The organism is Sphingomonas endophytica (genome assembly GCF_014199415.1).
Lineage (GTDB): Bacteria > Pseudomonadota > Alphaproteobacteria > Sphingomonadales > Sphingomonadaceae > Sphingomonas > Sphingomonas endophytica.
In genome coordinates this window covers 171,334-226,409 of the sequence record NZ_JACIJN010000006.1, presented here as the reverse complement: position 1 = coordinate 226,409, position 55,076 = coordinate 171,334, and the positions used below count along the sequence as shown (strand labels likewise).

General features: G+C 69.5%; 56 protein-coding genes, 3 tRNA genes and 1 riboswitch (2 of these 60 only partly in view). Of the genes, 41 read left to right on the top strand and 18 right to left on the bottom strand.

The window, feature by feature from the left end; translation table 11 throughout:
• Both FHS97_RS10865 and FHS97_RS10860 read right to left on the bottom strand, forming a co-directional pair.
• Positions 1 to 117, bottom strand: the start of a protein-coding gene (locus FHS97_RS10865; RefSeq protein WP_184037107.1) for a hypothetical protein. 1,683 nt of this gene lie to the left of the window's left edge; the window shows 117 of its 1,800 coding nt (coding positions 1-117); its start codon is at positions 115 to 117; its stop codon lies off the left edge, out of view.
• Positions 114 to 1,331 carry an acyltransferase family protein gene (locus FHS97_RS10860; RefSeq protein ID WP_184037104.1) on the bottom strand — a complete coding sequence of 406 codons (1,218 nt, stop codon included), beginning with the start codon at positions 1,329 to 1,331 and terminating at the stop codon, positions 114 to 116. Before FHS97_RS10860 ends, FHS97_RS10865 begins: the two co-directional genes overlap by 4 nt.
• Positions 1,332 to 1,389: 58 nt before the next feature.
• On the opposite strand from FHS97_RS10860, the gene FHS97_RS10855 reads away from it, so the two are divergent.
• The 4 genes from FHS97_RS10855 to FHS97_RS10840 all read left to right on the top strand — a co-directional run bounded on the left by FHS97_RS10855 (position 1,390) and on the right by FHS97_RS10840 (position 7,488).
• Entirely contained in the window at positions 1,390 to 2,880 is a 1,491-nt protein-coding gene (locus FHS97_RS10855) for a DUF6418 domain-containing protein (protein WP_184037100.1), read from the top strand.
• A gap of 150 nt (positions 2,881 to 3,030) precedes the next feature.
• A complete protein-coding gene (locus tag FHS97_RS10850) occupies positions 3,031 to 5,631 on the top strand; it encodes a glycosyl hydrolase (RefSeq protein ID WP_246346597.1) in 2,601 nt (866 codons plus the stop codon).
• Positions 5,632 to 5,819: 188 nt separating this feature from the next.
• Positions 5,820 to 6,530: a PEPxxWA-CTERM sorting domain-containing protein gene (locus FHS97_RS17490; RefSeq protein ID WP_246346596.1), complete on the top strand. Its 711-nt coding sequence runs from the start codon at positions 5,820 to 5,822 to the stop codon at positions 6,528 to 6,530.
• Positions 6,531 to 6,666: 136 nt separating this feature from the next.
• Complete coding sequence (locus FHS97_RS10840; protein WP_184037097.1) at positions 6,667 to 7,488, top strand: Rossmann-fold NAD(P)-binding domain-containing protein; 822 nt, start codon at positions 6,667 to 6,669, stop codon at positions 7,486 to 7,488.
• On the opposite strand, the gene FHS97_RS10835 is transcribed toward FHS97_RS10840, so the two are convergent.
• The gene (locus FHS97_RS10835) at positions 7,398 to 8,339 is read right to left on the bottom strand and encodes a DMT family transporter (protein ID WP_184037095.1); all 942 of its coding nucleotides are present in this window, start codon (positions 8,337 to 8,339) and stop codon (positions 7,398 to 7,400) included. The two genes, FHS97_RS10840 and FHS97_RS10835, sit on opposite strands and share 91 nt — an antisense overlap.
• On the bottom strand, positions 8,336 to 9,340 hold the full coding sequence (locus FHS97_RS10830) for a threonine aldolase family protein (protein ID WP_184037091.1): 1,005 nt from the start codon (positions 9,338 to 9,340) through the stop codon (positions 8,336 to 8,338). Before FHS97_RS10830 ends, FHS97_RS10835 begins: the two co-directional genes overlap by 4 nt.
• Positions 9,341 to 9,565: 225 nt before the next feature.
• A riboswitch (cobalamin riboswitch) is annotated at positions 9,566 to 9,787 on the top strand.
• A 121-nt stretch (positions 9,788 to 9,908) separates the two neighbouring features.
• Here FHS97_RS10830 and FHS97_RS10825 point away from each other — a divergent pair.
• Positions 9,909 to 10,895 (top strand): DUF1852 domain-containing protein, encoded by a 987-nt coding sequence (locus tag FHS97_RS10825; protein WP_184037087.1) that lies wholly within the window; start codon positions 9,909 to 9,911, stop codon positions 10,893 to 10,895.
• A gap of 29 nt (positions 10,896 to 10,924) precedes the next feature.
• Positions 10,925 to 11,950: a methionine synthase gene (locus tag FHS97_RS10820; protein WP_184037083.1), complete on the top strand. Its 1,026-nt coding sequence runs from the start codon at positions 10,925 to 10,927 to the stop codon at positions 11,948 to 11,950.
• A gap of 128 nt (positions 11,951 to 12,078) precedes the next feature.
• Here FHS97_RS10820 and FHS97_RS10815 read toward each other — a convergent pair whose 3' ends face one another.
• The 4 genes from FHS97_RS10815 to cpdR all read right to left on the bottom strand — a co-directional run bounded on the left by FHS97_RS10815 (position 12,079) and on the right by cpdR (position 14,582).
• On the bottom strand, positions 12,079 to 12,942 hold the full coding sequence (locus tag FHS97_RS10815; protein WP_343053428.1) for a Brp/Blh family beta-carotene 15,15'-dioxygenase: 864 nt from the start codon (positions 12,940 to 12,942) through the stop codon (positions 12,079 to 12,081).
• Complete coding sequence (locus FHS97_RS10810; RefSeq protein ID WP_184037080.1) at positions 12,939 to 13,640, bottom strand: bacteriorhodopsin; 702 nt, start codon at positions 13,638 to 13,640, stop codon at positions 12,939 to 12,941. Before FHS97_RS10810 ends, FHS97_RS10815 begins: the two co-directional genes overlap by 4 nt.
• Before the next feature lie 415 nt (positions 13,641 to 14,055).
• Positions 14,056 to 14,130 (bottom strand) — tRNA-Val (locus FHS97_RS10805).
• A 74-nt stretch (positions 14,131 to 14,204) separates the two neighbouring features.
• Complete coding sequence (gene cpdR, locus FHS97_RS10800) at positions 14,205 to 14,582, bottom strand: cell cycle two-component system response regulator CpdR (protein ID WP_028967597.1); 378 nt, start codon at positions 14,580 to 14,582, stop codon at positions 14,205 to 14,207.
• 131 nt (positions 14,583 to 14,713) lie between these two features.
• Here cpdR and FHS97_RS10795 point away from each other — a divergent pair, with 131 nt between their 5' ends.
• A complete protein-coding gene (locus FHS97_RS10795) occupies positions 14,714 to 15,565 on the top strand; it encodes an N-formylglutamate amidohydrolase (protein ID WP_184037066.1) in 852 nt (283 codons plus the stop codon).
• Positions 15,566 to 15,762: 197 nt separating this feature from the next.
• On the opposite strand, the gene FHS97_RS10790 is transcribed toward FHS97_RS10795, so the two are convergent.
• The 3 genes from FHS97_RS10790 to FHS97_RS10780 all read right to left on the bottom strand — a co-directional run bounded on the left by FHS97_RS10790 (position 15,763) and on the right by FHS97_RS10780 (position 18,639).
• On the bottom strand, positions 15,763 to 16,293 hold the full coding sequence (locus FHS97_RS10790) for a cytochrome b (RefSeq protein ID WP_425506308.1): 531 nt from the start codon (positions 16,291 to 16,293) through the stop codon (positions 15,763 to 15,765).
• Between the two features lie 32 nt (positions 16,294 to 16,325).
• Positions 16,326 to 17,093 (bottom strand): SapC family protein, encoded by a 768-nt coding sequence (locus FHS97_RS10785; protein WP_184037060.1) that lies wholly within the window; start codon positions 17,091 to 17,093, stop codon positions 16,326 to 16,328.
• 82 nt (positions 17,094 to 17,175) lie between these two features.
• Positions 17,176 to 18,639, bottom strand: a complete 1,464-nt coding sequence (locus FHS97_RS10780) for an FAD-binding oxidoreductase (RefSeq protein ID WP_184037057.1) — start codon at positions 18,637 to 18,639, stop codon at positions 17,176 to 17,178.
• 81 nt (positions 18,640 to 18,720) lie between these two features.
• On the opposite strand from FHS97_RS10780, the gene FHS97_RS10775 reads away from it, so the two are divergent.
• From FHS97_RS10775 to FHS97_RS10665, 23 genes are all read left to right on the top strand, one after another.
• Positions 18,721 to 19,194, top strand: coding sequence for a hypothetical protein (locus tag FHS97_RS10775; RefSeq protein ID WP_184037054.1), 474 nt, complete (start codon positions 18,721 to 18,723; stop codon positions 19,192 to 19,194).
• Between the two features lie 112 nt (positions 19,195 to 19,306).
• A complete protein-coding gene (locus FHS97_RS10770) occupies positions 19,307 to 20,710 on the top strand; it encodes a DEAD/DEAH box helicase (RefSeq protein ID WP_184037050.1) in 1,404 nt (467 codons plus the stop codon).
• Between the two features lie 58 nt (positions 20,711 to 20,768).
• Positions 20,769 to 20,842, top strand: a tRNA-Gly gene (locus FHS97_RS10765).
• A 114-nt stretch (positions 20,843 to 20,956) separates the two neighbouring features.
• Entirely contained in the window at positions 20,957 to 21,370 is a 414-nt protein-coding gene (locus FHS97_RS10760) for a hypothetical protein (protein WP_184037048.1), read from the top strand.
• Between the two features lie 135 nt (positions 21,371 to 21,505).
• The gene (locus FHS97_RS10755) at positions 21,506 to 21,979 is read left to right on the top strand and encodes a hypothetical protein (RefSeq protein ID WP_184037045.1); all 474 of its coding nucleotides are present in this window, start codon (positions 21,506 to 21,508) and stop codon (positions 21,977 to 21,979) included.
• On the top strand, positions 21,976 to 23,292 hold the full coding sequence (locus tag FHS97_RS10750; protein WP_425506307.1) for a DNA-packaging protein: 1,317 nt from the start codon (positions 21,976 to 21,978) through the stop codon (positions 23,290 to 23,292). The genes FHS97_RS10755 and FHS97_RS10750 overlap by 4 nt, the downstream gene beginning before the upstream one ends.
• A gap of 272 nt (positions 23,293 to 23,564) precedes the next feature.
• Positions 23,565 to 24,644, top strand: coding sequence for a phage portal protein (locus FHS97_RS10745; RefSeq protein WP_184037042.1), 1,080 nt, complete (start codon positions 23,565 to 23,567; stop codon positions 24,642 to 24,644).
• A complete protein-coding gene (locus FHS97_RS10740) occupies positions 24,641 to 24,970 on the top strand; it encodes a DUF6127 family protein (protein WP_184037039.1) in 330 nt (109 codons plus the stop codon). The genes FHS97_RS10745 and FHS97_RS10740 overlap by 4 nt, the downstream gene beginning before the upstream one ends.
• Entirely contained in the window at positions 24,967 to 25,335 is a 369-nt protein-coding gene (locus tag FHS97_RS10735) for an HK97 family phage prohead protease (RefSeq protein WP_184037037.1), read from the top strand. Before FHS97_RS10740 ends, FHS97_RS10735 begins: the two co-directional genes overlap by 4 nt.
• Positions 25,336 to 25,377: 42 nt before the next feature.
• Positions 25,378 to 26,382, top strand: coding sequence for a phage major capsid protein (locus FHS97_RS10730; RefSeq protein WP_246346595.1), 1,005 nt, complete (start codon positions 25,378 to 25,380; stop codon positions 26,380 to 26,382).
• A 175-nt stretch (positions 26,383 to 26,557) separates the two neighbouring features.
• Positions 26,558 to 27,070, top strand: a complete 513-nt coding sequence (locus FHS97_RS10725; protein WP_184037031.1) for a head-tail connector protein — start codon at positions 26,558 to 26,560, stop codon at positions 27,068 to 27,070.
• On the top strand, positions 27,067 to 27,231 hold the full coding sequence (locus tag FHS97_RS10720) for a hypothetical protein (RefSeq protein ID WP_184037028.1): 165 nt from the start codon (positions 27,067 to 27,069) through the stop codon (positions 27,229 to 27,231). The genes FHS97_RS10725 and FHS97_RS10720 overlap by 4 nt, the downstream gene beginning before the upstream one ends.
• The gene (gp17, locus tag FHS97_RS10715; RefSeq protein WP_246346594.1) at positions 27,216 to 27,596 is read left to right on the top strand and encodes a tail completion protein gp17; all 381 of its coding nucleotides are present in this window, start codon (positions 27,216 to 27,218) and stop codon (positions 27,594 to 27,596) included. The genes FHS97_RS10720 and gp17 overlap by 16 nt, the downstream gene beginning before the upstream one ends.
• A gap of 1 nt (position 27,597) precedes the next feature.
• Complete coding sequence (locus FHS97_RS10710; protein ID WP_184037025.1) at positions 27,598 to 28,005, top strand: phage tail tube protein; 408 nt, start codon at positions 27,598 to 27,600, stop codon at positions 28,003 to 28,005.
• The gene (locus FHS97_RS10705; RefSeq protein ID WP_184037023.1) at positions 28,002 to 28,304 is read left to right on the top strand and encodes a gene transfer agent family protein; all 303 of its coding nucleotides are present in this window, start codon (positions 28,002 to 28,004) and stop codon (positions 28,302 to 28,304) included. Before FHS97_RS10710 ends, FHS97_RS10705 begins: the two co-directional genes overlap by 4 nt.
• Positions 28,301 to 28,519, top strand: coding sequence for a phage tail assembly chaperone (locus FHS97_RS10700; RefSeq protein WP_184037020.1), 219 nt, complete (start codon positions 28,301 to 28,303; stop codon positions 28,517 to 28,519). The genes FHS97_RS10705 and FHS97_RS10700 overlap by 4 nt, the downstream gene beginning before the upstream one ends.
• Complete coding sequence (locus FHS97_RS10695) at positions 28,512 to 29,072, top strand: tail tape measure protein (RefSeq protein WP_184037018.1); 561 nt, start codon at positions 28,512 to 28,514, stop codon at positions 29,070 to 29,072. Before FHS97_RS10700 ends, FHS97_RS10695 begins: the two co-directional genes overlap by 8 nt.
• Positions 29,072 to 31,318: a DUF2460 domain-containing protein gene (locus FHS97_RS10690; RefSeq protein WP_184037015.1), complete on the top strand. Its 2,247-nt coding sequence runs from the start codon at positions 29,072 to 29,074 to the stop codon at positions 31,316 to 31,318. The genes FHS97_RS10695 and FHS97_RS10690 overlap by 1 nt, the downstream gene beginning before the upstream one ends.
• Entirely contained in the window at positions 31,315 to 32,118 is an 804-nt protein-coding gene (locus FHS97_RS10685; protein ID WP_184037013.1) for a DUF2163 domain-containing protein, read from the top strand. The genes FHS97_RS10690 and FHS97_RS10685 overlap by 4 nt, the downstream gene beginning before the upstream one ends.
• Positions 32,115 to 32,513, top strand: a complete 399-nt coding sequence (locus FHS97_RS10680) for a peptidoglycan endopeptidase (protein ID WP_184037011.1) — start codon at positions 32,115 to 32,117, stop codon at positions 32,511 to 32,513. Before FHS97_RS10685 ends, FHS97_RS10680 begins: the two co-directional genes overlap by 4 nt.
• 1 nt (position 32,514) lies before the next feature.
• Positions 32,515 to 34,647 (top strand): GTA baseplate fiber-binding domain-containing protein, encoded by a 2,133-nt coding sequence (locus FHS97_RS10675; RefSeq protein WP_184037009.1) that lies wholly within the window; start codon positions 32,515 to 32,517, stop codon positions 34,645 to 34,647.
• Positions 34,644 to 35,147: a DUF2793 domain-containing protein gene (locus FHS97_RS10670; protein WP_184037007.1), complete on the top strand. Its 504-nt coding sequence runs from the start codon at positions 34,644 to 34,646 to the stop codon at positions 35,145 to 35,147. The genes FHS97_RS10675 and FHS97_RS10670 overlap by 4 nt, the downstream gene beginning before the upstream one ends.
• A 131-nt stretch (positions 35,148 to 35,278) precedes the next feature.
• Positions 35,279 to 36,409, top strand: a complete 1,131-nt coding sequence (locus FHS97_RS10665) for an OmpA family protein (protein ID WP_184037004.1) — start codon at positions 35,279 to 35,281, stop codon at positions 36,407 to 36,409.
• 240 nt (positions 36,410 to 36,649) lie between these two features.
• Here FHS97_RS10665 and ygfZ read toward each other — a convergent pair whose 3' ends face one another.
• Positions 36,650 to 37,387 (bottom strand): CAF17-like 4Fe-4S cluster assembly/insertion protein YgfZ, encoded by a 738-nt coding sequence (ygfZ, locus tag FHS97_RS10660; protein WP_184037002.1) that lies wholly within the window; start codon positions 37,385 to 37,387, stop codon positions 36,650 to 36,652.
• Between the two features lie 54 nt (positions 37,388 to 37,441).
• On the opposite strand from ygfZ, the gene FHS97_RS10655 reads away from it, so the two are divergent.
• Positions 37,442 to 38,776, top strand: coding sequence for a dihydroorotase (locus FHS97_RS10655; protein WP_184036999.1), 1,335 nt, complete (start codon positions 37,442 to 37,444; stop codon positions 38,774 to 38,776).
• Between the two features lie 21 nt (positions 38,777 to 38,797).
• Here the strand turns inward: FHS97_RS10655 and FHS97_RS10650 are convergent, their stop codons facing one another.
• A complete protein-coding gene (locus tag FHS97_RS10650) occupies positions 38,798 to 39,565 on the bottom strand; it encodes a DUF1134 domain-containing protein (RefSeq protein WP_246346593.1) in 768 nt (255 codons plus the stop codon).
• Between the two features lie 158 nt (positions 39,566 to 39,723).
• On the opposite strand from FHS97_RS10650, the gene FHS97_RS10645 reads away from it, so the two are divergent.
• Positions 39,724 to 39,813, top strand: a tRNA-Ser gene (locus FHS97_RS10645).
• A 34-nt stretch (positions 39,814 to 39,847) separates the two neighbouring features.
• Here the strand turns inward: FHS97_RS10645 and FHS97_RS10640 are convergent.
• A complete protein-coding gene (locus FHS97_RS10640; RefSeq protein WP_184036997.1) occupies positions 39,848 to 40,801 on the bottom strand; it encodes a glycoside hydrolase family protein in 954 nt (317 codons plus the stop codon).
• Complete coding sequence (locus tag FHS97_RS10635) at positions 40,798 to 41,565, bottom strand: SDR family NAD(P)-dependent oxidoreductase (RefSeq protein ID WP_184036995.1); 768 nt, start codon at positions 41,563 to 41,565, stop codon at positions 40,798 to 40,800. The genes FHS97_RS10640 and FHS97_RS10635 overlap by 4 nt, the downstream gene beginning before the upstream one ends.
• Positions 41,566 to 41,721: 156 nt before the next feature.
• On the opposite strand from FHS97_RS10635, the gene FHS97_RS10630 reads away from it, so the two are divergent.
• Genes FHS97_RS10630 through FHS97_RS10620 form a run of 3 tightly spaced genes read left to right on the top strand, consistent with a single transcriptional unit; the run spans position 41,722 to position 44,878 of the window.
• Positions 41,722 to 42,459: a 3-keto-disaccharide hydrolase gene (locus FHS97_RS10630; RefSeq protein ID WP_184036991.1), complete on the top strand. Its 738-nt coding sequence runs from the start codon at positions 41,722 to 41,724 to the stop codon at positions 42,457 to 42,459.
• 2 nt (positions 42,460 to 42,461) lie between these two features.
• Entirely contained in the window at positions 42,462 to 44,162 is a 1,701-nt protein-coding gene (locus FHS97_RS10625) for a GMC family oxidoreductase (protein WP_184037271.1), read from the top strand.
• The gene (locus FHS97_RS10620) at positions 44,159 to 44,878 is read left to right on the top strand and encodes a gluconate 2-dehydrogenase subunit 3 family protein (protein WP_184036989.1); all 720 of its coding nucleotides are present in this window, start codon (positions 44,159 to 44,161) and stop codon (positions 44,876 to 44,878) included. The genes FHS97_RS10625 and FHS97_RS10620 overlap by 4 nt, the downstream gene beginning before the upstream one ends.
• A 111-nt stretch (positions 44,879 to 44,989) precedes the next feature.
• On the opposite strand, the gene FHS97_RS10615 is transcribed toward FHS97_RS10620, so the two are convergent.
• From FHS97_RS10615 to FHS97_RS10605, 3 genes are all read right to left on the bottom strand, one after another.
• The gene (locus FHS97_RS10615; protein ID WP_184036987.1) at positions 44,990 to 45,892 is read right to left on the bottom strand and encodes a dioxygenase family protein; all 903 of its coding nucleotides are present in this window, start codon (positions 45,890 to 45,892) and stop codon (positions 44,990 to 44,992) included.
• A 138-nt stretch (positions 45,893 to 46,030) separates the two neighbouring features.
• On the bottom strand, positions 46,031 to 47,353 hold the full coding sequence (locus FHS97_RS10610; RefSeq protein WP_184036985.1) for an ATP-binding protein: 1,323 nt from the start codon (positions 47,351 to 47,353) through the stop codon (positions 46,031 to 46,033).
• A complete protein-coding gene (locus FHS97_RS10605) occupies positions 47,337 to 48,107 on the bottom strand; it encodes a response regulator (RefSeq protein ID WP_246346592.1) in 771 nt (256 codons plus the stop codon). The genes FHS97_RS10610 and FHS97_RS10605 overlap by 17 nt, the downstream gene beginning before the upstream one ends.
• A gap of 80 nt (positions 48,108 to 48,187) precedes the next feature.
• On the opposite strand from FHS97_RS10605, the gene FHS97_RS10600 reads away from it, so the two are divergent.
• From FHS97_RS10600 to FHS97_RS10575, 6 genes are all read left to right on the top strand, one after another.
• Positions 48,188 to 48,769: an ANTAR domain-containing response regulator gene (locus tag FHS97_RS10600; RefSeq protein ID WP_184036983.1), complete on the top strand. Its 582-nt coding sequence runs from the start codon at positions 48,188 to 48,190 to the stop codon at positions 48,767 to 48,769.
• Positions 48,766 to 49,977, top strand: a complete 1,212-nt coding sequence (locus FHS97_RS10595; protein WP_184036981.1) for an ABC transporter substrate-binding protein — start codon at positions 48,766 to 48,768, stop codon at positions 49,975 to 49,977. The genes FHS97_RS10600 and FHS97_RS10595 overlap by 4 nt, the downstream gene beginning before the upstream one ends.
• A 502-nt stretch (positions 49,978 to 50,479) precedes the next feature.
• Positions 50,480 to 51,727, top strand: a complete 1,248-nt coding sequence (locus FHS97_RS10590) for a nitrate/nitrite transporter (RefSeq protein ID WP_184036979.1) — start codon at positions 50,480 to 50,482, stop codon at positions 51,725 to 51,727.
• A gap of 27 nt (positions 51,728 to 51,754) precedes the next feature.
• Complete coding sequence (nirB, locus tag FHS97_RS10585; RefSeq protein ID WP_184036976.1) at positions 51,755 to 54,235, top strand: nitrite reductase large subunit NirB; 2,481 nt, start codon at positions 51,755 to 51,757, stop codon at positions 54,233 to 54,235.
• Complete coding sequence (nirD, locus tag FHS97_RS10580; protein WP_159754074.1) at positions 54,232 to 54,570, top strand: nitrite reductase small subunit NirD; 339 nt, start codon at positions 54,232 to 54,234, stop codon at positions 54,568 to 54,570. The genes nirB and nirD overlap by 4 nt, the downstream gene beginning before the upstream one ends.
• A 128-nt stretch (positions 54,571 to 54,698) precedes the next feature.
• Positions 54,699 to 55,076, top strand: the beginning of a protein-coding gene (locus FHS97_RS10575) for a nitrate reductase (RefSeq protein ID WP_184036973.1). The gene runs 2,208 nt beyond the window's last position; 378 of the gene's 2,586 nt are visible here — the first part of the coding sequence; its start codon is at positions 54,699 to 54,701; its stop codon lies beyond the right edge, outside the window.

Genomic DNA, 55,076 nt, shown 5'->3' with positions numbered 1-55,076 from the left:
CCGCGCGGCGGTGGCGAGCGCCGACCAGTCGGCGGTGGCGCTTTGCGAGGGCGCGGGGGCGCAGCACGTCGCGATCAGCACGGCCGACGCGGCGGCGAAGCGGGGCGAGCGGCTCATGCGCCGAGCGACCGTTGGGCGAGTGTCGCAGTGCGCGAGCGGGGCTTGAGCAAACGGATCAACGGACCCTCCACGAAGAACCACGTGAGTGCCGAGCCGGCGACAGCAGCTACGGTCAACACGATCAATAGCATATCGGCCGGCACTTGCGCCATCGTCCCGCGCTTCAATAATGTACCTGAAATCAACGTGAAGAACGGATGAACAAGGTAGATAGTATAGGAAGCGGTGCCGAGAAATCCGAGCAGCCGTAACAGCGGCGTGGTCAGCCGAACCGGGATCAGGACTGCGCCTACGACCAGCAATGCTCCCGGAATACCCCAGCACAGCACGCGCCACGTCATCGGATCTGGCAGGAACACCGAGCCGATCAGCCCGGCGACGCCGAGCGCGATCAGCAGCCGCCCCGCACGCGGTGCGACCCGGCCGGCGACGAACCGCGCCAGCAGCACGCCGGCGATGAACTCGAGCAGCAGCGGCGAGGCGAGCGTGTCGGAAGCGACGGCCTCCGGTCCCGCAACCAGCAGGCTGGCGCCGGCGACGATGCCGAGCCCGGCGATCGCCCACGGCCAGATCCGGCGACCGCCCGCGACCGCGATGACGATCGTGCAGATCGCGTAGAAATACATCTCGAACGTCAGCGTCCAGCCCACGTCGAGGATCGGATGGTAGCTCAGCGCGCCGTCGATCGTCGTCTTTGGCCACGGGACCAGCAGGAACGACGCGACCACCAGCCCCGGCGTGACGTTGAGTCCCTTCAGGCCGATGCCGACCGCCCAAAGCAACAGCAGGAGGCCGGTGAAGACCCAATAGGGTGGCAGCACGCGCAACAGCCGTCGCCAAGCGAAGGTTCGCGCATGGCCCGCCCCGGCCGCGAGATTGCGCGCGGCATGAGCGATCACCAGCCCGCTGATGCAGAAGAACACGTCGACGCCGCCGGCTCCGACTTCCGCGAGGCGGGCGAAGGTCGCGATCGCCGAATGGCCCGGATGATAGCTGGTGACGACCCAGCACATATGATGGAAGACGACCATCATCGCAGCGAAGCCGCGCAGGATCTGGACGCCTTCAAACGTCTGCGACGCTTTCGCCTTGCCCGTGTGCAGGCCATCGTCGGACATCGACGCCGCCGGTTCGTTCATCGCTGCTTCCTTGGCCATCCATGTGCGCTGCCGACCATGTTCGAGCGGCACGCTGATCGCGTCCGGTTGCATCGATGGTGCAGTGCACCTATCATGCCCGCGAACCGGCGGACCATGCAAGGGATAGTAGATGGCACTCGTAGCCGGAGGACAGGTGCCATCGGCACGCCGACCCCGCGAGCAGCGACCGGCGTTCGTCCCTTATTCCAGCCGGGCCCGCGCGTTCGGCGGCATGTTCGCCATCCATTTCCTCTTGGCCGGGGCGCTCGCGTTCGGCGCGGTCGTGGCACCGTCCGCGGCGTGGGCCTATGGCGCGCTCGCCCTGTTCGCATCGATGTGCTTCGGCCTGCTGCGCACCTCGCCCGCGACCTTCCTGCTGTTCGTTCCGCTGCTGGCGCTGCGCATCACGGAGTTCATGTCGGGAGGCGCCATCGAGAGCGGCGCCTATATGATCGAGACGATGATCACCGGGACGGCGACCGGCGCGTTCACGCGGCTGTTGCTGATCTACCTGCTGTTCTTCTTGACGGCCACGTTCGTGGTCGAGGCGTCGTGGCCGCGCCTCAAGGTGCTGTTCCGCGAGGCCCCCGCGCGCTGGGAGCCGCAGGGCCGGCTGATCGCGATGGCGCTGATGGTCGTGATGACCTTCGGTTCGCTGTATCTGATCCGGCTGGGGATCAACAACGGCTTCCCGCTGATCTCGCACATCGACCGCTTCCAGTATCTCGAGCGGGTCGACTCGCCGATCTATTCGGCCTGGATGTCCAACCGGCTGGTGATGGTGCCGTTCATGGGGGTGCTGTTCGCGGTCCCGCGGTACCGCCTGCAGGGCGGCTTGCTGCTGGTCTGGCTGCTGGCGACGTCGATCCTGTTCGGTGAGAAATTCACCTCGCTGCTGATGATCCTCAGCATCTTCTCGATTCCGGCGGGGCTCGCGCATATCGCCAACGACCGGCCGATCCCGACCGGCATCATCGGCGGCGTCGCGCTTGCCGTGGTGGTGGTGACGGTGCCCGCGGTGCTGATCGCTTATGGCGCGCTCAACGATTTCGATGGTGCGGCCAAGCGGTATGGCGAGCGCGTCGCGTTGCAAGGGCAGCTCTGGTACGTGGCCGACTGGAAATACCTCGCCGCCGCGCGTCTCGACGATCGCGCGATCGCGTCGGACATGGCGTCATGGGTCAAGCCGGGCGAGCAGGACGCGACCAAGGCCGGCACCCGCTTCGGCCTCTATTACGTCATGCAGCCGTTCACGCCGTCGCGCACGATGGGCTGGACGATGGAAGCCGGCGGCGGCTTCGTGTTTTCGCTCTATCCCTATTTCCTCATGGCGATGGGCATCATCGGCCTGCTGGTGATGTCGTCGATCATCGCAATCTTCCACGCATGGATCATGCGGATGCTGGCGCAATGTCTGGCGCAGGCGAACTGGATCGCCTCCGTGCTGTTCGGTCGCGTCCTTAGCTCGATCTATGCCGGCTATTCGACGGGATACATGTGGAATTTCTTCGGCATCAAGTCACTGCTGACGATCGCCGTGGCCTTGTTCCTGACGTGGGAGGGGCAGCGCCGTAACAGCCGCGTGCGCCAGATGACGCAGGCGCTCGCACGACGGCGCTGAAGCGCCAGCGGAATATAGGTCATCGTCGGCAGCCGGCGGCAGCACGTACTGCGGCCGAATAGTAAACTTGCCGTCAACCTCACCCATTAACTTGGTCGTGGGGCGTGTTTGATATCGGGGGATATCAGGCATGGGTGGGAAGTATTCGGCATGTTGAGCTCGGTATATAACGCTTTCAGCGTTGACGATTACCTGAAGGATCAGGCGTGGGCCGGTGGTCGGCTCGACGCGATCCAGTTGCACGGCGGCACCGCGGGCTGGAAGGACTGGCTGTCGTCGGTGCAATGGCAGGCCGACATGTTCGCCAATCAGGACGTCTCGATCATGTGGTCGATCCCGCTGATCCCGTACGGCGCTAAGCTGGGCGACGCGGGCGCGGGCAAGTATGACGCCAATTTCCTCGCCATGGCCAAGCAGCTGGTCTCGTCGTCGACAGGTGACGACAAGATCTATGTCCGGCTCGGCTGGGAATTCAACGGCAAGGGATGGAATTCCTCGTCGGCGGTCGGCGAGCCGGAGAATTATGCGGCGGCGTTCCGCAAGTTCGTCGACGCCGCGCGCTCGGTCTCCGACAAGTTCGTCTTCGAATGGTGTCCGGGGCTGGACGTCTGGGACATGAATCCCGAGGCCGCCTATCCCGGCGACAAGTATGTCGACGTGATCGGCGTCGACATGTACTATAATACTGCGTGGCACGACAAGGATCCGGTCAAGGCGTTCGACTGGTTCATCAAGCAGCCTTATGGCCTGCAGTGGCAGCAGGACTTCGCCGCCGCGCACGGCAAGCAGACCGCGATGGGCGAATGGGGCATCAACACCGATTCCCCCGCGTTCGTGAAGCTGGCCATGCAGTGGATGGCCGATCATGACATGGTCTATCAGAATTACTGGGATTCCAATGCGGCGTTCCCCGGCGAGCTGAGCAAGGGCCAGTACAAGCAGGCGGCCGCCGAATTCCTGTCGATGATCGATCAGGTGGCGAAGCCGAGCGACGCGGTGACGCGCGTATCGGCGGTCGACGCCAACCTGCGTGCCGGCGAAGTCGCGCTGACGCTGACCGGCAGCGCGATCAAGGGCGCGGGCAATGCCGACCATAATGTCATCACCGGCAATGCCATGGACAACGACCTGTTCGGCGGCGCGGGCAACGACAAGATGTATGGCGGCGCGGGCAACGACCGCCTCGACGGCGGCACCGGCGCGGACACGCTGGTCGGCGGGACCGGCAACGACACCTATATCGTCGACAATGTCGGCGACAAGGTCGTCGAGCGCGCGGGCGAGGGGATCGACACCGTCTATGCCAAGATCGACTATACGCTGAGCGACCATGTCGAGAATCTGTATCTGGTGACCGGCGCGACCAAGGGCACCGGCAACGCGCTCGACAACAGCATCTACGGCACCGGCGCGGGCGACGTGCTGAGCGGGCTGGACGGCGACGACACGCTGCACGGCTATGCCGGCGACGACGCGCTGTTCGGCGGCAACGGCAATGACAGATTGTTCGGCAACGAGGGCAATGATTACCTCGACGGCGGCGCAGGCGCGGACATCATGGACGGCGGGATCGGCAACGACACCTATGTCGTCGACGATGCCGGCGATGTGGTCCGCGAATATGCCGGGGGCGGCGTCGACACCGTGTACAGCTCGATCGACTATACGCTGACCGCGAACGTCGAGCATCTGTACCTGACCGGCAACGCGCGCGTCGGCACGGGCAATGCGCTGAACAACGGGCTGAACGGGAGCGCCGGCAACGACGTCCTGCACGGCATGGGCGGCGACGATTATATCTGGGGCAACGACGGCGACGACCAGCTGTTCGGCGACCAGGGCAACGACTGGCTGTACGGCGGCGCGGGCAACGACCGGCTCGATGGCGGTACCGGCGCCGACGTGATGGAGGGCGGTGCCGGCGACGATCTTTACATCGTCGACAATGCCGGCGACGTAGTGATCGAGCGCGCCGGTCCCGGCAGCGGCTATGACACCGTCCACAGCCTGGTGAACTATACGCTGACCGCCAATGTCGAGGCATTGTACCTCGTCAACAATGCGCGGGTCGGCACCGGCAACGCGCTCGACAACGCCCTTTACGGCACCAACTTCAACGACACCCTGTCGGGGCTGGACGGCAATGACGTGCTCAAGGGCTACGCCGGCGACGACACGTTGCTGGGCGGTGCGGGCGACGACACGCTCTATGGCCATGAGGGCAACGATTACCTCGACGGCGGCACCGGCGCGGACATCATGGACGGCGGCATCGGCGACGACACCTATGTCGTCGACAACGTCGGTGACCGCGTGATCGAATGGTATCTCAACGGGCAGGGCGGCAACGACACCGTGCTGGCGTCGATCGACTATACACTGGGCGCCAATGTCGAGAATCTGACGCTGACCGGCAATGCGATCAACGCGACCGGCAACGCGCTCGACAACGTCATCCGCGGCAATGCCAAGGACAACGTCATCACCGGCGGCGCGGGCAACGACACGCTGTACGGCGGCGCCGGCGCGGACCGCTTCGTCTTCGCGGCCGGCTCGGGCAAGGACGTGATCGGCGACTTCGGGAAGGGCGACCGGATCGACCTCGAGGCCTATCACTTCACCACCGCGCCGAGCGTCAGCAACGTCCATGGCGGCGCGCTGATCGATCTGGGCGGTGGCGACACGATCCTCGTCGCGGGCGTGACCGCCGACCATCTGGCGTTCACCGGCGGCGGCTTCGGCTTCATCTGAGCCGCCCGATCACCCGCGCGGGGGTCAAGAACCGTCCTCCGCGCGGGTAGTTCCCACCCTTGCACACAGCGTCGAAAAGCGTCCCGAACTCGGGCAACGTTAATAATAACGCTTTCTTGTCTATATCATAGCGGCTCTCCATTCGTGATCGCGCAAGTTGCGTAGACAGGGGTGTTGAGATGCAGACGATGGGAAAAATCGCCGCGGCGGCGATGGCCGTGGCGGCCGTGCCGGCCGCGGCGGCGCCGACCACGGTAACGGTGACGGGTACGGTGATGAACGGCTACGACCCGGTCGGGACGTTCGGGACCGCCGGCGCGGATCTAGCCGGCAAGGCGTTCAGCGCGATCTTCACGGTCGAGAGCAAGCCCGACAGCACGCTGACCAGCACCGCGACCTCGGCCTATTTGTACGGCCGCGGGGCGGCGTCGCCGGTCAGCGCGGCGCTGACGATCGGATCGGGCACCTATAATTTCGCCGGGTCGTTCAGCGGCACCGCCCGCGCCTCCGATGCGGCGGGCAAGGGCGGCACCGACATGATCTATTACATGGCGGAGGACACCGATCTGTCGCTGCTGCCGCCGGACAATACGTTGTTCTACGTGTTCTTCGATTCGCTGAGCAATCTGCTGAGCCGGCCCGACTACACCGCGTTCGACACGGTCCGCCCGGGGCCGGCGGATGCCGGGCAGGGGCAGGCGCGGATCGCGAACTACGATCCGGCGACCGGCAAGTTCGGCCAGTCGACGATCGCCAATCTGTCGATCGACACGATCCGCGCCGACGTCGCCTCGCCGGTGCCGGAGCCGGCGACCTGGGCGATGATGGTCGCCGGTTTCGCGATGGCCGGGGTCGCGCTGCGCCGCCGCCGCGTGGACGCGCGGGTACGCTTCGCCTAACATGCCGTTCGCGACGCGCTGACGCGCGTGGCCGGCCCGCTTCCCCGTCTCGCCCGCTCCGGTATCATGCCGGCGCGGCGGAACGGGGGAGCGGGCCGGTTCGCTGTCGGAGGGGTCGGTTCAGGGGAGAGTGTGCGTGCGGTTGTTCGTCTTCGGGCTGGGCTATGCGGCGCGCGCCATCGCTGCGGCGGCGGGCACACCGCTGCTGGCAACCACGCGCGACGGACGCGACGCGACGATCCGCTTCGACGACGAGGCCGCGGTGCGCGCCGGGTTGGCGGCGAGCACGCATGTGCTGTCGTCGGTGCCGCCCGATGACGTCGGCGACCCGGTGCTGCGCCATTATGCGGACGCGCTGGCGGGGCGCTGGCTGGGGTATCTCTCCTCGACCGGGGTCTATGGCGACACCGGCGGGGCATGGGTGGACGAGGACGCGCCCGCCGATCGCGGCCGGCGGCCGCTGCGCAACGTCGCCGACGCCGGCTGGGTCGCGGCCGGGGCGCGGGTCTTTCGCCTGCCCGGCATCTACGGCGCGGGGCGCTCGCCACTCGACCGGGTGGCGAAGGGCGAGGCGCATCGCACCGGCATCGCCGGGCAGGTGTTCAGCCGCGTTCATGTCGCGGATCTGGCGCGGGGCGTGATCGCCGGGTTCGACGCGCCGGCGGGGGTCTACAACCTCGCCGACGATCTGCCCGCGCCGCAGGACGAGGTCGTCGCCTATGCCGCGCAGCTGCTCGGGCTCGCGCCGCCGCCGATCGTGCCGGTCGAGCAATTGTCACCAGCGGCGCGCGGCTTCCATGCCGAGAACCGCCGGGTGGCGAACGGTAAGGCGAAGCGGGTGCTGAACTGGCACCCCCGCTACCCCGATTACCGCGCCGGCCTGCGCGCGCTGAGCGCCACCACCAGCCCGACCGCGGCCAGCCCCGCCCCCGCCACCGCGAGCGGCGTCCAGCGATAGCCCTCGAACACCGTCGACAGCAGCATCGCGATGACCGGGACGATCACGCCGTTATAGGCGGCCTTGGCCGGGCCGATCGTGCGGATGATGCGGAAGTACAAGGTGAAGGCGAGCGCCGAGGCAATGATGCCGAGGTACAGCACGCCCGCGACATAGCCGGGACGCCCGTCGAACACCGGCGCGCCGGTGGTGACCCATGCCCAGCCGGCATCGATCGCCGCGCCGATCAGCATCGCGGTGGCGAGCGTCGGGACCATCGGATAGCGCGTCGCGGTCTTGGTCGCCTGCATGACATTGGCGGTCGAGGCCGAAAGGATCGCGCAGAGCGTGAAGGCGATGCCGATCAGCGATTCGGTCGGGCCGCCGGGATCGCTGCGCGCTTCCTTGATGAAGAGCAGCGCCACCCCGCTCATTGCAATCGCCGACCCGACCAGCAATTGCCGCCCGAGCCGCTGCCCGAGGAAGATGCGCGCGAACAGCGCGTTGGGGACGAGCAGCAGCGCGAAGATCACCGCCACCAGCCCGGAGGTGATATGCTCCTCGGCGCGATAGACGAAGTTGAAGTTGAGCACGAACTGGAACACGCCGAGCAAGCCGGCGAAGCGCCAGAAGCCGGGTTGCGTGAAGAGCGCGCGGGTGCCGGGGGCACCCTGCCATGCCGCAACCCCGGCGAGCGTGAGTCCGGCGACGAGGAAGCGGTAGCTGACCGACCAGCTGGCGGGCACCGCGACCGCGCCGCCGTGGAGCTGGTCGCGGATCACGATCCAGGTCGAGCCCCAGATCAGCACGACCAGCGCGAACGGCACCAGCACCGCGGCGCGCGTGCTGTTGGGGGGATCGGCGGGGCTCATCCGAGTGCGGCAATCGCGTCGGCGAGCGGGCGGATGTCCTCGGCGCGCTGGTTCCAGCTGACCACCAGCCGCGCCTCGCCGACGCCCCAGTCGTAGAAGTCGAACCCGGCGGCGCGCAGCGACGCGGCCTCGTCGGCAGTGACGCGGAGGAACACCTCGTTCGCCTCGACCGGATGGAGCAGCCGCGCCCCCGCGGCCTGCGCGAGCAGCGCCGCGCCGGCATTGGCGCCGCGCGCGCACGCCAGCCATATGTCGTCGTCGAGCATCGCGAGCAATTGCGCGGCGAGATAGCGACCCTTGGACAACAGATGCCCGGCGCGCTTGCGGCGGTAGAGCGTCGCGTCGGCGAGCGCGTGGTCGAAGAATACCAGCGCCTCGGCGTTCATCCCGCCGTTCTTGACGAAGCCGAAGCTGAGCGCATCGGCCCCGCCGCGCCAGGTCAGATCGGCGGGCGACGCGCCAGTCGAGACCACCGCATTGGCGAAGCGCGCGCCGTCGATATGGAAGCCGAGCTTGCGCTCCTTCGCCAGCGCACCGAGCGCGGCGACCTCGGCCGGAGTGTAAACCCGGCCATATTCCGTGGCATTGGTGATCGACAGCGCGTGCGGGCGCTGCTGGTGGACGTCGTAGCGCTGGCGATCGAGCACCGCCGCGGCGGTCGCGGGGGTCAGCTTCGCGCCCTCGCCCTCGGCGAGCAGCAGCTTGGCGCCATGCGTGTAGAATTCGGGCGCGCCGCATTCGTCGTTCTGGATATGCGCCTCGCGGTGACAGACCACCGAGCCGTGCGGCGGGCACAAGGCGGCGAGCGCGAGGCAGTTGGCTGCGGTGCCGCTCGGCACCCACAGCACGCGCACCGCAGTCTCGAAGAGCGCCGAGAAGCGTTCGTCGAGCGCCTTCGACCAGCGATCGCCGTCATAGGCGGTGTCGAGCGAGTCGGCCGCGGCGATCGCGCGCAGCACGGCGGGGTGAACCGGGGCGGCATTGTCGGAAAAGAAGCGCATGATCCGTGCCTTCGGGCAGGCACGCGGGCGGGTCAATATGCTTGCGGTGAGGCAATGACACGCGATGGCTCAGGCCATGAAGATGGAGAAATGGCTGAAGTCATGATGCTAATCTGCCGCCTAGATCCTTTCTCAGGGCTAAGCCGGAAGTCCCTCAACGGCGACGGCGATATCAAGACATAAGGATGTCTTTATATCCGCCTTGACACCGCGGCCGTGATCGTGTCCAAGCGGCGCGTCGAGGTTCCCCATCCCAGGCGTGGCGATGGGGCTAAGACGGGAAGCCGGTGCTGCCCCCAGGGGCAAAGTCCGGCGCTGCCCCCGCAACTGTAAGCGGCGAGCGGCGGCTCCAATTCGTGTCACTGGGCGCTCGCGAGGCGCCCGGGAAGGCCGGAGCCACCGCGTCGACCCGTGAGCCAGGAGACCTGCCTCCGACGCGATAACGTTCCTCGGACGGGGGTTCCTCCGGCGGATCGCGCTTGACGCACGGTGCGTGGCCGCGGCCATTTGCGCCGGATCACGCCCGGCGCGCTCTTCCCTGACCCCTGTCCGTACAAGCAGGTGAGTCATGACGAATAGCGGCTTCACGTTCACGATCAGCAGCATCGCCTTCGACGAGGATTACCGTCCCGCCGACAATACGCGGATCACTACCAATTTCGCGAACCTGGCGCGCGGGGAGAGCCGCCAGGAGAATTTGCGCAAGACGCTGGCGATGATCGATCATCGTTTCAACGCGCTGATGCATTGGGACAATCCGGCGGGCGACCGCTACACGGTCGCGCTCAGCATCATCTCGGCAGCGCTGCGGATCGGGGCGGAGGCCGCCGACGACGCCTTTCCGCTGATCGAGATCCTGCACACCCAGGTGGTCGACCGGCAGAAGGGCACGCGTACCGACGGGATGGTCGGCAACAATTTCTCTTCGTACATCCGCGACTATGATTTCAGCGTCGTGATGCCGGAACATATCCGACGCCACGGCGCGAGCGGGCTGCCCGAGCATTTCGGCGATCTGCACGGCAATCTGTTCAAGCATTTCCTGCAATCGCGCGCTTATCGCGACCAGTTCACCAAGCCGCCAGTGATCTGCCTGAGCGTATCGAGCAAGCAGGTCTATCACCGCACCGCTAATGCGCATCCGATCCTCGGCGTCGAATATCGCAACGACGATTTCTCGGCCACCGATGGTTATTTCGCCAAGATGGGGATGAAGGTGCGCTACTTCATGCCGCCACACAGCGTCGCGCCGCTGGCCTTCTATCATGTCGGCGATCTGGTCGGCGACTATACCAATCTCGAACTCGCCAGCACGATCAGCACGATGGAGACGTTCCAGAAGATCTACCGGCCCGAAATCTACAACGCCAATTCGGTCGCTGCCGAGCATTACCGGCCGAGCCTGAACTATCAGGACTATTCGCTGACCCGCATCGTCTACGACCGCGAGGAACGCAGCCGGCTCGCGGTCGAGCAGGGCCGCTTCGCCGAAGAACAATTCATCAAGCCGCACGGGGCCGCGCTCGCGCGCTGGTCCGCGAGCTGTGGCCTGTGATCCCGACGCTTGCCAGAAAGGTATCGAACATGACGCTGTTGCCGACGACGACCGCAGGCAGCCTGCCCAAACCCGGCTGGCTCGCGCAGCCTGAGACCTTGTGGTCGCCATGGAAGTTGGAGGGGGCGGAACTGGCGAGCGGCAAGCGCGACGCGCTGCGGCTGGCGGTCGACGACCAGCGGCAGGCCGGGATCACGATCGTCGGCGACGGCGAGCAGACCCGCCAGCATTTCGTCACGACCTTCGTCGAGCATCTGAGCGGGGTGGATTTCGCCAGGCGCGAGGTGGTCCGGATCCGCAACCGCTATGACGCCAGCGTGCCGACCGTCACCGGCGCGGTGTCGCGCCCGGCGCCGGTGTTCGTCGAGGACGCCAGATTTTTGCGCGCGCAGACCGACCAGCCGATCAAATGGACGCTGCCGGGGCCGATGACGATGATCGACACGCTTTACGACGACCATTACCGCAGCCGCGAGAAGCTGGCGTGGGAGTTCGCGTGCCTCTTGAACGAGGAAGCGCGCGAGCTGGAGGCGGCGGGGGTCGATATCATCCAGTTCGACGAACCGGCGTTCAACGTCTTCTTCGACGAGGCGAACGACTGGGGGATCAAGACGCTGGAACGCGCGGCCGAGGGGCTGACCGCCGAGACTGCGGTCCACATCTGCTATGGCTACGGGATCAAGGCCAATACCGACTGGAAGAAGACGCTCGGCTCGGAATGGCGGCAATATGAGCAGACCTTTCCCAATCTGCAGGTGTCGACGATCGATATCATCTCGCTGGAATGTCAGAATTCGCGCGTGCCGATGGAGCTGATCGAGCTGGTGCGGGGCAAGAAGGTGATGGTCGGCGCGATCGACGTGGCGACCGATGCGGTCGAAACGCCGGAGCAGGTCGCCGACACGTTGCGCAAGGCGCTGGCGTTCGTCGATGCCGACAAGCTGCTGCCCGCGACCAATTGCGGGATGGCGCCGCTGGCGCGCGACGTCGCCCGTGGCAAGCTGCACGCGCTGGCGGCGGGCGCGGCGCTGGTCCGCGCGGAATTGACCGGCTGAGCGCTGCGGGCGGCCGCCGGCCCGCGGCCGCCCCTGACCAGCGATCCGTCCGCAGGCGCATTGCCTGTCTGGTTGCAGTCGGTCGCTGTGCCGTAACGACGGTGCTTGCCCGCGCGCCGGCTTGGTCGTTACGGGCGAGGCCCGCTCCCGCGAGCCGTCGCATATCCGCCGATCCTTGCTTCTGCCGCGGGCCGGCGCCGGATCGCGTTGCCCTCGAACCACGGCGTCACGAGCAGATGTGGAACGGCCAGAGCGGCGATGCCGGCGAAGAGCCCGCGAACCCCGCTGGTATCGAAGCGCAGCAGCAACGCGACGACCAGCGCGGCGAGCAGTATCGCGCCACCGAACACCGGCGCAACCGCGCGCAGGTAGGAAGTGGTGTCGGCGAACCCCAGGCGATCGCGCCGCTCCGTCGTCTGCGGCAGCGCGTGGAGGATCAGAAAGCCGAGGGTGAAACCGATCAGCGGCGGCATCAGCAGCAACGCCGCCACGCCGCCGGCCAGATGCCGGTCACGCCGCTGCCACGCCAGCGCCAGCAGCACGGCGCCGGCCGCGCCGCCCGCCATCGCGACGAACGGGGTATAGCTCGGCAAGGTCGATGAGGCGCCACCTGCCGTGCGCAAGAGAACGGCGTAGGCGGGCGCGTAGAAGGTGGCCGGCCCGGCGACGAGCACCACCCCGCGCGCGATGCGTTCGATCGGCTGATCCCCGGCGCCATCCTCGATGCCGAAGTGGACGGCCGAGGCGACGAGAAAGGCGGGCAGGGCCACCGCCGGATCCATGGTCCACCAAAGCAGCGTCGTGACGGAGACGAGAGCGTAGACGATCAGGAACATGCGCCGCCGGGCCGGTGCCACGACGGCCAGATCACCCGCACCATGCGCCATGCCGACCACCCCGATCCCCAGGATCGCGAACGCCAGTTGCACCGGCAAGGGGGCGAAGGCGGCCGCAACCGCCCCCGCGATCAACAAGGCGATGCCGCGGGTCACGCCTGCCGGCTGTGATGGTGCAACGCCGTCTCGAGGTTGCTGGCCGCGTAGAAGGCGTAAGCGACCTTGGCGACGATATCCATGATCAGGATCGCCCAGACCGACATCGGATCGGTGATGATCTTCAGCCCCTCCGGCCCGATCAGGAAGACGATCGGGTACAGGAACCAGATTACGGTCAGGAAGGTGACGTTCTTGCCATAAGCGGAACCCAGCGCACCGCCCCGTTCGGCCGCCATCGCCCGGAGCGGCCCCCAGAGAAGATACAGGACGCCGACAAAAGCGACACACGACCACAGATACCAGACCCATTTCACCAGCGGCACCTCGGCGAGCGACGACACCAGCCCGGTCACGATCATCAGCACGTCGAGGACGATGATGGCGGTGAGATAGCCGCCGACCTCTCCGGTCTTTCCGCGTTCGTGAAAGGCGAGCAGCACGAGGCTGGACAGCAGGATCGGCGTCGTCACCGTCCAGTCCGCATAACGCGCCAGATAGGTCGCCGCGCCGTCGCCGTTTACGAGCGTGCCGATGCCGAAGGCCATCACGAGATAGGCCGTCGCCGCGATGAACGGCACGGCGGCATGCAGAAGCGTGTGATGATGCGACGGGGGGGTCTTTTTGCCGGTCGCGTAGATCGCGAGCGACGCGAGTGACATGACCGTAAATCCGATCATGAAGGCAGTTTGGTCCATAGCGACATCCCTCCTCGGGAATGACCGCATCGCCACACCCACGGCCGCTAACGCAGATCAGCGGCGATCGTGCCGGAAACAGTATGTTAAATACGCGCAATGTAGCGCGAGGTCTGGTTGGCCCGTTGCGCAGTCCGATCGGCTCGGAGAAAGGGCGGTGGCATTGACGGCGCTCTGCTTCATGCCAAAAGTTGGGACCGCTTGAGCGCAGGGCGCGGCCAATGTGTCGGATGTGGCAATGCTTCGCGCCGAGCTTCCGCAATCGGCCGGTTCGAGACGGTTCGTTGCGCCTTGATCGATCGACTTGGGGATGAATGCTGAGGCATCCGGCACCTCGCGCCGGGCGGGTGCGAAAGTCGCTCTATCCGGTCAGGCCAGGGGAGACCTTAAAACGACCGGATAGAGCAGACTTGCATGGTGGGCGTGGCAAGGATTGAACTTGCGACCCCTGCGATGTCAACACAGTGCTCTACCACTGAGCTACACGCCCTCCGTAGGGGTGCGCCTCTAACGACTGGGTCGGAAGCGCGCAAGCGGCTTTTTACGCTTTTGTTGCCGGGCGTGTCAGATCAGCTCGTTCGCGGTGCCGGTATCGAAGAGCCGGTCGACCTCGAGCACCAGATCGCGGAGATGGAACGGCTTGGACAGGACACGCGCCTGCGGCATCGCATTGCCGGCCTTCAGCGTGACCGCCGCGAACCCGGTGATGAACATCACGCGCATCCCCGGCGCAAGCTCCTGCGCCTTTTGCGCCAGCTCGATCCCGTCCATCTCGGGCATGACGATATCGGTGAGCAGCAGGTCGAAGCGCTCGCTTTCCAGCAGCGGCAGCGCGGCGGTGCCGCGATCGACCGATGTGACGTGATAGCCCGACCGCTCCAGCGCGCGCCCGAGATACTCGCGCATCACCGCATCGTCTTCGGCGAGAAGAATCCGTATCATCGCAACCACAACTCCCATTCGCGCTATAATATGCCCCAGGGACGTTGATTTTTCCACCAGCGGACATGGTGAACGGCTGACCCACGACGACACGTTGCAGCGGCGCGGCGGCTTCCATAGGGTAGGCAGGAATGACGCGCTCTTTCTGCATGTTCGGCGAAATGCTGCCCGAGAGTCCGGTGGTGCTGTCGGTGCCGCATGCAGGGCGCGACTATCCCGCAACGCTGCGCATGGCACTGCGCGCGCCGCTGGCGAGCCTCGCCGCGCTGGAGGATCGCCACGTCGATGCGATTGCGCTGGCGGCGCGCGGGCGGGAGACGCTGCTGCTCCAGACGCTGCCGCGCGCCTGGATCGACCTCAACCGTGCCGAGCATGAGCGCGACCCACTGATCGACGAGGGCGCGTGCCGCGGCGCCGGCGCGTCGGCGAAGGTGCGCGCAGGGATCGGGCTGGTGCCGCGGCGGACCGCGGCGGCGGGAGAATTGTGGCGCTGCCGGCTGAGCGCGGCGGAAGTGGAGGCGCGGATCGCCGCGGATCACCGGCCGTATCACGAGACGCTGGCGCAGGTGCTGGCGGCGGCGCGGGAGCGCTTCGGCTGTGCGGTGTTGCTCGACGTCCATTCGATGCCGCCGATCGCCGGGGGCCGCGCGCGGGTGGTGATCGGCGACCGGTTCGGGCGCGCGGCGGGCGCGCGGTTCGTCGCGCGGGTCGAGGAGGCGCTGGGGCGCCAGGGGCTGCACCATATGCTCAACACGCCTTATGCCGGCGGGCACATCCTCGATCGCCATGCCGCGCCGCAGATCGGCGTGCATGCGATCCAGCTGGAAATCGACCGCGCGCTTTATCTCGACCGACGGCTGGATCAGCCGGGCGCGGGAGCGGCGGCGACAGCGCGGATGCTTCGCGCGGTGATCGACGCGCTGACCGAGCAGGCGCTGGCCGACGGCGCGGTCGCCCCGCCGATCGCCGATGCCGCCGAATAGGTCAGGCGCAGAAAAAAACCACCGGATGCACGCACCCGGTGGCCAAGGTTCAGGGAGGAGACACGCCGAAGCGTGTCATACGGGCCCGCGAAAGGGGGGACACGAGCGCCGTACATGCTTAACTTAGGGGCCCTGCTTTTGGTTGCAAGAGGCGGGCCGCAAAAGGTTGGAAGCGTGCGACGAATTGCCCGGCAAGCCTAGCGCGCGCCGCGCGGGAGCATCCGCAGCAGGATCGAATCGCGCAGGATCAGATGGTGGCGCAGCGCAGCGGCGATGTGGAGCACGACCAGCGCGAGCATCGTCCAGCCGAGGATCTCATGCACCTCGTGACCCGCGCTTGCCCCGGTCGACCCGACCGGAAGATAGGGCAGATCGGTGATTCCGAACCAGCTGAGCGGACGGCGGCCCTCGGGCCCGGAGACCATCGCCCAGCCCGACAGCGGCATCAGCAGCAACAGCGCATACAGCACCCAGTGCGTCGCATGCGCGACGCCGCGCTCCCAGGCGGGGGTGAAGGCGGGCAGCGGCGGTGGGCGGTGCAGCAGCCGCCACGCTACCCGCAGCACGGTGAGCGCGAGGACCGTGATGCCGATCGCCTTGTGTCCCGGCATCCACGCCCGGAGCGCGGGAACCGCGTCGTGACCGACCCCGACGATCAGATTGACGATCACGAGCAACGCGATCGTCCAGTGGAAGGCGATGGCCACCCCGGAATACCGCTCGTTCATAGGCAGTCGGGTGGCCATCGCTTTCCCTTTCGTCAGGCGTTGAGCTGCGGCTGCGGCATCTTGCCCAACTTGACCTGCCGCGCGAAGATCTCGCGCATCAGCGCCAGCGAGAAAAGGTGCGCATAGAGCAGCGGGAGCATCCCCGACTGCGAGATCTTGCGCAACTGGTCGCCGCGCAGCTCGGACAGCTTCTTTTCGTCGATCATCTGGAAGCCACGATACACGAACGGCTGCTCGATCCCGTCCTGCTGGATGGTGACCTCACCCTCCATGAGCAGGTCGAGTTCCTTGATCTCCTTCATGAACTGACCGGTGCGCGCGGCGGCCTGCTCGAAGTTTTCGTTGAACTTCAGGATGTTCTGAGTCAGCTCCGACGGCTGGCCATCGGTGAACAGCGCATCGCCCTCGTCGAACGCGCCGATCGTCGGCGACGACGGGTCGAAGCACAGCGACAGCTCGTCGGCGTCCGGGCGCAGGCGGGCCAGCATGTACGGGTAGCGGCGGATATAGGCGGGGACGTAGATCGTCTCGTCGATCAGCCGGCCTTCTTCGGAGATGAAGACGTTGACGCCCTCGTTCAGGCCCATCAGCGCGATCGGGATCGCATCCTCGCCCGAGGAGAAGACGATCGGCATATGCCGTTGGATCAGCGGAAATTCCTCGACCGTGACGGGGATCGCATGCTGGTTGACCAGGAACGGCGCGGTGTCGGACGGCTTCACCTTGAAGTTGGCGTGAACCTCGCTCGAAAGCGGTTCGAGGCCGTTGTAGAAGAGCGGAAGTTGCGGCGCGCTGGCCATGGGAATCTCCAGAACGGACGGTATCGTGTGCATTCGCGCAAGGGGACGTCACGTCCTGCCGTCCCCCCGGACCGCGCCGGTGCTATTGAATGGGCGCGTCGGGCGCAAGCGTGACGAGCTTTCCGGGGTTGAACAGCTCGTCGGGATCGAAGGCGCGCTTGATCGCGCGCAACGCCCACAACCGGGCCGGCGGGCCGAGCCGTTCCAGCTCGCGGCGCTTCATCTGCCCTATGCCGTGTTCGGCCGAGATCGACCCGCCGGCCGCGACGACGAGGTCATGGACGAAGGCGGAGACGACCGGCACCTGCTCGGCGTACCAATGCGCGGGATCGGTGCAGGGCGCGGCGCGGACGTGGAAATGGACGTTGCCGTCGCCGAGATGCCCGAACCCCGACGCGCGCGTGCCGGGGAAGCGCGCGTCGCACGCCGCCGCCGCCTCGACCATGAAGCGCGGCATCGCCTCTACGGGCACCGAGATGTCGTGCTGCGCGGCCGGGCCGGTGGCGCGCTCGGCGTCGGAGATCGACTCGCGGATCCGCCAGAACGCCTTGGCCTGCGCCTCGCTGGCGGCGAGCGTCGCGTCGGCGGCGACGCCGTCCGCGAACGCGGCGGCGAGCACGCGCTCGACCAGCGCGGCCGGATCGTCGTCGGGGGTGTCGGCGGTGACTTCGAGCAGGACGTGCCACGGATGGTCGCCCGTCAGCGGCGAGCGGGTGCCGGGGATGTGGGTGAGCACCGCGCCGAGCGATTCGGCGGGGAGCAGCTCGAAGCTCTCCAGCGCCGGTGTCGCGCGCTGGAAGCGGCGCAGCAGCGTCAGCGCCGCGGCGGGCGAGGCGATACCGACCCACGCCGCGCAGCGCGCCGCGACCGCGGGCACCAGTCGCAAGGTCGCGGCGGTGACGACGCCGAGCGTGCCCTCCGCGCCGACCAGCAACTGGTCGAGATCGTAACCGCGATTGTCCTTTTTCAGCGCGGACAGGCCGTCGTACAGCGAGCCGTCGGGCAGCACCGCCTCGACCCCGGCGACCAAAGCGCGCATCGTCCCGAAGCGAAGCACCTGCGTGCCGCCGGCGTTGGTCGACACCAGCCCGCCGACCGTCGCGACGCCCTTCGCGCCCAGCGAGAGCGGGAAGCGGCGGCGCTGCGCGAGCGCGGCGGCATGGAGATCGGACAGGATCACTCCCGCCTCGGCGACCGCCAGCCCGGCGTCGGGATCGAGCGCGCGGAGGCGGCTGAGCCGGCGCAGCGACAGGATCGCGGCGCGGCCGTCGCCGGGCGGGGTCGCGCCGCCGACCATCGAGCTGTTGCCGCCCTGCGGGACCAACGGCACGCGCTCCTCGCGCGCGATGTCGACGATCGCCTGCACCTCTGCGACCGAGGCGGGGGCGAGCAGCAACGTCGCCGCGCCGTGGAAGCGCCTTCGCCAGTCGGTGAGCAGCGGCGCGATCGTGTCGGGATCGGTGACGATCGTGCGTGGCGCCACCAAGGGCGCGAGGCGGTCGGCGAGGCGGCGAAGCGCAGCAGCGGGGTCGGTGGCGTGGGTCATGCGATTTCTCTTGGCTGGCGCGCGATGTGCGTCCAATTCATCAGGTGTTCAACCGGCGATGGTCAGTGCTGCTGCCCCAAGATGACCTTGCGTGACTCGTCCATCCTGCTGCTCGCATCGGCGGCGCCTTTCGTGCTGTCGGCGAGCCCGCCGCAGCTCGACGGCGTCGAATATGCGCAGCTGACGATCCACGAACGGCTCATCATCCGTGTGCCGCGTGTCTCGCCTGCGCCGATGCGCGCGCGCGGCGCGCCGCCGGTCCCGCAGGTGCGCTGGGACGAGAAGAAGGGGCCGGAATGCGTGGCGATGAATGCGCTGACCGGGGCGGCGGTGGAGCGCGAGGGCGAGGTCGATCTGGTGGTGGTCGGCGCGCGCCGCATCCGCGCCAAGCTGGACGACGACTGCCCGACGCTGGATTTCTATCGCGGTTTCTATCTGAAGCCGACCGCCGACGGGCAATTGTGCGCGCGCCGCGACGGCATCCGCTCGCGCTCCGGCGCCTATTGCGCGGTGACCCGCTTCCGCGCGCTGGTCCCGCGCAAGGTGAAGAAATAGGCCGCTCCAGGGCGGTGAAGGCGCAAAATCCTTGACTTTGCGGCGTGGATCGGGAAGCGCGGGGAGCGATGGGAACCGCCACGCCGCGCCGCCCGACAGCCCGGACATCCGCATGAGCTTTGCCGACCTCGGCCTTTCTGACGAACTCCTTCGCGCCGTCGGCGACACCGGCTATACCGAGCCGACGCCGATCCAGGCGAGCGCGATTCCGCCGGTGTTGATGATGCGCGACATCATCGGCATCGCGCAGACGGGCACCGGCAAGACCGCCAGCTTCGTGCTGCCGATGATCGACATCCTGGCGCAGGGCCGCAGCCGCGCGCGGATGCCGCGCAGCCTGATCCTGGAGCCGACGCGCGAACTGGCCGCGCAGGTCGCCGAGAATTTCGAGACCTACGGCAAGTACCACAAGCTGAGCATGGCGCTGCTGATTGGCGGCGTGCAGATGGGCGATCAGGTCAAGGCGCTGGAAAAGGGCGTCGACGTGCTGATCGCGACGCCCGGTCGCCTGATGGACCTGTTCGGGCGCGGCAAGATCCTGCTGACCGGCTGTTCGATGCTGGTGATCGACGAGGCCGACCGGATGCTCGACATGGGGTTCATCCCCGATATCGAGGAAATCTGCACCAAGCTGCCCGCGCAGCGCCAGACGTTGCTGTTCAGCGCGACGATGCCCGCGCCGATCAAGAAGCTGGCCGACCGCTTCCTGAACAACCCCAAGACGATCGAGGTGGCGCGCCCGGCGTCGACCAACATCAACATCACCCAATGGGTGGTGCCGGTGAAGGGCCCGTCGTTCGAGAAGCGCAAGGCGCTGCGCGCGCTGCTGGGGCAGGAGGAGGTGCGCACCGCGATCATCTTCTGCAACCGCAAGACGACGGTGCGCGAGCTGAACAAGAGCCTGCGCGAACACGGGTTTTCCAGCGGTGAGATCCACGGCGACATGGACCAGCCGGCGCGCGTCGCCGAGCTGGAGCGCTTCAAGAAGGGCGACGTCAACATCCTGGTCGCCAGCGACGTCGCGGCGCGCGGGCTGGATGTGAAGGGCGTGAGCCACGTCTTCAACTATGACGCGCCGTGGCATCCCGACGATTACGTCCACCGCATCGGGCGCACCGGGCGCGGCGGTGCGACCGGGGTCGCCTATACGTTCGTCGGGCCCGACGACGCCGAGAATATCGACAATATCGAGAAACTGACCGGGCAGAAGATCGCGCGGATCGCCGAGGTGCCCGCTGCGTCCGAGCGCACCGAGGAAGCGCCGCGCCGCGAGCGGAGCGGGCGGCGGCGCGAGCGGGTCGTTGAAGAGGCCCCGCGCGTCGAGGCGCGCGAGGAAGCGCCGCGCGCCCAGCCCCGCGAGGAAGCACCGCGACGCGAGCGGACACGGCGCGATCGCGACGAGCGGCCGCGCGGCGGGCGTGAGCGCGAGCGCGCGCCGGTGGTGGTTGAGGCAGCCGATGACGGCGGCTGGAACGGGCCGGTGCCGGACTTCCTGAACGTCGGGCTGCGCTACTGACGAGCGCCGTTCGTCGGGTTGACCGGCGGCGGTGGTTCGTGGCAGGGACGCCCCTGTCGCGGGTATAGTACAATGGTAGTACAGCAGCCTTCCAAGCTGAATACACGGGTTCGATTCCCGTTACCCGCTCCAATTTCCCGCTTCTTTGCTACCGCGTCGTTCGAACGAAGCGATGCGGGTGATGCCATCCTTCGATAGCGGTCACGCGGCGGCAGGCGTCGTGCCGCATCGCACGAGGATGACGCAATGAACAAGCAACGGACGGACGAACTGCTGGCGCTCTTGCAGGTCGAGGCGCAGCATCGGCAGCGGATCGACAGCATCTGGACGCAATTCAAGGACGCCATGCTGGCGACCCATGCCTTCATCTTCGCCGTGCTCGGCGCATTGATCGCCGGCCCGGAGCTCAGCGCCGATCAACGCAAGATGGTGGTGTTCGTCACCATCCTGGGGGAATTCCTCGTCCTGTTCCTCGCTCGCCTCGACGTCGAGAAATCGGCGGCCGAGGTGCAAGCAGATTATATCGCGGATTATCGTGCGATAACCGGGACCCACCCGCCGCGTCCGCTTTACAGCCGAGCCCTCAAGATGCGCAGGGTGCCGCGGCGCACGGCAGGCGACACGCTGCTTCCGATCGAAGCCGAGGTGGAAAGCGCTTGACAGCGTCACGCTGTTTGAGTACAAAAAGAGAACATCGAGATGGTGTGAACGGGCCGGGCGGCTCGGGGTCGTGGGCCCCGGTCGCGCCGGCCCGTTTGCGTTGCGATGCGGGTGGCAGCGGGCGGGAGGGTGCGGATGGGTGAGGTGGCGGGAGCCGATGGCGCGTCGGTGGCCAGTGCAGCGATTGCAGGCGCGGCGAAGCCGTCGCAGCGGTGGTCGCGCGAGGATCGGCAGACCTTCTTCGATCATTTCGCGATCAGCGGCGATGTCGCGAAGGCGGCGGCGGCCGCGGGGAAGACGGCGCGGTCGGCCTATGCGCTGCGCCGCCGGAGCACGAGCTTCGGCGAGCAATGGCGGCTGGCGCTGGACGATGCCTATGAGCGGATGGAGGCGGCATTGGTGCGGCAGGTGCTGGGCGATACCGACACCAAGCTGGACGTGTCGGCCGCGTTGCTGCTGCTCGGGCGGCGACCGCCGGCGGTGATCGACGTGGCGACGACGCCGCGCAAGGTCGCCGATCGCAACAGCCCGCGGGCGAAGGCGGAGCGCGAGTTGCTGCAGCGGTTGCAGGCGATGTCGAAGCGATCGCGCGCGAAGGCCGCCGAGTGAGCGGCGCGGATCATGGCGGTATCCGCGGGATACGATGGCTGCTGGAACTTGGTGAGGCCGAGCAACAGCAGGTGCTGTCGTCGCTGAGCCCCGAGGCGATGATCGAGCTGAAACAGCATTGGCCGTTGTGGGCGCATGAGGGACAATTGCCGCCGCCGGGCGACTGGCGGGTGTGGTTGATGCAGGCCGGGCGCGGTTTCGGGAAGACGCGCGCCGGCGCGCAATGGGTCGGCGCGATGGCGCGCGCGGTGCCCGGCGCGCGCATCGCGCTGGTCGGTGCGACGATCGAGGATGCGCGCAAGGTGATGGTCGCCGGGCCGAGCGGGGTCGTCGCGGTGGCGCGCGACGACGATGCGGTGGTGTGGCGACCGTCCAGCGGCGAGGTGCGGTTCGGCAATGGTGCGGTCGCGACGCTCTATTCGGCGGCGGCGCCCGAGAAATTGCGCGGGCCTGAGCATCATTTCGCCTGGGCCGACGAACTGGCGAAATGGAGCCACGCCTCGACGTGGGACAATCTGACCATGGGGTTGCGGCTAGGCGCGCTGCCGCGCGTGCTGGTGACGACGACGCCGCGCCCGACCGCGTTGATGCGGCGGGTGCGCGCCGGGGCGGGGACGGTGCTGACGCGCGGGAGCACGCGCGACAACGTCCACCTGCCCGACGCCTTCGTCGCGGCGATGGAGGCGAGCTATGGCGGGACGCGGCTGGGGCGGCAGGAGCTGGACGGCGAACTGATCGAGGAGGTGGCGGGGGCGCTGTGGCCGCGCGCGCTGCTCGAGCGGCAGCGCGTGCGCGCGGTGCCCGAGCTGGCGCGGGTGGTCGTCGGGGTCGATCCGCCGGCCGGGGTCGGCGGCGATGCGTGCGGGATCGTCGCGGCGGGGCTGGGGCGTGACGGGCACGGCTATGTGCTGGAGGACGCGAGCGTGACGGGCGCGAGCCCCGAGCGCTGGGCCAGTGCGGTCGCGGCGTGTGCAGCGCGGGTGTCGGCGGAGCGTGTGGTCGCGGAGGCGAATCAGGGCGGGGCGATGGTCGAGCAGGTGCTGCGTGCGGCGCAGGCGTCGCTGCCGATCCGGCTGGTCCATGCGACGCGCGGCAAGGCGGCACGCGCCGAGCCGGTCGCGGCGCTCTATGAACGCGGGCGGGTGTGGCATGCGCGGGCGTTCCCGGCGCTGGAGGACGAGCTGGCCGGGCTGGTCGCGGGCGGCGGGTATGAGGGGCCGGGTCGCTCGCCGGATCGGGCGGATGCGTGCGTCTGGGCACTGACCGCGCTGATGCTGGACAAGCAGGGCGAGGTGCGGGTGAGGGCGGTTTAGCTGGCGCGCACGTCCTTTCGTCATTGCGAGCGTAGCGCGGCAATCCAGAGTCGGATCAGGACGCCCTGGATTGCCGCGCTACGCTCGCAATGACGGCGGAGTGGCGGGCGACGATGGCGCTCCACAAGGTGCTTCGAGACGATGATCGGGTCGGATCGTCCCCCGGACGATCCTGAACATGACTGGGGCATATTCACCCGATCATCTCGACTTCGCTCGATGTCTCCTCGGCACGAACGGCATTCTTGAGATCATCTTCTCGGAGGATTCACATGGCTTGGTTCGGATGGAAGTCCGGGCGCGCGCTGGCGCGTCCGGCGTTGGGGCGTGTCGGCGGCGTGGCGCGGCCGCTCGGGGAATGGCCGCAGGGGTATGAGGCGCAGGTGCGCGCCGGTTATTGCGCCAATGCGATCGCGCAGCGCGCGGTGAAGCTGGTGGCCGAGGGCGTGGAGGGCGCGCCGCTGGATGCCGACGATGCGCGGTTGCGCGCGCTGGCGGGCGGGCGCGGGGTGCTGGAGGCGGTGGCGGCGCAGGTGCTGCTGCATGGCAATGCCTTCGTGCAGGTGCTGCGCGACGGCGACGGGCAGGTGGTGGAGCTGTTCGCGCTGCGCCCCGAGCGGGTGAGCGTCGAGCTGGGCGCGGATGGCTGGCCGGGGGCGTATCTGTACCGGGTCGGCGTGCGGACGACGCGGCTCGATCCGGCGAGCGTGATCCATATCCGACGCTTCAATCCGGTCGACGATCATTATGGGCTGGGGTGTCTGGGGGCGGCGTCGGCGGCGATCGCGATCCACAATGCCGCCAGCGCGTGGAGCAAGGCGCTGCTCGACAATGCCGCGCGGCCGTCCGGCGCGCTGGTCTATGATGCCGGCGACGGCTCGGTGCTGACGCCCGACCAGTTCCGGCGGCTGCGCGAGGAGATGGAACAGGGCTTTGCGGGCGCGGCCAATGCCGGGCGGCCGATGCTGCTGGAAGGCGGGCTGAAATGGCAGGCGATGAGCCTGACGCCTGCCGACATGGACTTCGCCGCCACCAAGGCGGCGGCGGCGCGCGAGATCGCGCTCGCGTTCGGGGTGCCGCCGATGCTGCTCGGGCTGCCGGGCGACAGCACGCATGCGAATTACAAGGAAGCGAACCGCGCCTTGTGGCGGTTGACGGTGCTGCCGCTGGCCGGCGCGATCCTGTCGGGGCTGCGCGACGGACTGGCGGCGGACTTCCCCGAGGCGCGGTTGCAGGTCGATCTCGATCGCGTGCCGGCGCTGGTCGAGGATCGCGCGCAATTGTGGCGGATGATCGCGGCGGCGGATTTCCTGTCGACCGACGAAAAGCGGCAGATGGTGGACTGGTCATGAGCGTGGCGACCGGGCGCGTGCTGGCGCAATTGCTCGCGCAGGGCTGCGACGAGGGCGCGGAGATCGCGACCTTGCGCGCGATTGTGGAAGAGGCGGGCGAGCTGGGCGCGATGCGCGCGCTCAAGCGGCTCGGGCTGGCCGACGATGGCGCGGCGGGGGATGTCGCCGAGCTGCGCGAGCTGTTGCGGGCGTGGCGCGATGCGAAACGCTCGGCGTGGCGCGCGCTGGCGGCGTGGGTGGCGCGGGTGGTGCTGGCGCTGCTGCTCGCCGGGCTCGCGGTGCGGCTGGGGCTCGACGGGCTGCTCAAGCCGGGGGCGCTCAAGTGAGGATCGCGGGCTATGCGGCGGTGTTCGACGCCGTCGACCGCGCGGGTGACGTGATCCGGCGCGGCGCGTTCGCGGACGCCGCGCCGGTGCCGCTGCTGATGCAGCATCGCGGCGCGCCGGTCGGCACGGTGCTGGCGATCGGTGAGGATGCGCGGGGCTTGCGCGTCGAGGCGGAGGTCGCGGACGACGCGGTGGCGCGGCTGGTGCGCGCGCGGGCGTTGCCGGGGCTGTCGGTCGGGTATCGCGCGCGGGTGGTGCGGCAGGGCGTGTGGCGCACGATCCTGCGCGCCGAGCTGGTCGAGGTGAGCCTGGTGGCGGTGGCGATGCAGCCCGCCGCACGGGTCGAGACGATCATCGACCTTTGAGTTTTGCGGGGTCCGCGGGGGGCCTCTTTCATGGAGAAGAGCATGAGCGATACGGTGGTGGCGCGCCCGGTGCTGGATGGCGCGCGCATGGGCGGCGGCGCGGCGTTCGACGGCTTCGTGCGGTCGGGGATCGTGGTCGAGCAGAAGGCGTTCACCGGCACGACCGGCGATCAGGGCGGCTATGCGATCCCCAAGGAGATCGATGCGCAGATCGACGCGGTGCTGAAGAGCGCCAGCCCGATCCGCAGCATCGCGAACGTCGTGCAGGTCGGCTCGGCGGGGTATCGCAAGCTGGTGACGACCGGCGGGACGCCGTCGGGCTGGGCGGCGGAGACCGATGCGCGGCCGGTGACCGCGACGCCGGTGTTCACCGAGATCGCGCCGCCGATGGGCGAGCTGTACGCCAATCCGTCGGCGAGCCAGGCGATGCTGGACGACGCGCTGTTCGATGTCGAGGGCTGGCTGGCCGGGGAGATCGCCGCGGATTTCGCCAAGGCGGAGGGCGCGGCGTTCGTCGGCGGCAATGGCGTCAATCGCCCGCGGGGCTTCCTCCAGGCGCCGACCGCGGCGGCGGGGGACGCGACACGTGCGTTCGGGACGCTGCAATATGTGCCGACCGGGACGGCGGGCGACTTCGGCGCGAACGGGGCGGAGCGGCTGATCGATCTGGTGCAGGCGCTGCGCGCGCCGTACCGGCAGGGTGCGACGTTCGTGATGAACGCAGCGACCGCGGCGCGCATCCGCAAGTTCAAGACCAGCGACGGGCAGTTCCTGTGGCAACCCGGGATGGCGGCGGGGCAGCCAGCGAGCCTGCTCGGCTATCCGGTGGTCGAGGCCGAGGACATGCCCGACATCGCGGCGGGGGCGCATGCGGTGGCGTTCGGGAACTTCAGGCTCGGCTATCTGATCGCGGAGCGCAGCGAGACCAGCGTGCTGCGCGATCCCTACAGCAACAAGCCGTTCGTGACCTTCTACGCGACCAAGCGCGTCGGCGGGTGCGTGTCGAACAGCGAGGCGATCAAGCTGCTGCGGTTCGCCGCAAGCTGAGCCTGCGCTGTCGCGACGGGTCGCAAATCTCCCTTTCGTCGCCCCGGACTTGATCCGGGGCCCCGCTCTTTTGGCCGAGGGAAGAAGCGGGATCCCGGATCAAGTCCGGGATGACGGAGGGGGCTGGGCGTGGTGAGGTGGACCCCGGCCGGCGCCGGGGTGACGGGAGTTCAATATGACATTGGTGGCGGGAGCGCCCGGCGTGGTGACGCTGGGCGCGGGGGATCGTGCGCTTGCGCTGGCGGCGGTGCGCGCGGAGCTGCGGGCGGCGACGATCGACGACGATGCGCTGGCGCTGGCGTTCGTCGAGGCGGCGCTGGGGCTGGCCGAGCAGTTCACCGGGCGCGTGCTGATCGTGCGCGAGCTGGTCGCGGAGCTTGGTGCGGCGCAGGGGTGGCAGGCGCTGCCCGCCGCGCCGGTGCGCGCGATCGTCGCGGATGGCGTGGCGATCGATATCGATGCGCAGGGCGTCGGCTGGGTGAAGGGCGAGGGACCGTTGCGCGTCAGCTTCACCGCGGGGCTGGCGAGCGGCTGGGCGGGGTTGCCCGCGCCGCTGCGGCAGGGAGTGGCAATGCTGGCGGCGCATCTGTTCAGCGATCGGGCGGGGAGCGCGCCGGTGCCGGCGGCGGTCAGCGCCTTGTGGCGGCCGTTCCGCAGCGTCGCGCTCGCGCAGCCGGTGCACGCATGAAGCGCGCGGTCGAGCGCGTGCGCGCGCGGGTGGTGGTGCGGCTGCGCGACGTGTTGCCCGACGCGGAGGTTGTCGCGCGGGACGATGGCGTCGAGGTCGGCGCGCGCGGGCTGAAGCGGCGCTGGGTCGAGGACCCGTCGCTCGCATGGTGGCGGCAGTGATGCGCGCGGCGGTGCTGGCGCGGCTGCGCGACCGGGTGGCGGTGACGCGCGTGTTCGAGAGCGCGGCGGAGAAAGGGACGGTGCCGTTCCTGACCTTGCGCGAATGGAGCGAGAGCGACTGGGGAACGAAGGACCGTGCCGGGCGCGAGCTGCGCATCGGCGTGGCGGTGCGCGACGCGGGCGAGAGCGGCGCGCGCGCGGCGGCGCTGGCGGCGGACGCGGAAGCGGCGCTGCTGTCGCTGCCGGGCCTTCCGGGATGGCGCGTGGTGACGGCGGTGCCGGTGCGCAACGCGCTGCTGAGCGAGAGCGCGGGACGCTGGTCGGCGCTGGTCGACGTGCGGGTGCGGATCATGGCGGAGGATTGAGATGGCGGCGGAGAAAGGCAGTGCGTTCCTGCTGAAGGTCGGCGATGGCGCGACCCCGGTGACGTACCGGACGGTGGCGGGGCTGCGCACGACGCAGTTGAGCGTCAACGGCGAGGCGGTGGCGATCACCAGCAAGGATTCGGGCGGGTGGCGCGACCTGCTGTCGGGCGCCGGGGTGCGGTCGGTGAGCGTCGCGGCGGCGGGAGTGTTCACCGGATCGACGGCGGAGCAGCGCGTCAGGGCGAGCGCGCTGGCGGGGACGCTCGACGATTACCGGCTGACCTTCGAGAGCGGCGAGACGATGACCGGGCGATTCCTGGTCACGCGGCTCGACTATGCCGGGGATTACAATGGCGAGCGCAGCTATACGCTCGCGCTGGAAAGCTCCGGCGCGGTGGTGAGCGCATGAACCCGGTACGGGGCGAGGCGGCGTTGCGCGTCGCGGGCGAGATGCTGGTGCTGCGCCCGACCTTCGCGGCGCTGGTGGCGGCCGAGCAGGAACTGGGGCCGCTGTTCGCGTTGGTCGAGCGCGCGGCGAGCGGGCTGCTGGCGCTGGAGGAGCTGGTGGGATTGTTCTGGCATTGCCGGCACGACGCGCCCCCAGCCTTGACGCGCGAGGCGCTGGGCGAGGCGGTGGTCGCGGCGGGCATGAGCGCGGCGACGCCGGCGCTGAAAGTGCTGCTGACGCAGATCCTGGCGGGGCGATGACGACCTTCGCCGGGGCGGGGGTCCGTAGTTTCGCCGAAGCGGCGGGGCGGCTGGCCGGGCTGGCGGGGGCGGTATTCGGGTGGCGGCCCGACCAATTCTGGCGTGCGACGCCCGCGGAACTGGCGGCGCTGGTGCGTGCGTGCACGCCCGAGGCGGCGACGCCCCCCGATGCCGCGACGATCGCGGCGATGCAGGAGGCTTTTCCGGATGGATGACGAGATCGAGCGGCTGGTGATCGGCGTGCGCGCCGACACCGCCGGGTTCGCGCGCGACGTGGCGGCGATGCGCGCGACGCTGGAGGCTGGGCTGGGTGCCGGCGCCGAGCGCGCCGCGCGGTCGGTCGAGACCGCGCTGGGGCGGGCGGTGCGCACCGGCAAAACGGGGTTCGACGATCTGAAGGCGGTGGCGCTCCATGCGCTGGGCGAGATCGCGATGGCGGCGCTCAAGGACGGGGTTGCGAGCGTGCTGGGCGGAGGCGGGAGCGGGGGCGGGCTGGTGCGCGTGCTCGGGGGGCTGCTCGGGCTGCCCGGCCGTGCGACCGGCGGGCCGGTGAGCCCGGGGCGTGCCTATCTGGTCGGCGAGCGCGGGCCCGAGGTCTTCGTGCCAACGACCAGCGGGCAGGTGGCGGTGCCGGGCGGCGGCGGCGCGCGCGACATACGGGTGGCGATCACGATCAACGCCGGCGGCAGCGCTGCGCCGGAGGCGCTGGCGCGGTCGGGCCGGCAGGTCGCGCGCGCGGTGCGCGCCGCGCTGATGGAGGCGGAGTGATGGCCCATTGGCTCGCCGACACGCGTGCCGGACAGGCGACCGGCGTGATGACGCGCTTCGATCCGCTCTATTGGACCGTCGATTTCCCGCGGCCGATGATGGCGGCGGTGACGACGGTGGCGGCGGATGCGCTGCGCGTCGACGCGGTCTTCTACAATCGCGACGATCTGGCCGGGCTGATCTGGGAGAGCGCGGACCGGCACGACCATCCGCTGCTGCGCTACGATACCGCACGCGATTATCGTGCGTGCCGGCTGTCGTTCCGCTGGCGGTCGGCGGGCGTGCTGGCGCTGGATGCGGTCAACGGTCCGGTGCTGACGATCGAGGGGCGCGACGCAGACGGGACGCCACGCGCCTGGTATGTGCGGCTATGGAATTACGCGCGCGGCACGCCCGAGGATGCGCGGATCGCGATCGACTTCGCGGCGCTCGACGGCGGGTTCCTGCTGCCGGGCGAGCGCGATCCGGTGTGGGCGGGCGATGTCGACCGGATGTTCGTGTCGCTGGTCGCGCCTGGCCATGATGCCGCGGGCGGGGCATTGTCGCAGCCGGTCGAGGCTTGGGCGGAGCTGAGCGAGATCACCTGCGACGGCGCGGGCGCGGTCGTCGCGATCGGCGATGTCGTCCTGCCCGAGCATGATCTGGGGATCGCGAGCGGCTATGACGACAGCTACCACCTGACCCCGGCGCGATTGCTGCGCAACATGCTGCAGCTCGGCTATCGCGGCGCGGTGGTCCATTATGTCGGGATGAGCCATTATTTCCGCCTGCAGGGCGGCGTGGTGGAGGGCGCGCTGAACGTCGCATGCGCGGCGTGGCACCGCGACTTCGCACAGCGCGCGAAGAACCTCGGCTATGACCTGATCTGGTCGCTGTCCTACGAACTGTTCGAGGCGCATTGCCCCGCGGCGTGGAAGCAGCGCGCCGCGGGCGGTTCCCCGGCGCTGACCGGCTGGGTGCCGCCGTCGACCTTGCTCTCCCCCGCCAATGCAGCGGCGATGGCGTATCTGCGCGCGATCGCGCTGGCGTTCGTGGCGATCGGGGCGGCGGCGGGGCTCGCGCCGCGCTTCCAGATCGGGGAGCCGTGGTGGTGGGTGCTGCCGGACGGGCGGCCGTGCCTGTACGACGACAGCGCCAGGACGGCGTTCGCGCCGGTGGCGATCGCGGATGTGCGCGGGGCGCTCGACGCGGCGCAGCGCGCGACGCTGGACCGTGCGGGGGCGGTGCTGGCCGCCTCGACCGCGGCGCTGGCGGCGGCGGTGAAGGAAGCCGCGCCGGGGTGCGTCACCTATCTGCTCGCCTATCTCCCGACCGTGCTCGACGCAGCCGCGCCCGAGGTGCGGCGGATGAACCTGCCGACCGGCTGGGCCGCACCGGCGTTCGATGTCCTGCAACTGGAGGATTACGACTGGGTGACCGGCGGCGACACCGCCGCGAGCGCGCGCGGTGCGGCGGAGGCGACGCAGCGGCTCGGCTATCCGGTGGCCCGGCAGGACTATCTCGCCGGGTTCGTGCTGCGCGGCGCGGATCGCGGGCAATGGCGCGCGATCCTCGCCGCGGCGGGGACGGCGCAGCTGCGCGGGGTGGTGCGCGTCTATCTTTGGGCGCTGCCGCAGGTGCTGCGCGACGGGCTGGTCTATTGGCAGGAGGAGGAGGCGGTGGAGGCGTTCGACGACGTGATGTTCCCGCTCGCGCTGGGGCGCGAGGCGGAGGTGACGCCGACCTTCTCGACCGGCGTGACGACCAGCGCCGGCGGGCGCGAGACGCGGCGCGCCGGCTGGGCGGAGGCGCGCACCCGCTATGATGTCGGGCCGGGCGTCCGCAGCGAGGCGGATGTCGCGACGCTGCTCGCCTTCTATCGCGCGCGGCTTGGCGCGGCGCGCGGGTTCCGGCTGCGCGATCCGTTCGACTGGCGCGCGCGCGGCGAGACGATCGGAACCGGCGACGGCGTGACGCGGCGCTTCGCCCTGGTGCGGCGCTACGATGCGGCGACGCGGCGGATCACGCGGCCGGTGGCGGGGAGCGTCAGCGTGACGGTCGGCGGGGTGGCGACCGCGGCGTTCACGCTCTCACCGGGCGGGATCGTGACGCTCGAGGCGGCCCCGGCGCCGGGGGTGGTGGTCGCGGCGTCGTTCGACTTCGACGTGCCGGTGCGGTTCGCCGAGGATCACCTCAGCGTGACGCGCGCGACCTATCTGGCGGGCGCGGCGCCCTCGGTGCCGCTGGTCGAGGTGCGCGAGGCATGAGCGATCAACTGGTGACGCAGGCCTTGTGCTGGCGCGTCGAGCGGCGCGACGGGGCGATGCTGGCGCTGACCGATCACGACCGCGATCTGGTGGTGGACGGCGTGACCTACCGCGCCGCGCCGGGGATGGTGCCGTCGGCGATCGTGCGCGGCGAGGGGCTGGACGCCGATACGATGGCGGTGACCGGCGCGCTGGGCAGCGGCGCGTTCCGGCGCGACGATCTGCTGGCCGGACGCTGGGACGGCGCGCGGGTGGTGATCGTCGCGGTCGACTGGAGCGATCCCGCGGCGGCGGCGGTGCCGCTGGGCGAGGGACGGATCGGCGAGGTCGAGCTGCGCGAGCAGGGCTTCACCGCCGAGCTGCGCGGGGTGCAGGCGCAACTGGAACGGCCGGCGAGCGAGGTGACCGCGCCCGCATGCCGCGCGACGCTGGGGGACCCGCGGTGCCGGGTGGCGATGGCGGCGCGGCGGCGGTTCGCGCGCGTCGTGGACTCGTCGGGCGCGGCGGTGACGCTCGATGCCGCCGAGCCGGTCGCCAACGGCTATGGCGAGGGCGTGCTGCGCTGGTTCGGGGGCGCGAACGCCGGGTTGAGCAGCGCGATCGAACGCTCGGCAGGGGCGGTGCTGACGTTGCGCGACACGCCGGTGTTCGCGGTGGCGGCGGGAACGTTGGTGGAGGTCGTCGAGGGCTGCGACCGGCGGCTGGCGACCTGCGCGACGCGGTTCGGCAATGTCGCGAACTTCCGCGGCGAGCCGTATCTGCCGGGGGTCGACCTGCTGACCCGCCTGCCCGGCGCATGACCGCGGGCGAGCGGGTGCTCGCCGCCGCGCGGACGCTGGTCGGGGTGCGGTTCCGCGCGCAGGGGCGTGACCCGGCGCTGGGGCTGGATTGCGTCGGCGTGGTCGCGGTGGCGCTGTGCCGCGCCGGTGCGGCGGTGACGTTGCCGCGCGACTATGCGGTCGCGCGCGGGCGGGTGCCGCCGGGCGCGGTGCCGGCGGCGCTGCAGCCGTGTGACGGCGCCTGGCCGGGCGACGTGCTGCTGTGCCGGGTGGCGGCGATGCAGCTCCACCTGGCGGTGCGCGCCGTGGACGGGATCATCCATGCCGATGCGCAGGCGCGGCGCGTGGTGGCGCGGCCGGGGGCGGTGCCGTGGCCGATCGAAGGAGCGTGGCGCTGGACGCCGCAGGGAGGGTGAGATGGCGACATTGGTGCTGACGGCGCTCGGCAGCGCGATCGGCGGGCCGGTCGGCGGAGCGGTCGGGGGCGTACTGGGACAGGCGATCGACCGGCGCGTCCTCGCGCCGTCGCGCCGCCGCGCGGGGGCGCGACTGAGCGACCTGAAGGTGCAGGGCTCGTCCTATGGCACGCCGCTGCCGCGCGTGTTCGGGACGATGCGCGTCGCCGGCTGCGTGATCTGGGCGACCGAGCTGGCCGAGACCCGCAGCGTGACGCGGGGCGGCAAGGGGCGGCCGGGGGTGGAGGGCTTCCGCTACGCCGCCTCGTTCGCGGTGGCGCTGTCGGCGCGGCCGATCGTCGGGATCGGGCGTGTCTGGGCGGACGGGCAGTTGTTGCGCGGCGCGGCGGGCGACTGGAAGCTGCCGGTGACGATGCGGCTCTACCATGGCGACGAGGCGCAGACCGCCGATCCGTTGATCGCCGCGCTGGAGCCGCAGGCGCCGGCGTATCGCGGGACCGCCTATGCGGTGTTCGAGCACCTGTCGCTGGAGGCGTTCGGCAACCGGCTGCCGTCGCTGAGCTTCGAGGTGATCGGCGACGCCGCCGCGCCGACGGTCGGGGCGGTGGCGGCGGCGCTGGGCGGCGCGGCGGTGACGGGCGCGGGGCCGGACGCGACGCTCCCCGGCTATGCGACCGGGGCGGAGAGCGTCGCGGGCGCGCTGGAGCTGCTGGCGACGATCGCGGGCGGCTGGTGGGTGCCGGCGGGCGGCGCGGTGCGGCTGGCGGATGCACCGGGTGCGCCGGTCGCGATCGCGGACGATGCGGCGATCGCCGAGCGGCGCCAGCCGATCGAAACGGTGCCGCAGCGGGTGCGTCTCGCCTGCTACGATCCGGCGCGCGATTATCAGATCGGGGTGCAGCAGGCGACGCGTCCGGGCGGCGGGTGGCGCGAGGACGCGCAGGAGCTGCCCGCCGCGCTCGACGCCGGGCAGGCGCGCGGGCTGGCGCAGGCGGTGCTCAGGCGGGCCGAGCGCGCGCGGGTGACGCGGCATGTGACGCTGGACGCGACGATGATCGGGGTCGCGCCGGGCGATGCGGTGCGGTGCCCGGGGGAAACGGCGCCGTGGCGGGTGACGCGCGTCGAGGTGGACGGGCAGGGCGTGACGCTGTCGCTGGCGGCGCTGGGCGGCGCGGCGGGCGTGCTGCCGGCCGATGCCGGACGGGTGCGCGCCGCGCCCGATCGCGCGGCGGCGGCGACGGTGCTGGTCGCCGCCGAACTGCCGCCGCTCGACGAGGCGCGCGGCGAGACAATGCGGCTCGCGGTGCTGGCGAACGGCGCTGCGCCGGGCTGGCGCGGCGCGGCGCTGCTGACCAGCGACGACGATGGCGCGACATGGCAGGAGGCGGGCGGCACCGCAGCGCCGGCGGTGGTCGGGCGGCTGGCGGCGCCGGTCGCGGCGGGCACCGCCTGGCTGGTCGATCGTGCCGCGACGCTGGAGGTGGAGCTCGCGCATGATGCGCTGACGCTGCTGTCGATCGACGATGCGGCGCTGGATCGTGGCGGTAATCTCGCGTTGCTGGACGAGGAACTGCTCCAGTTCCGCGACGCCGAGCAGATCGCGCCGCGGCGCTGGCGCTTGTCGACGCTGCTGCGTGGGCGGCGCGGGAGCGCGGCGCCGGCGCATGGCGCCGACGCGCGGTTCGCGCTGGTCGAGCGCGGCTGCGTCGCGACGATCGCGCTGCCGCATGCGCAGCCCGGCGACACGATCCGCCTGCTGGCGAGCGGCGCGGGCGATCCGCAGCCGGTGACGGTGACGGTCGCGCTCGGCGGCCGGTCGCTCGCTCCGCCCGCGCCGGTGCGGCTGCGCGCCGTGCGCGACCGCGAGGGGCTCGATGTGCGCTGGGTGCGGCGCAGCCGGCTCGGCTGGCGATGGCGCGATGACGGCGACGCCCCGCTCGGCGAGGAAAGCGAACGCTATCGGGTGACGATCGGCACGGGCACGGCGGCGCGGATCGTCGAGAGCGACACGCCGGCGCTGACCGTGCCCGCCGCGCTGTTGCCCGCGGGCGCAATGTCGGTGGCGGTGCGCCAGCTCGGCACGCTCGCCGCCTCGGCGGCGACCACCAGCTTGATCGAGGGAGACGGACGATGACCGACGAGGATAGCGCACGGCTCGGCCTGCCGTTGCTGGCGGCGGGGCAGGCGCAGAAGGAATTGTGGCACAACGAGGCGCTGGCGCTGCTCGACATCGCGGTGCAGGCGACCGTCGAGGAACTCGGCCGCAACGCGCCACCCGCCGCGCCGCAGCCGGGGCAATGCTGGATCGTCGGCGCGACGCCGACCGGCGCATGGAGCGGACGGGCGGGGGCGATCGCCGGCTGGACCGCGGGCGGCTGGCGGTTCGTCGCGGCGCGCGCGGGCCTCTGCGCGCGGCATCTGCCGAGCGGAGAGACGGCGGTCTGCGACGGGATTGGCTGGCAGACCGGCGAAGTCCGCGCCACCAGCCTGGTGGTGGACGGCGTGCAGGTGGTCGGTGCGCGCGGGCCGGCGATCACCGTGCCAAGCAGTGGTGCGATGATCGACGCGGAACTTCGCGCCTGTGTGGAAGCGATATTGATTATGCTGCGAAAGCATGGGCTTATTGCCAGTTAACTGGCGTTTTCGCGGGCCGCGGAGTGTGGCAATTGCGTCACACCGGGCGGTATTTGTCGACTTGTGACGAAACCATCCTTTCGATAGTGAGTTTGCGCTGTCCGTAGTGACACCAAGGAAAGGGGATTATGATGCGTAAGCTTGCCATGATCATGGCGCTTGCCTCCACCGCCCTCGCCACGCCCGCGCTCGCGCGCGACAAGGCGTGGTATGTAGGCGTTGAAGGCGGTGCGATGATCGTCGAGGACATCGACTGGTCCGTAACCGGCGCAACCGGCACCACCGGCCGCAGCGGCACCGCCACTGTCGACCATGACTATGGCTGGGATGTCGACGGCGTCGTCGGTTACGATTTCGGCGCGTTCCGCCTCGAAACCGAAGCCGGTTATCGTCGCGCGGGCATCGACAGCCTCCGCACCACCGCGGGCGTTCCGATCGGCGGCACCGCGCTGGCGAACCCGAGCACCTATGATGGCGTCGGCGGCCGTACCTCGGCGCTGAGCTTCATGGTCAACGGTTTGCTTGACTTCGGTGAGGACGACGGCCTGCAGGGCTTCGTCGGCGGCGGTGCGGGTGTTGCCCGCGTCCAGGCCCGTGCCTCTGCGCCGAACAACTTCCGCTTCCTCGACGACTCGGACACCGTCTTCGCCTGGCAGGCGCTGGCCGGTATCCGCGCGCCGCTGAGCGAGAACGTCGACGTTTCGCTGAAGTATCGCTTCTTCAACGCCGACAACGTCAAGCTCGCCGACGCCTATGGCAGCGCGTACGATGGTCGTTTCCGCTCGCACAGCCTGCTGGGTGGCGTGACGTACAACTTCGGTGCGCCGGAAGAAGCGGCTCCGCCGCCGCCGCCGCCGCCGCCGCCGCCGCCTCCCCCCCCGCCGCCGCCGCCTCCGCCCCCGGAAGTGGTCTGCTCGCCGGGTCCGTTCATCGTGTTCTTCGAGTGGAACAAGTCGGACGTTACCCCGGAAGCGGCGTCGATCCTCGACAACGCGGTCACCCAGTACCAGAGCTGCAACAACGCGCAGGTCATGCTGGCTGGTTACACCGACACCTCGGGTTCGGCGAAGTACAACGTGGGCCTTTCGCAGCGTCGTGCAGACGGCGTGAAGGCGTACCTCGCGTCGAAGGGTATCCCCGACGGCGTGATGACGACCGAAGCGTTCGGCGAGACCAAGCTGCGCGTCGAGACCGCCGATGGCGTCCGCGAAGTGCAGAACCGTCGCGTCGAGATCACCTACGGCCCGGGTTCGGGTCAGTAAGGTCGATCACTTCGGTGACCGGAAAAAGGGAGGTCGGCGCGAGCCGGCCTCCTTTTTTATTTGTGGAATGGCTTCGGGTAAGTTCGACGGTCGCGTTTCATCGTTGATCTCTTCCGGTCCGTCGCCGCGGCTACAGCTTCAACCCAACGTCATTGCGAGCGTAGCGAAGCAATCCAGTGCCGGATCAGGAGGCCCTGGATTGCTTCGCTACGCTCGCAATGACGAACTGCGTACGGTTGGTTAGCTGGCATCACCGGCTTCGGTGCCGATGGCTTCCGCCAACCAGTCCGGGATGCGCGCATCACCCAGCGCGTCGGCACGGCGAAGCGTGACCATCAGGCCGAGATCTGGATAGGTCGAGCGCTTGCGTGGGTCGCTCTCGTCGATCGGCGCGACGACGAGCCGGCGGCGCACCTTGTCGCGATGATGCATTCGCGCGGTATTCTCCTGCCCGACGTAGCAGCCCTTGGTGAAGCTGACGCCGTGCAGTTCGCGCGCATTCGCCTCCAGCCACAGCGTCTCGCCCGAACCGAGGTCGGCGACCCCCTCCGCTATCCCCAGCGACAGGCGATGCGCGTGCCAGCCGGTCGCCGCCGGGGCGGGCGGCGCGAGCCAGCGCGCGCCGAGCGCCGGCAGCCGCGGATCTTGGGTCTGACCGACGGCGTCGCGGCCCCAGTGCACTGCCAGCCCGTCCTCGGGCGCGATCGTGATCGCACGCCGCAGCCGGTACATGGTCAACCGGCGCGCGATCGCGTCGCGCTGTTCACGCTCGACGTCGAGCAGGATGTCTTCGCCGTTCGCCCAGACGATCATGTCGAACAGCGCCTTGCCCTGCGGGGTCAGCAGCCCCGACCAGACCGGGAGTGCACCCGCGACATCGTTGGTCAGCAGGCCCTGAAGAAAGCCGCGCACATCCTCGCCGGACAGCCGCAGCAGCGCGCGGTCGGCCAGCATCGTCGCCGGGGTGGTATCGTCCATGACGCCAAGGTAGGGAGAGCGGCGACCCCGCGAAAGAGCCGGAAAGGGCTGACGATGGCGACCTATGATCTCCTGCTGACCGGTGGCACGGTGCATACCCCGGGCGGCCCCGTTGTCGCCGATGTCGGTGTGCGCGACGGGCGAATCGTCGCGATCGGGGCGCGCGGCGATGCCGGGCGGACGGTCGACTGCACCGGGCTCGACATCCTGCCGGGCGTGATCGACACGCAGGTGCATTTCCGCGAGCCGGGGCTGGTCCACAAGGAAGACCTCGCCACCGGCAGCGAGGCGGCGGTGATGGGCGGCGTGGTGGCGGTGTTCGAGATGCCGAACACCAAGCCCAACACCGACTCGGCCGAGGCGATCGAGGACAAGCTGACCCGCGCCAAGGGGCGGATGTGGTGCGACCATGCCTTCTACGTCGGCGCGACCAACCACAATGCGCGTGACCTCGCCGAGCTGGAGCGGCTGCCGGGTACCGCGGGGGTGAAGATCTTCATGGGCGCGTCGACCGGCGACCTCTTGGTCAGCGAGGATGCGCGGCTCGCCGAGGTGCTGGCGAGCGGGCACCGGCGCGTCGCGATCCACGCCGAGGACGAGGACCGCATGAACGCGCGCGCCGGCGAGCGCGTCGAGGGCGATCCGTCGTCGCATCCGGTGTGGCGCGACGATGAGAGTGCGCTGCTCGCGACGACCCGCATCCTGCGGCTGGCGCGCGCGGCGCGGCGGCGGATCCACGTCCTGCACGTCACCACGCCGGCCGAGCTGGAATTGCTCGGGCAGAACAAGGACATCGCGACCTGCGAGGTGACGCCGCAACATCTGACGCTCGCCGGCGAGGAGGCCTATCCGCGGATCGGCACGCTGGCGCAGATGAACCCGCCGATCCGCTCGGGCGCGCATCGCGACGGTCTGTGGCACTGGCTCAACCAGGGCGTGCCCGACGTGATCGGGTCGGATCACGCGCCGCACACGCTGGAAGAGAAGAACAAGCCGTACCCGGCGAGCCCGAGCGGGATGCCGGGGGTTCAGACGTTGCTGCCGCTGCTGCTCGACCATGCCGCGCACGGCCGGCTGACGCTCCAGCGCGTGATCGAGCTGACCAGCGCGGGCGCGCAGCGGATCTTCGGGCTGACCGGCAAGGGCCGGATCGCGGCGGGCTATGACGCCGATTTCACGATCGTCGACCTCAAGAAGCGCTGGACGATCGAGGAGCGCTGGCTGCGCTCGCGCGCCGGCTGGTCGCCGTTCACCGGCATGGAGCTGACCGGCAAGCCGATCGGGACGATCGTGCGCGGGCAGGTGGCGATGTGGGAGGACCAGCTCGGCGACGCACCGCAGGGCGCGCCGATCCGCTTCGAGACGACCGGCTTTCCGGGCGGGCGCTGACGCCCGCCGGTCAGGCGCGCGTCAGAAGGGGAGCCACTTCGAGGTCTCGGTGAACTTCATATAGCCGACGTTCACCCCCGCGCGCCATCCGACGCCGAGCCGGACCGGGATCAGCACGACATTGCCCTTGCGCAAATAGGTCGCGGCGAACCCGCCGACGAAATACAGCCGCCCCTCCGCGCCGGGGAAGCGCGTGAACAATTCGTGCGAGTCGTAGAGGTTGTAGACGAGCACGAACACCTTGTTGGCGTCGCCGCCGACGTCGAAGCCGACCGACGGTCCCGTCCAGTAGACGGGGCGCTGTCCCTCGACCTTGTGGGTCATGATCCCCGAGCCATAGCGGACGCCGAGGATGAACGCGCCAGACGCCTCACGCCCGGCGATATAGGCGTTGGGCTCGCCCTGGTCCTTCAGGATGTTCTCGATGATCTGCGCGAAGCCCTCCGCGCCCTTGCCGAACACGCCCTCGCCCGCGGCGATCAGATCGTCGCGCTTGTAGGTCGAGGCCGCAGTGGTGGTCGCGTCGGCGCGCACTTCCGATCCGGTGGTGGGGGGCGCCGTCTGCGGCACCGGTGCGGGCTCCTGCGGGGGTGTCGCGGGGAGCGGCCGTGCCGGCGCAGGGGCGGTGGGGGTGCGGACGCTGCGCGGCGGCGGGGCGGTGGAGACATCGCCATCGATCGCGGCATTGGGGTCGATGGTCCGCACCTGCGCGGCCGCGCCGAGCGGCGCGCCGATGAGCGCGACGACCAGCAGCGCTGCCCTGATGCTGCGTTGTGCGGTCCGCTTCATGCCTGCCCCCTCGATCATCGCGCCGTTATAGGCCGGACGGTGCTGTCGCGGCAATGAACGGCACGATGACCGGAGTCGCCAGCGCGATGTGCGGAAATCGTCCGCACCCAGTTGATCGCTGCGGTCCGTCTCGCTATAGCCGCGCCTCACGCCGGCCCGGAGACGTGGGTGAGTGGCTGAAACCAACGCTTTGCTAAAGCGTCGTACGGGAAACCGTACCGAGGGTTCGAATCCCTCCGTCTCCGCCAAATCCCGACACCGCCGATCCCGCCACCGCAGTGATCAGCTGCGCCGGATCAGCGCGCGGGCGAGGCGGCGGTCTTCCAGCGAATAGTACAGCCAGATCGCGCCCTGCGCATCGACCACCACCGACGCGGCGAAGGCGATGTCGGTCGCGGTGCGGTCGTCGACCGGGGGCGGGGTGACCAGCGGCTGGATGCCGCGCGCCACCACGCGCGTATAGTGGGTGTCGAACGCCACCCAGCCGATCCGCCAGCGCGCGTCGCGGGTCGCGCCGTTGTAGAACATCACCGGCATCGCCGGATCGTCGGTCAGCAACGGGCCGGTGGAAAGGTGCCAGTCGTCCCAGCTGTCGGTGCGCGGCATGAACGGGGTGGGTTGTTCGTTCCACGGCCCGCCGGGTGCGATGCCGATCGCCAGCCCGACGCGCGACGCCTCGTCCGCGGCATATTCGTAGAACAGCCGCCAGCGGCCGTCCGCCGTACGGTCGATCGTCGCTTCCTTGGTGTTGCCCTCCGACTTGGTCGAGGCGAGCGCGACCCCGCTCTTCGTCAGTCGGTCGAGCGACGGGCCAGTCGCATAGGACAGTTCGCTGTGGGCATGATCGGCACGGACGCCCGAATAATAGACGATATAGCCGTCGTCGCCGCGGATGACGGTCGGATCCTCGACGCCGCCCGCGTCATGGTCTTCGGGACCGGGCGCGAGCGATGGGGCGTCCAGCATCGTGAACCGCACGCCGTCGTCGCTCCACCCGCTCCAGATCAGCCCGGTGTCGGTGAGCGGCGCGTCGGGCCGCACGACGGCGCGGACCATCAGCCCCCAGCGACCGTCGGGCTCGCGCCACACATAGGGGCTCATCAGGTCGCGCGCCATCAACTCGGGCGGGCCGTCGAGCGACACCGTCTCGATCCGCTTGACGTTGAAGTCGAGCGCGACATCGGTGCCGGTGACGGCGTCCTTGCGATGCGGATCGCCGATCGCGCCGCCGGTCATGCGCCGAGCGCCTGCATCAGCGACAATCCGCCGTCGATCACGATCCGCGCGCCGGTGATGTAGCGTGCCTGGTCGGAGGCGAGGAATACCGCGAGGTCCGCCACCTCGTCCGCGCTGCCGGCGCGCCCGAGCGGGATGTTCTGCTCCAGCGTCCGGCGATAGGTGTCGTCCTGTTGCGCACGCGCGTTCATCGGCGTGAGGATCATCCCCGGCTCGATCGCGTTCACGCGCACGCGGTTCGGCGCTTCCTCGATCGCCAGCGTTTCGACCAGATTGGAGAGCCCGCCCTTGGCGGCGCAATAATCGGCGCCGCCGGCGCGCACCGCATAGGCATGGATCGAGGAAATGTGGATGATCGCGGCATCGCCGGTCGCGGTCCCGCGCCCAGTGAGGAAGCGGCGCGACGTGAGGAAGGCGCCGGTCAGATCGGTGTCGAGCAGCCGTCGCCACTGCGCCAGCGCCATCGCGCGCACCGTCACCCCGCTCATGTTCAGCCCCGCCGAGTTGACGAGCACGTCGGCCGGTCCCCATTCGGCTTCGACCGCCGCGAAGGCGGCCTCGACCGAGCCCTCGTCGTCGACATGCGCCTGCACCGTCAGGGCCGTGCCGCCCCCGGCGCTGACCGCGGCGGCGGTCGTCTCGGCCGCTGCGCGATCGGCATAGTAGAGGATCGCGACGCGCTCGCCGCACCTGCCGAAGGCCGCGGCACAGGCCGCTCCGATTCCCGATTCCGCTCCCGTTACGACGATCGTTCGCTGGGTCACGCGCTTCGCCTCTCTCCATGGACGCAGCGCCTAACGCGCATCAGGGAAAAACGTCCCCCCGACAGACCCCCGACCTTCCTTGTAAATAAAAATGAAAGCGTTAAGCCCTTCTGACGACGGCGGCTTCGGTCGCACGACGATGATGGGAGAGTGAAGATGCGTTGGGCACTGAGCATCGCGGCGGCGCTGGTGATGACGACTCCGGGCGTTGCTTTGGCGAAGGACAACAGCCTGACCGCCGCCGAGCGCGCGCAGGGCTGGAAGCTGCTGTTCAACGGGCGCGACCTGTCGGGCTGGCGTGCCTTCGGCGGCGGCGCGGCGCCGTCGACCTGGACGGTGCGCGACGGCACGCTGTTGCTGATCAAGGCCGACGGCAAGATGAGCGGCACCGATCTCGTCACCGCCGAGCCTTATGGCGCGTTCGAGCTGACGCTCGACTGGAAGGTCGAGAAGGGCGGCAACAGCGGCGTGCTGTATCTGGCGCGCAACGTCGCGGGCGCGCCGCAGCTCTATGAGACCGGGCTCGAGATGCAGGTGCTCGACGATGCCGGCCATTCCGACGGCAAGATCCCGACGCATCGCGCGGGATCGCTCTACGACATGACGGTGCCGCCGGCGGGCGTCTCCAAGCCGGCGGGCAGCTGGAACCATGCGCGGCTGCTCGTCCAGAACGGGCGCATCCGGCAATGGCTGAACGGCACGCCGACCGCCGACGTCTCGTACGGCGACGATGCGTGGCGCAAGCGGGTCGCGGGCTCGAAATTCGCGAAGATGGCGCATTTCGGCACCTTCGACAGCGGGGTGATCGGGTTGCAGGACCATGGCGAGCCGGTGGCGTTCCGCAACATCAAGCTGCGGCGTCTCGGCGCGTCGGCGACGGGGACGGGTCAGTGACCATGGCAGCGGCGAAGGGTGCGGATGGCCCGGTCGACGTCATCATCGTCGGCTCCGGCGCGGCGGGCGGGATGGCGGCGCATGTCCTGACCAAGGCCGGCGTGCGCTGCCTGATCCTCGAGGCCGGGCGCGACTACGACCCGCAGGCCGAGGTCAATATGTTCGCGCCCGAAAGCGACGCACCGCTGCGCGGGACCGGCACCCCCGACAAGCCGTTCGGCTATTTCGACGCGACCGTTGACGGCGGCTGGCAGGTCGAGGGCGAGCCTTACACCATGACCGAGGGCAGCGACTTCCGCTGGTACCGGCCGCGGATGCTGGGCGGGCGCACCAACCATTGGGGGCGGCACGTGCCCCGGTTCGGCGCCTATGACTTCAAGCCTTTCTCGCGGGACGGGCTCGGCGCGGACTGGCCGATCGGCTATGACGATGTCGCGCCCTTCTACGACCGGGTCGAGCGGATGATCGGCGTCAACGGCGGCAAGCTCGGGCTGGAGAACCATCCCGATTCGCCGCCCGGCTGTCTGATGCCGCCGCCCAAGCCGCGCGTGCCGGAGATGCTCATCACCGCCGCGGCGGAGAGCCTCGGCATTCCGGTCCGCGCCGCGCATACCGCGGTGCTGACGCGCGACATGCCCGACAAGGTCGCGCCGCGCAGCGCCTGCTTCAACGCGACGCCGTGCACGCGCGGCTGCACGATCGGCGCGATGTTCCAGACCACCACCTCGCTGCTGCCGATGGCCAAGGCGACCGGCCGCCTGCGCGTCGTCACCGATGCGATGGTGTCGCGCGTGGTGATGGGCGCGCGCGGCCGCGCGGCGGGGGTCGAATATGTCGATCGCAAGACCGGGCAGCGCCATCAGGTCAAGGCGCGGGCGGTCGTGCTCGCGGCCGGCACCGGCGAGACGGCGCGGCTGCTGCTCAATTCGGGCGAAGCAGGTCGCGGGCTCGCCAATTCGTCGGGCGAGCTTGGGCGCAACTTGACCGACTCGACCGGCGCGTCGTTCCGCGCCTTCATCCCCGGCCTGGCCGGCCGGCCGCGCTACAATGAGGACGGGATCGGCGGTCAGCATATCTACATCCCGTTCTGGCAGTACGAGCAGCAGAAGCGCGGCGAGCTGGACTTCGCGCGCGGCTATCATTTCGAGATCGGCGGGCGGTTCGGCGTGCCCGCAGAGGCGGCGCTGCCGCGCGTCTGGGGCAAGGACCTTAAACAGGCGGTGCGCAACGCCTCGGGCGCGACGATCGGCCTGACGCTGCGCGGCGAGATGATCCCCAACAAGGACACGTTCTGCGAGATCGATCCTAACGTGAAGGACAAGTTCGGCATTCCGGTGCTGCGCTTCGCGTTCCGCTGGTCCAAACACGAGGTCAACCAGGTCGCGCACGGTCGTCGTGCCGCGCATGCGGTGTTCAAGCGGCTGAACGGCACGATCCTCGACCCCGATCTGCCGCCCGAGCAGATCATGACCGCGGGCGGCGAGATCATCCACGAACTCGGCACCGCGCGGATGGGCGCCGATCCGAAATCGTCGGTGGTCGACAGCTATGGCCAGACCTGGGACGTCGACAATGTCGTGCTGATGGACGGCGCGACCTTTGCGTCGGGGCCGCACAAGAACCCGACGCTCACCATCCTCGCGCTGGCGCTGCGTGCGTCGGAGCGGCTCGCCACCCGTTTGTCGTCAGGAGCGCTGGCATGACCTTCACCCGCCGCACCACGCTGCAATGGCTCGCCACCGCGACCGCGTTGTCGCTCGCCAACCGCGGTGTTGCCGCCGCCGCCGCGCCGCAGGCGACCGGCGCGCCGCCATCGTTCAAGGTCGTCGACTGGCCGGCGAGCATCGCGCCGATGCCGGCGGCCCCGGGCTATGGCCGCGATCCCGATCTGACCGCGCCCAAGGTGCCGTGGCCGCTGACGCTGACCAAGCCGCAGCGCGCAACGGTCGACATGCTCGGCGACATGATCCTGCCCGCCGATGCCGCCTCGCCGGGGGCGGGGACGCTGGGCGTCGGCGCGTTCATCGACGAGTGGATCAGCGCGCCTTATCCGCAGCAACAGGACGATCGCGGCAAGATCATCGCCGGGCTGACGTGGCTCGACGCGCAAAGTCGCGTGTTGCACGGCGGCGCGTTCACGGCGGCGACGGCGGCGCAGCGTGCGACATTGCTCGACGCGCTGACCGTCGAGACGCCAAGCGCAGCGATGGCGCAACCGGTCGCGTTCATGGACCGGCTGCGCAATCTGTTCGTGCTCGGCTTCTACAGCCTGCCCGAGGGGAAGGCCGACATGGGCTATATCGGCGACCAGCCGACCGAGGGGCCGTACCCCGGCCCGACTCCTGAGGCGCAGGCGCATTTCGCCGCGCTGCTGACGACATTGAAACTGCCGCCGCTGCCCTCGCCCTCCCAGGCTTGACCCGGGATCCCGCTTCTTGCCGTCGTTGCGAAGACGAAGCGGGACCCCGGATCAAGTCCGGGGCGACGGGCGGCGGGTTGCCGATCGAGTCCGGGCGACGAGAGGACGAACTTATCGCGCGACGCCGATCACCGCGGTCGCGGTATAGCCGGTCGACGGATCGCCGGTGAAGGTCGGGGTCATCTGCGCCAGTTGCGCGGTCGTGTTGTCGCCGAACACGTTGTCGCTCGACAGCGCCACCCGCGCAAAGTTCGTCCGGCTCGCCGGGTAGGTGGTGGTGTCGGTGTAGACGGTGCTGCACGCGCCGGCGGGTAGCGCGAACTGGCTGGTCAGGATGGCATATCGCCCGCCGAGCGCATTGGAGAGCGTCGAGAACACCTCGAAATGGATGTGCGGCCAGCGTCCGTCGTAACAGCCGGGGAAGATGGTGGTGAAGGTCGCCTGTCCGTTGGCGTCGGTCACCTGCACGCCGCGCAGGTAGCTCTCGCCCGCGCCGCTGCCGTACAGCGAATAGGTGCCGCTTCGGTCGCAATGCCAGAGATACACCGCATAGCCGGCGAGCGGCGCGCAGGTCGCGTTGACGTTGACGACGGTGATCGTGAAGGTGACCGCCACCCCGGTCGCCACGGTGGTGGTCGTCAGGAAGCTGGCGCGGATATCGGAGCGGACGATGCCGCTGGCGGTGAGCACGTTGCTGGTCGACCCCGACGACGTGTTGGTGCCGTCCGCCGGATAGGGACCGCCGGTTTCCTGCGGGTCGGCGATGCAGGTGCCAGTGGCGGTGGTGCCCGTCGGGGTCGGCGTCGGCGTCGGGGTGACGGTCGGCGTGGGGGTGGCGGTGCCGGTGGTCGTCGTGTCCGCACTCTCGGCGTCGCTGCCGCCGCAGCCGGCGAGGAACGCGACCGTTCCCGCGCCTGCGACCCATTTCAACGCGCGCCGCCGCGCCATCAGCGTGTCGATGCGCTGCAGGTCCTCGGCGAGGCGATGGGCGTGCGAAGGATGATGATCGGTCATGATGAAGGGGCTCCCGCTTGATTGGGGCGCTGTGTGGCGGTGCTTGGTCACGTTGATATGTCGGGGTGCCGCAACCTTGTTGCAGGGCGTTGCAGGCGGGGGCGGGCCAAGAAGCCCCCCTGGGGACGAAGCTGTTCGCTACGCCGACAGCGGCAGCACCACGCGCGCCTGCGCCCCGGTCGGGCCGTTGCCGAGCGTCACCGCCCCGCCGTGCGCGGTGGCGATCGTGCGGACGATCGCGAGCCCTAGACCGGTGCCGCCGGTCAGGCGGTTGCGCGACGGATCGCCGCGCACGAACGGCTGGAACAATCGCTCGGCGAGCGCCGGATCGACGCCCGGCCCGATATCGTCGATCGTGACGGTGACGCGGCCATCGTCGACGATCCAGCCGATCGTCGCGCGCTCGCCGTAGCGCATCGCGTTCTCGACCAGATTGGCGAACAGGCGGCGTAGCGCACCGCTGTCGCCACGGACGATCGCGCGCGGCCCGCCGGTCGATTCGACCGCGGCGCCGATGTCCTTGAGATCGTAGACGAGGCTTTCGATCAGGCTGGCGAGATCGAGCCGCACCAGCGCGGTCGCGGCGGCATCGTCGCGCGCGAAGACCAGGGTCGCGCCGATCATCGCGCGCATTTCCTCGATGTCCGCCGCCGCCCTGATGCGCGCCGCCTCGGGCAGCGCCTCGACGCGGAAGGCGAGCCGCGCGAGCGGGGTGCCGAGATCGTGCGCGATCCCGGCGAGCATCGCGGTACGCGCCTCGGCATGGCTGGCGAGCCGCGCGTGCATCGTCGATACCGCACGCGCGAGGTCGCGGATTTCGCGCGAGCCGCCGGGCAGTTCAGGGAGCGGCGCACCGGTGCCGGCACGATCCGCCGCCGCGGCGAGCTGTCGCAGCGGGCGGGTGATCGCGCGCGCCAGCCACCAGCCGGGGATCGACAGCAGCAGGATCGCCGCGAGCAGCGCCAGCAGCGTGCGGACGTGCCAGCGCGTCAGCCACGGCGGTTGCTGGCTCCTGACCATCCACCAGCCGCCGCCCTGCCGCCATGCGAAGGTCCAGTCGCCCGCGAACGCCTCGCCCTCGCTGCGGCCGGGCTGGGTGAGGGCGACGACGTCGCCGCGCGGCACCGCCAGCACCAGCGCCAGCCGCGCCGCCGCTTCGGCATTGGCGCGTTCGGCGTGCCGCGGCCGTGGCGGAGTCGCGACGCGTATGCGCTGCAACGGCGGACGGTGGGGACGAAGCCCGCCGGGCGGGGCCATCAGGCGTTCGCCGCCGAACCAGGGGCGCGGCGGCTCCCCCTTCAATGCGCGTGCGATCCCGGTCAGGCTGCGCGGCGGCTCGAACGGCGGCGGGCCGGAGAAGGTGACCGCGAACGAGATGACCGCGGTGACGAGCACCGACACCACGACGAGCAGGAAGATCGGCCACGCGAGCGGCCGGCTGCGATCAACGCTGCGCGACATCGGCCGCGAACATATAGCCTTCGTTGCGGACGGTGCGGATTAGCTCGTCACCGCCGCGCCCGTCGCTGCGCGCGAGCTTGCGGCGCAGCCGGCTGACCTGCACGTCGATCGCGCGGTCGAAATGCTCGGCGGTCGGCCCGCGCGCATGGTCGAGCAGGAAGTCGCGGGTCAGCACGCGGCGCGGATGATCGACGAAGGTCATCAGCAGCCGGAACTCGCCATCCGACAGGTTGATGACCACCTCGTCGGGATCGAGCAGCTGTCGCGCGATCGGATCGAGCCGCCAGCCGTGGAAATGCTGCCATGGACGTGTCACCGCGGTCTGACGCACGCCCGGCTCGGGCGCGGCTGCGGCGGCGCGGCGCAGGACCGAGCGGATGCGCGCCAGCAATTCGCGCGGGTTGGCGGGCTTGGCGATATAATCGTCGGCGCCCATCTCCAGCCCGACGATCCGGTCGACCTCCTCGCCGATCACCGACATGATGATGACCGCGGGCGGCGCGGAACGGTCGAGCCCGCGCAGCAACGTCAGCCCGTCCTCGCCGGGCATCATCACGTCGAGCACCAGCAGCGCATAGGCGTTCGTCGCCATCGCGCGGCGCATCGCCGCGCCGTCCGGCGCGACATCGACGGTATAGCCGTGACGCGTGAGGAAATCGGCGGTCAGCTCGCGAATGTCGGGATCGTCGTCGACGATCAACAGTCGCGCACTGCGGTCCATCACGTCACCGGCATCGAGGCAGGATTGAAGCATGGATCGCGCATCGCGCCTCGACGTATCGTGCGCGTTTCACGGTTGCAACAAAGCGGCGCGGCGCGATACTCCCCGGCGCCGTGAGGATCGCGATCATCGATACCAGCACCACGCGCGCCGCGATCATCTCGGAAGGGTTGCGCGATGCCGGGCTCGTCGATCTGGTGGTGATCGACCCCGCCGGGCCGCTGGTCGCGCAGGTCGAGGCGAGCGCGCCCGAAGTGGTGCTCATCAACCTCGAAAATCCCAGCCGCGATCTGCTCGAGGACTTCTTCGCGATGTCGCGCGCGCTGGCGCGGCCGATCGCGATGTTCGTCGACCAGTCCGACGCGCAGACCACGATGGCGGCGGTCGATGCCGGCGTGTCGGCCTATGTCGTCGACGGCCTGGCGAAGCAGCGGATCAAGCCGGTGCTCGATCTCGCGATCCGCCGCTTTCAGGCGTTCTCGCGGTTGCAGACCGAACTGGCCGAGGCGAAGTCGGCGTTGGCCGATCGGCAGACGATCGACCGCGCCAAGGCGATCCTGATGAAGCGCCGCGGGCTGGACGAACCTGCCGCCTATGCGCTGCTGCGCGGCCACGCGATGAAGTCGAACCGCCGGATCGCCGAGGTGGCGGAGGCGATCGTGACCAGCGAAGCGCTGATGGGAGACCTGCCATGAGCGCCGAGACCTTCCGCATCGGCTTCGTGCCTTTGGTCGATGCCGCATTGCCGATCCTCGCACATGAACTGGGCTTCGCCGCCGCCGAGGGCGTGCGGATCGAGCTGGTGCGCGACGTGACCTGGGCGACGGTGCGCGACCGGTTGCTCTATGGCCATACCGATGCCGCACATCTGGTCGCGCCGCTCGCGATCGCGACCGCGCTGGGACGCGACCGGCCGGCGGTCGCGCTGACCGTGCCGTTCGTACTGGGACTGAACGGCAACGCCATCACTTTCTCGACCGCGCTCGGCGAGGCGTGCGGGCTGGGCGAGTCGCTCGGCGATCCGGTCGTGCTCGGCGCGGCGCTCAAGGAGGTGGCGGCGCAGCGGCTAGCGGCCGGGCGGCCGCTGCGCTTCGGCGTGGTGCATCGCTATTCCAGCCACAATTACATGCTGCGCTACTGGCTGGCCGGGGTCGGCATCCGCCCCGACGCGGACGTGGCGATCACCGTCACCAGCCCGACCTTCGCCGCCGATGCACTGGCGGCGGGCGAGGTCGACGGCATCTGCGTCGGCGAGCCGTGGAACGCGATCGCGGTCGATCGCGGCGTCGGGCGGATCGCGCTGGCGACCGCGCAAATCTGGCGGCGCGGGGTCGAGAAGGTGCTGGCGCTGCGCTCCGACACCGCCGCCGAACGCCCCGAAGCGCTGACCGCACTGTTGCGTGCGCTTCACGCCGCGGCCGAATATTTCGTGCGCCCCGACACCGCGCAGGACAGCGCCGCGCTGCTCGCGCGGCCCGAATATTGCGACGCGCCGGTCGAGGCGATCCTGCGCGCGATCACCGATCGCATCCGCGTGACGCCGGGCAGCGCGCCGATCGCCTATCCCGACTTCATGTTCCAGTATCGCGAGGCCGCCAACTTCCCGTGGCGCAGTCAGGCGGCGTGGCTCTATGCACAGATGGTGCGCTGGGACGGGCTGCGCTTTTCCGCGGCGGATGCCGCGACCGCGCAATCGGTGTTCCGCCCCGACCTGTACCGCGCCGCGCTGGCCGGATCGGGCGCGCCGCTCCCCAATGCCAGCTCCAAGCTGGAGGGCGCGCTCGATGCACCGATCGGTGCGGGATCGACGCAGGGACGGTTGCTGTTGGGACAGGATCGCTTCTTCGACGGCCGCGCCTTCGATCCCGACGACATCGCCGGCTATCTGGCGCAGCTTCCGTAGGACCGGTCGACATTCAGGATTCATGATGAAGCGCCGTTGTTTACGATCGGAACATCCCCGATTTTCGTCGCCCCGGACTTGATCCGGGGCCCCGCTTGGCGGCCACGTGGATAAAAAGCGGGATCCCGGATCATGTCCGGGATGACAGGTTGAGTGAATGTCGATCCACTCCGGGGCCGATCGAAATTCAACGCCCACTTGCTCATTCCGTCAGCCGGGGCGACGCAACAGGACAATTGACTCGAGGCTGTCGACGCGTCTGGCCGATGATGCTGCGCGTGCGAAGGGGACTTGCATCGCCGCCGCGAATCAGGCAGCTTCATGATCGTCGGGCAATGATGCCGGACACGAGATAGCAGCGACACGCCTCTCCAACGCCGGGGAGGTCCACGCTGGCGGAGCGGGGCGACGACGCCCCTGACCGCACCGAGGCAACGACGCCGCCAGGACGCACCCGCAAGGGTCGCCGTCCTGGCGGCTTTTTCTGTTTGGAGCACGGGCGATGGCGACGGCGTTCTGGGATCGCGGACGAGACGGGGAGGCGCAGGCGGCGGGCGGCTTCTGGGCGAGCGGGCATAGCCCGACGCTGATCGCTGCCTTCCTCTATTTCGACCTCGCCTTCATGGTGTGGGTGCTGCTCGGGCCGCTCGCGCCCGACATCGCCGCGGCGCTGGGGCTCAGCCCGGCGCAGAAGGGGCTGATGGTCGCGGTGCCGACGCTGGCCGGGGCGGGGCTGCGCGTCGTCAACGGCTTGCTGGTCGACCGGCTGGGGCCGAAGCGCTCGGGCGCGATCAGCCAGTTGATCGTGATCTTCGGGCTGCTCGCGGCGTGGATGCTGGGCGTGACCAGCTTCGCGGGCACGCTGGCGCTGGGGGTGATCCTTGGTTTCGCGGGCGCGAGCTTCGCGATCGCGCTGCCGCTCGCCAGCCGCTGGTATCCGCCCGAGCATCAGGGCAAGGCGATGGGGCTGGCCGGCATGGGCAATTCGGGCACGGTGCTCGCCGCGCTGTTCGCGCCCGCGCTGGCGGCGCTGTACGGGTGGAATGCGGTGCTGGGGCTCGCCTGCATTCCGCTGTTGATCGTGTTCCTGCTCTACATGGCGCTCGCCAAGGACGCGCCCGGCGCGCCCGCGCCGAAGCGGCTCGCCGAATATCTCGCGCCGCTGCGGCAGGCGGACGCCTGGTGGCTGATGGCGTTCTACGCGGTGACGTTCGGCGGCTTCGTCGGACTGGCGGCCAGCCTGCCGATCTATTTCACCGATCGTTTCGCACTCAGCACCGTCCACGCCGGCTATGCGACCGCGGCGTGCGTGTTCGCGGGATCGCTGGTGCGGCCGATGGGCGGCGCGCTGGCGGACAGGATCGGCGGCGTGCGCGCGCTCAGCGTCGTCTTCCTGCTCGCCGCGCTGGCGCTGGTCGGGGTCAGCCTGTCGGCCGGCTTCGTCGGGGCGCTCGCGTGCTTCGTCGCGGCGATGCTGGCGCTGGGCGTCGGCAATGGCGCGGTGTTCCAGCTGGTGCCGCAGCGGTTCACCGCAGAAATCGGGGTGATGACTGGGCTGGTCGGCATGGCCGGCGGGGTGGGCGGCTTCTATCTCGCCTCGTCGCTGGGGCTCGCCAAGCAATGGACCGGCAGCTTCGCGCCCGGCTTCCTGATCTTCGCCACGCTCGCGCTCGCCGCGCTCGCCGGCCTCACGATCGTCAAGCACGGCTGGCGCGCGCGCTGGGGCACCGCCGCCGGCGTGCGGATCTGATCCACCGGATACGGACAGGACAATATCATGAAACACGAACCCATCCGCCTCGGCGAGACCGACACCCGGCCGCACATGATCGTGATCGGCAACGGCATGGCCGGATGCCGCGCGATCGAGGAACTGCTGGCGCGTGACCCGACCCGCTATCGCATCACGATCGTCGGCGCCGAGCATCACGTGAACTACAATCGCATCATGCTGTCGCCGGTGCTGGCGGGCGAGAAGACGTTCGAGGAGATCGTCATCAACGACCACGACTGGTATGCCGATAGCGGCATCACGCTGCTGGCGGGCGATCCGGTGATCGCGATCGACCGCGCGGCGCGTACCGTCACGACGCGCGGCGGGATCACGATGGATTACGACCGGCTGCTGATCGCGACCGGCTCTGATCCGTTCATCATCCCGGTGCCGGGCAAGGATCTGCCGGGTGTGATCGGCTTCCGCGACATGAACGATGTCGGCGCGATGCTCGCTGCCGCCGAAAAGGGCGGGCGCGCGGTGGTGATCGGTGGCGGGCTGCTGGGGCTCGAAGCCGCGCACGGCCTTTCGCTGCGCGGGATGGCCGTCACCGTGCTGCACCTGATGCCGACCCTGCTCGAACGCCAGCTCGATGAGGCGGCGGCATGGCTGTTGCGCACCGCGCTGGAAGCGCGCGGGCAGACGATCCTGACCGGCGCGGACACCGCGGCGATCCTCGGCGACACGCATGTCACCGGCGTAAGGCTGAAGGACGGGACCGAACTGCCCGCCGATCTGGTGGTGATGGCGGTCGGCATCCGCCCGTCGGTGGCGCTGGCGCGCGATGCCGGGCTGGATGTCGGGCGCGGAATCAAGGTCGACGACCATATGGTCACCTCCGATCCGCATGTGCTCGCGGTCGGCGAGTGCGTCGAGCATGACGGGCAGGTCTATGGCCTCGTCGCGCCCTTGTGGGACATGTGCCGCGCACTGGCGGACGGGCTGGTCGAACGGCCGAGCGGCTACCGCCCCGCGCCGACCGCGACCAAGCTGAAGGTCGCGGGCCTCGATGTCTTCTCGGCGGGCGATTTCTCGGGCGGCGACGGCGCGGAGGACATCGTGCTGCGCGACGCCAGCCGCGGCATCTACAAGCGCGTCGTGGTGCGCGGCGACCGGATCGTCGGCGCGGTGCTGTACGGCGATACCGCCGACGGCAATTGGTACTTCGACCTGCTCAGGAAGGGCGAGGATATCGCGTCGATCCGCGACGCGCTGATCTTCGGTCAGGCGTTCGCCTCGGGAGGGGGGCAGGCGGACCCTAGGGCGGCCGTTGCGGCGCTTTCCGACGAGGCGGAAATCTGCGGCTGCAACGGCGTGTCCAAGGGCAAGGTGCTGGCGTGCATCGACGGCGGCGCACACAGCCTCGACGCGGTGCGCAGCGGGTGCAAGGCCTCGGCGAGCTGCGGGTCGTGCACCGGGATCGTCGAGAGCTTGCTCGCGCTGCGGCTCGGCGGCGAGGTCGAGGCCGGCCCGAAGACGATGTGCAAATGCACCAGCTTCGGCCACGACGACGTGCGCCGGGAGATCGTCGCGCAGGGAATGCGCGCGATCCCCGAGGTGATGCAGAAGCTGCACTGGTCGACCCCGGACGGGTGTTCGTCGTGCCGCCCGGCGCTCAATTATTACCTGCTGTGCGCGCTGCCCGGCGACTATGTCGACGACCAGCAGAGCCGCTTCGTCAACGAGCGGCTCCACGCCAACATCCAGAAGGACGGCACCTATTCGGTGGTGCCGCGGATGTGGGGCGGGCTGACCAGCCCGAAGGAGCTGCGCGCGATCGCCGACGTGGTCGAGAAGTTCAACGCGCCGATGGTCAAGGTGACCGGCGGGCAGCGGCTCGACATCTTCGGGATCAGGAAGGAGGATCTGCCCGCGGTCTGGGCGGACCTCAATGCCGCCGGGATGGTCAGCGGCCATGCCTATGGCAAGTCGCTGCGCACCGTGAAGACCTGCGTCGGCAGCGAATGGTGCCGGTTCGGCACACAGGATTCGACAGGGCTGGGCGTGAAGATCGAGCGTGCGACCTGGGGGTCGTGGATGCCGCACAAGTTCAAGATCGCGGTCAGCGGCTGCCCGCGCAATTGTGCCGAGGCGACGATCAAGGACTTCGGGATCGTCTGCGTCGACAGCGGCTACGAACTGCATGTCGGCGGCAATGGCGGGATCAAGGTCCGCGCCACCGACCTGCTGTGCAAGGTCGCGACCGAGGCGGAGGCGATCGAGATGTGCGCCGCCTTCATCCAGCTCTATCGCGAGGAGGCGCGCTATCTGGAGCGCACCGCGCCGTGGATCGAGCGCGTCGGGGTGGCGTACCTCCAGTCGCGCTTGCTGCCCGGTGCCGAGGCGCGCGCCGCGCTGGCGGCGCGGTTCTTCTACTCGCAGCGCTTTTCGCAGGACGATCCGTGGGCGCAGCGCGTCGCCGGCGCCGAGCGCGAGCATCATGCGCCGATGGCGCGCTTCCAGCCGCAGGAGGAAATGGCATGATTGGTGAGTGGCTCGACATCGGGCGCGTCGACGAGATCCCGCTGCGCGGCAGCCGGACGGTGCAGGTCGCCGGCGGCGACGACATCGCGGTGTTCCGTACCGGCGAGAACCAGGTCTTCGCGCTGCTCGATCGCTGCCCGCACAAGCACGGGCGGCTGTCGCAGGGGATCGTGCATGGCGGCGCGGTGGCGTGCCCGCTGCACAATTGGCGGATCTCGCTGTCAACCGGCGAGGCGCTTGGCGAGGATCGCGGCTGCACCCCGGTAGTGCCGGTGAAGGTGACCGCGGGCCGCGTCCTGATCTGCCGCGCGAGCACGCTGAAGGCGGCGGCGTGAGCGGGGGTGTAAGCCCTCTTCCCCTCGGGGAGGGGGTTGGGAGAGGGGCTGTGTCTCACCGAGAACCCCCCTCCCTGCGAGGCACCTGCCCCTCACCCAAACCCTCTCCCCACGGGGGAGAGGGCTAGATGGCGATCAAGACCACCTGCGCCTATTGCGGCGTCGGCTGCGGCATCCTCGCCACCCGGACGGGCGAGCGCAGCGTCCACATCCAGGGCGACCCCGATCACCCCGCCAACCATGGCCGGCTCTGCTCGAAGGGCACGCATCTCGGCGAGACGGTCGGGCTCGACGGGCGGCTGCTCCACCCGATGATCGGACAGCGGCGCGCGTCGTGGGACAAGGCGCTCGATCTGGTCGCGAAACGCTTCCGCGACACGGTCACGCAATATGGCCCGGACAGCGTCGCCTTCTACGTCTCGGGGCAATTGCTGACCGAGGATTATTACGTCGCGAACAAGCTGATGAAGGGCTTCATCGGCAGCGCGAACATCGACACCAATTCG

Bases quoted from the DNA above. Each gene is read 5' to 3' on its own strand.
- FHS97_RS10860 (WP_184037104.1), bottom strand. From the start codon at position 1,331: ATGCAACCGGACGCGATCAGCGTGCCGCTCGAACATGGTCGGCAGCGC.
- FHS97_RS10855 (WP_184037100.1), top strand. From the start codon at position 1,390: ATGGCACTCGTAGCCGGAGGACAGGTGCCATCGGCACGCCGACCCCGC.
- FHS97_RS10850 (WP_246346597.1), top strand. From the start codon at position 3,031: ATGTTGAGCTCGGTATATAACGCTTTCAGCGTTGACGATTACCTGAAG.
- FHS97_RS17490 (WP_246346596.1), top strand. From the start codon at position 5,820: ATGGGAAAAATCGCCGCGGCGGCGATGGCCGTGGCGGCCGTGCCGGCC.
- FHS97_RS10835 (WP_184037095.1), bottom strand. From the start codon at position 8,339: ATGAGCCCCGCCGATCCCCCCAACAGCACGCGCGCCGCGGTGCTGGTG.
- FHS97_RS10830 (WP_184037091.1), bottom strand. From the start codon at position 9,340: ATGCGCTTCTTTTCCGACAATGCCGCCCCGGTTCACCCCGCCGTGCTG.
- FHS97_RS10825 (WP_184037087.1), top strand. From the start codon at position 9,909: ATGACGAATAGCGGCTTCACGTTCACGATCAGCAGCATCGCCTTCGAC.
- FHS97_RS10820 (WP_184037083.1), top strand. From the start codon at position 10,925: ATGACGCTGTTGCCGACGACGACCGCAGGCAGCCTGCCCAAACCCGGC.
- FHS97_RS10810 (WP_184037080.1), bottom strand. From the start codon at position 13,640: ATGGACCAAACTGCCTTCATGATCGGATTTACGGTCATGTCACTCGCG.
- cpdR (WP_028967597.1), bottom strand. From the start codon at position 14,582: ATGATACGGATTCTTCTCGCCGAAGACGATGCGGTGATGCGCGAGTAT.
- FHS97_RS10795 (WP_184037066.1), top strand. From the start codon at position 14,714: ATGACGCGCTCTTTCTGCATGTTCGGCGAAATGCTGCCCGAGAGTCCG.
- FHS97_RS10790 (WP_425506308.1), bottom strand. From the start codon at position 16,293: ATGAACGAGCGGTATTCCGGGGTGGCCATCGCCTTCCACTGGACGATC.
- FHS97_RS10785 (WP_184037060.1), bottom strand. From the start codon at position 17,093: ATGGCCAGCGCGCCGCAACTTCCGCTCTTCTACAACGGCCTCGAACCG.
- FHS97_RS10780 (WP_184037057.1), bottom strand. From the start codon at position 18,639: ATGACCCACGCCACCGACCCCGCTGCTGCGCTTCGCCGCCTCGCCGAC.
- FHS97_RS10775 (WP_184037054.1), top strand. From the start codon at position 18,721: ATGACCTTGCGTGACTCGTCCATCCTGCTGCTCGCATCGGCGGCGCCT.
- FHS97_RS10770 (WP_184037050.1), top strand. From the start codon at position 19,307: ATGAGCTTTGCCGACCTCGGCCTTTCTGACGAACTCCTTCGCGCCGTC.
- FHS97_RS10760 (WP_184037048.1), top strand. From the start codon at position 20,957: ATGAACAAGCAACGGACGGACGAACTGCTGGCGCTCTTGCAGGTCGAG.
- FHS97_RS10755 (WP_184037045.1), top strand. From the start codon at position 21,506: ATGGGTGAGGTGGCGGGAGCCGATGGCGCGTCGGTGGCCAGTGCAGCG.
- FHS97_RS10745 (WP_184037042.1), top strand. From the start codon at position 23,565: ATGGCTTGGTTCGGATGGAAGTCCGGGCGCGCGCTGGCGCGTCCGGCG.
- FHS97_RS10740 (WP_184037039.1), top strand. From the start codon at position 24,641: ATGAGCGTGGCGACCGGGCGCGTGCTGGCGCAATTGCTCGCGCAGGGC.
- FHS97_RS10730 (WP_246346595.1), top strand. From the start codon at position 25,378: ATGAGCGATACGGTGGTGGCGCGCCCGGTGCTGGATGGCGCGCGCATG.
- FHS97_RS10725 (WP_184037031.1), top strand. From the start codon at position 26,558: ATGACATTGGTGGCGGGAGCGCCCGGCGTGGTGACGCTGGGCGCGGGG.
- FHS97_RS10720 (WP_184037028.1), top strand. From the start codon at position 27,067: ATGAAGCGCGCGGTCGAGCGCGTGCGCGCGCGGGTGGTGGTGCGGCTG.
- gp17 (WP_246346594.1), top strand. From the start codon at position 27,216: ATGGTGGCGGCAGTGATGCGCGCGGCGGTGCTGGCGCGGCTGCGCGAC.
- FHS97_RS10710 (WP_184037025.1), top strand. From the start codon at position 27,598: ATGGCGGCGGAGAAAGGCAGTGCGTTCCTGCTGAAGGTCGGCGATGGC.
- FHS97_RS10705 (WP_184037023.1), top strand. From the start codon at position 28,002: ATGAACCCGGTACGGGGCGAGGCGGCGTTGCGCGTCGCGGGCGAGATG.
- FHS97_RS10700 (WP_184037020.1), top strand. From the start codon at position 28,301: ATGACGACCTTCGCCGGGGCGGGGGTCCGTAGTTTCGCCGAAGCGGCG.
- FHS97_RS10695 (WP_184037018.1), top strand. From the start codon at position 28,512: ATGGATGACGAGATCGAGCGGCTGGTGATCGGCGTGCGCGCCGACACC.
- FHS97_RS10690 (WP_184037015.1), top strand. From the start codon at position 29,072: ATGGCCCATTGGCTCGCCGACACGCGTGCCGGACAGGCGACCGGCGTG.
- FHS97_RS10685 (WP_184037013.1), top strand. From the start codon at position 31,315: ATGAGCGATCAACTGGTGACGCAGGCCTTGTGCTGGCGCGTCGAGCGG.
- FHS97_RS10680 (WP_184037011.1), top strand. From the start codon at position 32,115: ATGACCGCGGGCGAGCGGGTGCTCGCCGCCGCGCGGACGCTGGTCGGG.
- FHS97_RS10675 (WP_184037009.1), top strand. From the start codon at position 32,515: ATGGCGACATTGGTGCTGACGGCGCTCGGCAGCGCGATCGGCGGGCCG.
- FHS97_RS10670 (WP_184037007.1), top strand. From the start codon at position 34,644: ATGACCGACGAGGATAGCGCACGGCTCGGCCTGCCGTTGCTGGCGGCG.
- FHS97_RS10665 (WP_184037004.1), top strand. From the start codon at position 35,279: ATGCGTAAGCTTGCCATGATCATGGCGCTTGCCTCCACCGCCCTCGCC.
- ygfZ (WP_184037002.1), bottom strand. From the start codon at position 37,387: ATGGACGATACCACCCCGGCGACGATGCTGGCCGACCGCGCGCTGCTG.
- FHS97_RS10655 (WP_184036999.1), top strand. From the start codon at position 37,442: ATGGCGACCTATGATCTCCTGCTGACCGGTGGCACGGTGCATACCCCG.
- FHS97_RS10650 (WP_246346593.1), bottom strand. From the start codon at position 39,565: ATGAAGCGGACCGCACAACGCAGCATCAGGGCAGCGCTGCTGGTCGTC.
- FHS97_RS10640 (WP_184036997.1), bottom strand. From the start codon at position 40,801: ATGACCGGCGGCGCGATCGGCGATCCGCATCGCAAGGACGCCGTCACC.
- FHS97_RS10630 (WP_184036991.1), top strand. From the start codon at position 41,722: ATGCGTTGGGCACTGAGCATCGCGGCGGCGCTGGTGATGACGACTCCG.
- FHS97_RS10625 (WP_184037271.1), top strand. From the start codon at position 42,462: ATGGCAGCGGCGAAGGGTGCGGATGGCCCGGTCGACGTCATCATCGTC.
- FHS97_RS10620 (WP_184036989.1), top strand. From the start codon at position 44,159: ATGACCTTCACCCGCCGCACCACGCTGCAATGGCTCGCCACCGCGACC.
- FHS97_RS10615 (WP_184036987.1), bottom strand. From the start codon at position 45,892: ATGACCGATCATCATCCTTCGCACGCCCATCGCCTCGCCGAGGACCTG.
- FHS97_RS10610 (WP_184036985.1), bottom strand. From the start codon at position 47,353: ATGTCGCGCAGCGTTGATCGCAGCCGGCCGCTCGCGTGGCCGATCTTC.
- FHS97_RS10605 (WP_246346592.1), bottom strand. From the start codon at position 48,107: ATGCTTCAATCCTGCCTCGATGCCGGTGACGTGATGGACCGCAGTGCG.
- FHS97_RS10595 (WP_184036981.1), top strand. From the start codon at position 48,766: ATGAGCGCCGAGACCTTCCGCATCGGCTTCGTGCCTTTGGTCGATGCC.
- FHS97_RS10590 (WP_184036979.1), top strand. From the start codon at position 50,480: ATGGCGACGGCGTTCTGGGATCGCGGACGAGACGGGGAGGCGCAGGCG.
- nirB (WP_184036976.1), top strand. From the start codon at position 51,755: ATGAAACACGAACCCATCCGCCTCGGCGAGACCGACACCCGGCCGCAC.
- nirD (WP_159754074.1), top strand. From the start codon at position 54,232: ATGATTGGTGAGTGGCTCGACATCGGGCGCGTCGACGAGATCCCGCTG.